Here is a 57,671-nt window from a genome sequence, read left to right on the forward strand (position 1 = left end):
TGGCTCGTGGCGAGCCGAGATGGTCAGATTCGATATACAGCAGTGCCCCTGCCTGAATGAGTGCTACGGGCCGGGAGCCCAGCCATATCACCTGATGCGCGGGGATACCATTCCTATACGCGCCCAGCCATTGGCCCTCCTCACCATGAAGGTTCAATGTGTGTTCGCCGCCTGAAATTTGCAGCGCTCGTTGCCCAGTGCCATTGTGGAGGTAGCTTGCCTGCGATGAGCCGGGTCGAGTTGCATTGCCAAGCCGACCCGCCAGATCGTATACGTACTGCCACTCGCCCCCAACGGTGAGGGTGTTTCCCATGGCATCGTACGTGCGCGGAACACCGCCCACCGACATCAGCCGATGACTGTCCGCCGAGTAGGTGTACGCCTGCACGCCAGCCGAATTCGTAAAGCTAAGCCGATTGCCAGTAGCGTCATAGCTGTACTGCTCAATCGCCACCCCAGTCTGCGCGTCTTTGAACGCAGTCAGGCGCCCCAGTGCGTCGTAGTCCAGCGTCGCACCCTGCCCTTGCTGGCCCACATCGGTCAGCGAGGTGATGTTGCCCACCGGATCGAACCCAAACGCAATATTCAGCCCATCGCGCGCATCGCTGATGGCGACCGGGCGATAGTCCTGGTCGTAGGTGCGGTCCAGTCGGCGGCCATTCCCGAAGGTCCAGGTCTTCACCGGGCCGAAGGGCAGCGTCTTCAGGCCCTGCAGGAGCACTTCCCGGACGCCACCAGCCGGGGTGACCCCAATGCTTGTAACCTGGCCAAGCGCATCGTAGCCATAGTCGACCAAGCTGCCGTCCGGGTAGGTCATGGACTGCAGTCGGCCAGAGGCCTCGTAGGCATAGCGCAGCGTCAACGCCTGACCGTCCGTTACCTGCACGCGGCGGACAAGATCGCCCATGAGGTTGTAGCAGTAGTCCGTGCGACCGCTGGGGTCGATCATGCTGGCGAGCCGGCCCACGCCTGCACGCTCGCCTTCTACGCAGTGGCTGGAGTGCTGGTCGTAGACGTAGTGGATGTCGGCGGCGGGGTCGATGAAGCTCACCGCCGTGGTGCGGCCCAGCGCGTCGTAGGTGTAGGTGGCCGTTACCCCGCGCGCGTCCGTTCGGGTCTGCACGTTGCCTGCGCTGTCGTAAGTGAAGGTCGTCGTACCGGTGTCCGGACTGACCTGGGTGGTCAGATCGCCCAAGCCGTTGTAGGCGTAGCTGGTCTTCAGGCCCTTCGGGTCGGTGACCTCGACCAGGTTGTCCTGCGTGTCATGTACGAACTTGGTCTCGGCCGCAATTCCATCCGAATCCTGCAGGGTGCGCTTGAGCCGGTTCAGTGGGTCGTATTCGGACTGCGTCTTTCGCTGGAGGGCATCCGTGACCGAAACGGTGTTTCCGCTGGCGTCGTAGCTGAAGTCGGTAGGATTTGCCGAGGCGTCAGCTTGGGTGATCAGCTGGCCCAGCTGATTGTAGACGCGGGTGAGGGTTCGCTTGAGATCACCGGCGGCGTCTTTAATGTCTTCGCCAATACGGTTGCCAGCGTTGTCCAAGGTGTAGTGGATGGTGTTTCCCACGTTGTCGACGACATCGGTCAGGCGATGGGCGGCATCGTAGGTGTAGGCCGTAAACGCCCCATCGGGCTGAGTGACCTGCTTGATCAATCCATTGGGCCAGTAGGCTATGCGCGTGATGCGGTCGTCAGACTCGGTCGAATCGTCGGCACCGCGCACCTTAGTGGCGGTCAGCCAGCCGCGCGGGTGGTACTCGAAGTGGGTGATGAGCCCTGCCCCGTCCCCGGACCGACAGCGATCGGCCTTCGCCATCGTAGGACAGGGTTTCACTGACGTGACCAAGCGCGTCTGTGACCTTCCACAGGTCGCCCTTGCGATACGGGCATGTGGCGGGTGCGCTGACGCAGCTGGGGTCGTCCGACATGCGGTAGGTGTATATGGTGATGTCGGCCACGTCCGTGCGCGGCCCATCTACTGTCTTGACCAGGCCCAGCAGCGGGCAAGTTCCAGCTGCGACGTCGCCCGCCTCGCAGTAGGTTGTGGTCTCCACGCGCAACGCGCCAGCGGCGTCGCTCTGCGTGGTCTTCGTGGCTCTGCCTTACTGCGCCTGAATATCAGGAGGCGCGAGCGCTGTCCAATCTCGATGTTCGAGGCTGGGATGAAGGTCTCGAAATGGTCCCCTGGCAGCAAGTAGCGTCCTTGACTAACTCCACGGCCAAGGTCGGACCAACGAGGGCATTTGCGCCTTCTTTCGCCGGCGCTGGCACTGGCACTGGTGCGAAGTGAATCAACTCGCGGCCACCGTGCGGGCGCCAGCACTACAAACCGAAAGGCCCTGCAATGCAGGGCCTTGGTACGTCAGACCAATCGGCTGGTCTACGCGGTCAATCCTTGGTAACGCGGTTGATCTCAGCCAGGCTGGTAGTACCCGCAGCCGCCTTTACCAGCGCCGACTGCCGCAGATCATTGATCCCCGCCCGCTGCGCCGCCTCGGCAATCTGGATGGCATTACCACCTTCCAGCACGATCACTGCGATCTCCTCGCTCATCGGCATGACCTGATAGATACCGGTACGGCCCTTGTAGCCCTCGGTGCATTCTTCGCAGCCGACCGGCTCGTACAGGGTGATGCCCGCGTCCAGTTGGGCCTGCGTGAACCCTTCGGCCAGCAGCGCGTTGTCCGGCAGGTTCGCTGGGCGCTTGCAGTTGCTGCACAGGCGACGTGCCAGGCGCTGGGCGATGACCAGGGTCACCGAGCTGGTGATGTTGAACGGGGCGATACCCATGTTCATCAGACGCGCGATGGTCTGCGGGCCGTCGTTGGTATGCAGGGTGGACAGCACCATATGGCCGGTCTGCGCGGCCTTGACCGCGATTTCGGCGGTTTCCAGATCTCGGATTTCGCCGACCATGATGACGTCCGGATCCTGTCGCAGGAACGAGCGCAAGGCCGCGGCGAAGGTCATGCCGCGCTTCACGTTCTGCTGCACCTGGTTCACACCGGGCAGGCGAATTTCGACCGGATCTTCCGCCGTGGAAATATTGCGGGTCTCGTCGTTGAGGATGCCCAGCGCGGTGTACAGCGACACCGTCTTACCCGAACCGGTCGGGCCGGTGACCAGCACCATGCCGTACGGCTTGTGGATGGCGTCCAGGAACAGCTTCTGCTGCTCGGGCTCGTAGCCCAGCTTGTCGATACCCAGCTTGGCGGCGCTGCCATCCAGGATACGCAGCACCACCTTTTCGCCGAACAGCGTCGGCAGGGTGCTCACGCGGAAGTCGATCTGCTTGGTCTTGGACAGGTTGAGCTTGATGCGTCCGTCCTGCGGGACGCGCTTTTCGGCGATATCCAGCTGGGACATGACCTTCAGACGCGCCGCGATGCGCTGGTTGAGCTTGACCGGGGCCTTGGCCACGTTCTTGAGCAGGCCGTCGATGCGGAAGCGGACGCGGTAATCGTCTTCGTACGGCTCGAAGTGGATGTCCGAGGCGCCCTTGCGGATGGCGTCTACCAGAACCTTGTTTACGAACTTCACTACCGGCGTGTCGTCGCCTTTGGCGTCTACGCCGGAGTCTGTGGTGCCTCCCTCCTCGTCACCAACGGAGACATCCAAATCACCCATACCCTCGTCGTCGCCGCCAAGGGAGCCGCCCAAGGTATCGTGCTTTGACTGCCATTGCTCTAGCGTGCGCCTGATCTGGTCTTCATCGACCAGAATCGGCTCGACCACTAGATTGGTGTGAAACTTGATCTCGTCCAGCGAATGAGTGGGATCGCTGGTACCAATGAACAGCTTGCCGCCACGCTTGAACAAGGGCAGCACGTGATGCTTTCGCAGCAGTTCTTCACTGACAAGGCTGATCGCGCTTTGCGAGCTGTCGAAGACGTTCACATCCAGCAGCGGCATGCCAAATTCAAGCGCATTAGCTGCGGCCAGCTGGGCTGGCGTAACGACCTTCTTCTCAGCAAAGTACTGCGGCAGCGGCTGTTTGGCCGCTGCAGCCTTGGCCATGGCGTCGCGCGCGGAGGCCTCATCCAGCGCCCCGTCCTGGACCAGACGCCGGGCAATGCCGGTGATGCCGACGAGGTTGGCGGTAACGATGGCATTCATAAATCAGTCCTCTCTACAACACGAGCATGAGGTTATGGAGGCGACGTCAGATCACGGCTGCGCCGCCATGTGGGTCAGGATACGCAGCGGCGAACTGTTCCGCACCAGTGGCTGCAGGAGCGGGTCGTATCGCTCATGGGCCTGTTTTGCGACATCTGCACGCTGCGATGCTAGCGCCGCGTACTGGACCGCACCCACCACATAGTAGCTGACCATCGCATTTCCGAACGCAAACTTGGCGCTGGGTCCGTCAAGGATCCGTGTTCCGGCCTCTATCACCTCATCATGTCGATCCTGAGACGCGGCCCCCACTAATGCCAACGCATTCTGAACCAACGGATCGCCAGGCACACAGCTCAGCCAAGCAGGCCGGTCCCAAAGCTCCGACTGACCGGGAGCATCCAAGTACGGCACGGTCTCCATTGCCACCGATATGATGAGTGACGCACTGCTTTCTGGATCTGCGTCCAGCGAACAGGATTGGGCACGAGCTCGCAATACTTCCGCGTTCAGCCGCTCACCCGCGTTTGCGACCCCTTCACCGTCGGAGGGGTGGCCCATCAAAACACCCTTCAGCTCCTTCGCTGACTGCCATTTGCGCACGGTAGCGAGCGGCAAACCATCAACCTCGCCTTGCGCGGCTTCTTCACGTGCCGCTATGGCGCCAAGATGGCGAGCCACTGGCCAAGGAGCGCTTGCAAATGCGCCGAACTCCGCAACGTTTGCCCCACGGAAGCGTGATTCGGGTGCCTTCAGTTGGAGGATGGGGAAGAAGTCGGAGTTCGCCCGCGCTGGGTACTGGGATACGTAGGCCAGCAGCGCACGCTTGTCCATCACAAAGCCATCCTGCATATCGCGCACACCATGCACGCCGACGCGCTCCAAGTCTGCCTTCAACAGCGGATCCGAGAACACTGAACCCTCAAGGCGGGGGACCTTTCCGCGCGGAGATGCCACCAAAATAAGGTCGCTATCGTTCGCCAGGTAGGCATGCACATCGTTGAAGTTGGCAAGCATGCCCGTCAGGACGGAGCTAACCAGTTCCGGATCGATCTCGTACAGCTGCAACCATTGGACGAAAAGCCCGTCACTATTCAGCTGCCTGGGCACGAAAGCATAGAATTCCTTACTGAACAGCGATGCCGTGCCCCCCATCCAAGGGTTCGATGGCTCTGAGATGATCAGGTCGTAATGCGCAGGCGATGAAGAGAAGTAGGATTTTGCGTCGTCAATTACGATGTGCGAACGCGTATCGTCAAACGCACGCTGTACACGCGGACCAAAGTGCCGTGCACCTTCGACCATTGCTGGCTCTATTTCGACGGTATCCACCCTGCCAATACGAGGACTGCCCATGAGGGTGTGAGTCGTCAAGCCGGAGCCGAACCCGATTACCCCAACTCGCTCGTAGCTTTCCTTCATTGCCATCGGCAACGCGGCCAGAATGACCATGGTGGATTCGTCGGTCGTAGGTGACTGCGCAAAAGTTGCTGCCATGCCAGCGTCAACCTTGCCATTCGTGGCGATGGAGCGCACCTGCCCCTTCAATTCGCCATGGTTTGGTACTTCGTACACGGCTACAGTCGCAGTTTTTCCGTCCTTGAGATACAGCATCTTCGCATCTTCCGCGAGGCTGACCCTACCGTGACGGTATACCGACGAGGTCAGCATTAGCGGGTCAAAGCGTACGAATAGAAGCGCACAGGCCATGCCAATTGCGGAGAGAATTAGCGCTTTCCCGGAGGGAGGAATACGCCCCCCTACCTGAAGGCTATAACGTCGCAGCAGAACCACGCCGAGCAGCAGATCGACAGCGGCGGCAGCGGCCAAAGCCAATTTCAGCCCCAACATGGGCAGCAGCAAGTGCACAGTCGCCAGCACGCCCACGATCGCACCAAGGGTATTGAACGCATAGACCTGACCAATGGCCTTCTCGCCCTGCCCCTGGCGCAACAGCGCTAAGGTCAGCAGCGGAAGTGTCATACCGGCAAAGAATGCGGCGGGGAACATCACCAGCAATGAAATGAGGCCGCTGGCCAAGTTGTAAAGACCATAGCCTTCTGCATTGCGCACGATCACGCGCATCAGCCAACCGACCCACTCGAACGAGTTGGCATAGACAAACATGGATGCCAGGGCCGCAAGACCCATCCAGACCTGCACCCAGCCCGCCGTAACCAGTGGTGAGGCCAGACGGTCCGCGCGCGAACGCAGCCACAGGCCACCGAAGGCGATGCCGGCAATGAATGACGCCAGCATCAGCTCGAAGGCGTGAATGGTGGTGCCGAGCGCAAGCGAAAGCATGCGCACCCAGGTAATCTCGTAAACGAAGGACGACGCGCCGGTGAGCCCGGCGACGATCAAGATGAACAATGGGCCGCGCCCACTGTCCACCGAAGCAGGCATCTCGGCAATAGCCGATTCCCGTTCCATCTTGCTCAGCGGATAAACCGCAATGGCGATCAGGATGTTGAGCAACCCGGCAGACATGATCGTGCCCGGGAGGCCCACCCAAGGCAGGAGTAGGTAAGTAGACGCCAGGGCGCCTGCGGCAGCGCCTATGCTGTTGGAGAAATATAGCCCGGCAAGCACGCGACCTTCTGCATGTGGCTGCAGGCGCATGAAGCCCGCACTCATCAGCGGGAAGGTGGCGCCGAGTAACACACATTGCGGCAGCACCAGCAGAGTAGCCATACCCCAGCGAACCCAGTTGACCCCGCTACCGCCCATGGCCGGGAATACACTGGTGTAGGCCCACTGCGTTGCACCTTGGAACAGCGGATCGAATGCGAGGCCTAGCAGGCCGATGACCAGTTCGATTGCCGCGTAGGCCAGCAACGGGCGCTTCAGGTTGACGCTGCGTCGACTGACCAGCCATGCGCCAGCGGCCATGCCGCCCATGAACAGCAGCAAGACCAGCGACTGTGCATAAGAAGAGTGACCCAGAAAAAGTCCCAAGTATTGGGTCCAGATCGACTGGTAGATCAGGCCGGAAAACCCGGACAGCACAAATACCCACAACAGCAGCGTGCCGCTGCGCGACTTCTCTGAATTCACTTGCCACCCCAAGAATGTGTAACCGGATCAGGACCTCTGCGGCTATCCCCGGACCACCGCAATGCGCAGCTTAACAGCTGCATGACCGGTTTAGCGGCATGCTTTGGGCAAATGCTTGGGCGCGATGGTAGTTCCTGCGCCGTTGCAGGTCCAACGTGTAGCCCCCGCTACGGACCAGTCCGGAACCCACTGCAGTTCCAGCAGCTTGATCTCCGCATTGGCGTCCGGACCGCCGTACGCCACGGTGATCGCCCCACCGGCGCCCACCGTAACTGACGAAACGAAGCGGCCACTCATGGGAGCAGTGACCCCCACCTGAGCATTGCTGGTAGGCGGAGTGCCAGTTGCCCACTGGTACTCACCCACGGCCACCTTCAGATCTGCCGCCAAGGTCATACCCTCTGCTACCTGGGCCCGGATGAGATAGTCCTGATAGGCAGGCAGAGCAATGGCCGCCAGGATCGCGACAATCGCAACGACGATCATCAACTCTATCAATGTAAAACCGCGCTGTTGCATGGAACTCCCCTGGTCTCCCCGTATCTACCAAACGAAGCAGAAACCGTGCCAACGCCAAAAAAGAAACGGGGCCCGGCTAAGCCGGACCCCGTAATCACTTACGCGAGAGCTACTGGCGCGCTATTAGCGGCAGGCCTTCGGCAGGTACTTCGGAGCAACCTTGGTGCCGTCGCCAGCGCAAGCCCACGAGATCGAACCGTTGTTGTCGGTCGCAGTCAGCTTCAGGGTGCCGGTCGAGATCTTGCTGTTCGCTTCGTTACCGAAGGTAGCGGTGATCACGTTGTTCTTCACCTCGACGCCGGTGACGTACTTGCCCTTGATGTTGGTAGCAGCTTCAATGCCTGCGGCAGTGTTATCGGCCGGGAAAGCACCGGTGTTCGCATAGGTTTCAGCCACGGCCGACTTCGCGCCCGAGGTCAGGGTGAGGCCTTCCGACACCTGCGAACGGATCAGGTAGTCCTGGTAAGCCGGCAGAGCGATGGCGGCCAGGATTGCGATGATCGCGACGACGATCATCAGTTCGATCAGGGTGAAGCCCTTCTGATTCTTCATGTGTACATCCCCTAGAGGTAGATAGATAGATTTAGGACACTGGGCCTTGGCCCGGCCGGCAAGCCGACTGAGCATGGCGGGCGCCCCGTGCGGTTGGATCAAAGCAGGTTGCGTGCCAAGTTCCCCGGCGATGCCCCCAACATTCCCCGGCGCAATAATGGCAGCAATCCCAAGGATTGGAACCCCCCTCACAGTTTTTTGCGACGCACCCGGCAATGTGACGCACTGCGTCACCTTCTGACGGGCTTGGCCCACAGGATCTGCCCAGATCGACTCGTCCGCAGGGATGCACACCCGCCCAAGAACCGGCTACCATGCGCCGAGATAGCCCGCCTGGGGATGGTGTGGCTGGGGAGCCCTGTTATGTCCGTAAGCCGTAGTGCAATCAAGAAAGAGCCCGTGGCGCGCAGCACCATGGAGCTGGTGCCGTTTGTCTGGGAGGGGACCGACAAACGTGGTGTAAAGATGAAAGGCGAGCAGACGGCGAAGAACGCCAACATGCTGCGCGCCGAGCTGCGCCGCCAGGGGATCATGCCCGGGGTGGTCAAGCCAAAGCCGAAACCGTTGTTTGGGGCAGCGGGGAAGGCAATAACTGCCAAGGACATCGCCTTCTTCAGTCGCCAGATGGCGACCATGATGAAATCCGGCGTTCCCATCGTCAGTTCGCTGGAGATCATCGGCGAGGGTCATAAGAATCCTCGCATGAAGAAGATGGTCGGCTCGATTCGGGCCGACATCGAGGGCGGCTCGTCCATGTACGAAGCTATCAGCAAGCACCCGGTCCAGTTCGATGAGCTGTACCGAAATCTGGTGCGGGCTGGCGAGGGCGCCGGTGTACTGGAAACGGTGCTCGACACGGTAGCGACCTATAAGGAGAACATCGAAGCCCTGAAGAGCAAGATCAAGAAGGCCATGTTCTACCCGATCATGGTGATCGCGGTGGCGCTGGTCGTCAGCGCAATCCTGCTCATTTGGGTGGTCCCTCAGTTTGAAGACGTGTTCAAGGGCTTTGGGGCCGAGCTGCCCGCCTTCACGCAGATGATTGTGGGCATGTCTCGATTCATGGTGGCTTGGTGGTGGCTCATCCTCATCGTGATCGTTGCGTCGGTGGCGGGGTTCATTTACGCATACAAGCGATCCCCCCCCATGCAGCACGCAATGGACCGATTTGTCCTCAAAATTCCCGTGATCGGCCAGATCATGAACAACAGCGCCATCGCCCGCTTTGCCCGTACCACGGCCGTGACCTTCAAGGCCGGTGTGCCGCTGGTGGAGGCCTTGGGCATCGTAGCCGGTGCCACGGGCAACAAGGTCTACGAAGAAGCCGTGCTGCGCATGCGCGACGACGTATCGGTCGGCTACCCTGTCAATATGGCCATGAAGCAGGTCAACATCTTCCCGCATATGGTGGTGCAGATGACCGCCATCGGTGAAGAAGCCGGCGCTCTGGATGCCATGCTATTCAAGGTGGCGGAGTACTTCGAGCAAGAGGTCAACGACGCCGTTGACGCGTTGAGCAGCCTCATGGAACCGATGATCATGGTGTTCATTGGTACCATTGTCGGCGGCATGGTGATCGGCATGTACCTGCCCATCTTCAAACTCGGCGCCGTCGTCGGCTAAGGTAAACATGGCATTTCTTGACCAGCATCCCGGCCTCGGCTATCCCGCCGCGGCCGCACTGGGGCTGTTGATCGGCAGCTTCCTCAACGTCGTCATCCTGCGCCTGCCCAAGCGGCTGGAGTGGCAGTGGAAGCGTGACGCCCGCGAGGTGCTGGAACTGCCGGATATTTATGAACCACCGCCGCCAGGCGTGGTGGTCGAGCCGTCGCACTGCCCGCATTGCAAGCACAAGCTGTCCTGGTACGAGAACATCCCGCTGTTCAGCTGGCTGGTCCTGCGCGGCAAGTGCCGCCATTGCCATGCGCCGATCTCCAAGCAGTACCCGCTGGTGGAGCTGGTCACCTCGCTGTTGGTGGTGGCCAGCGTCTGGCAGTTCGGCTTTGGCTGGCAGGGCTTTGGCGCGATCGTGCTGAGCTGCTTCCTGGTAGCCCTCTCCGGGATCGACCTGCGGACCCAGCTGCTGCCCGACCAGCTCACCCTGCCGCTGATGTGGCTGGGGCTGATAGGCAGTATCGACAACCTGTACATGCCGGCCAAACCGGCGTTGTTGGGGGCGATTGCGGGATACCTGTCGCTCTGGACCGTGTGGTGGCTGTTCAAGCAGATCACCGGCAAGGAAGGCATGGGCCACGGCGATTTCAAGCTGCTGGCCGCGCTGGGCGCGTGGTGCGGGTTGAAGGGCATCCTGCCGATCATCCTGCTGTCGTCGGTGATCGGGGCGATCCTGGGCTCGATCTGGCTGTACTCGCGGGGCCGCGACCACGCCACGCCGATTCCGTTTGGGCCGTACCTGGCTATTGCGGGCTGGATCGTATTCATGTGGGGCGAGCCGCTGATCAATGCGTACCTGCGGATGTCCGGCCTGCGCTGAGGACACCCCGATGAGGGCACGGCGATGAGCCAGTTCGTGGTGGGATTGACCGGCGGCGTGGCCGCCGGCAAGAGCGAAGTGAGCCGCCGGTTCGAGGCGCTGGGCATCGTGGTGGCCGACGCGGACGTGGCCGCCCGCGCGGTGGTGGCGCCTGGCAGTGAAGGGCTGGCGCGGATCGTTGATCATTTTGGTTCGGGGATCCTGCTGGCCGATGGTCAGCTGGATCGTGCTGCGTTGCGCGAGCGGATTTTTGCTTCGGCGCAGGAGCGGCAGGCGTTGGAGGCCATCACCCACCCTGCCATCCGGGAGCTGCTGCGGCGGACCTGCGAGGAGGCTGGGAGCCCGTATGCGATTGCTGCCATTCCGCTGCTTACGGAGGCCGGTGGGCGGCAGCAGTATCCGTGGTTGAACCGGATCCTGGTGGTAGATGCGCCGGCGGCCTTGCAGCATGCGCGGTTGATGCTGCGGGATGGGTCAACGGCGGAGTTGGCCGATCGGATGATTGCGGCGCAGGCCAGCCGCGAGGAGCGGTTGGCGCTGGCCGATGATGTGGTGGTGAATGATGGGCACCCGGAGCAGTTGCAGGCCGAGGTGGAGCGGTTGGATGCGGCGTATAGGTTGATGGCGTAGGGACACGCCGCGCGTGTCCGACGTGGATCATGATCGTTCGTTTGCGGCGGATGCGGCCGGGGTTTGCGTGGGACACGCGTGGCGTGTCGCTACGCGGGTGCGAACGTCAGCGTCGCTACTACGCCCCGCTCTTCGCCTGGCCTCACGTTTACCTGCCAACCATAGAGGTCGCACAGGCGGCTGACGATTGAAAGACCGATGCCGCCGCCCTGCGAATGGCCTGCATGGGTGCCTCTGTAGCCGCGCTGGAACAGCTTGGCTGCGTCTTCGGGGCTCAGGCCGGGGCCGCTGTCGATCACTTCCACGCGGTTGTCGGTGACGCGTACGCGTACCGAACCTTCCTGCGAGTACTTCACGGCGTTGCCGATCAGGTTGCCCAGGGCCACGGAGAGCGCGGATTCGGGGGCGTCGATGACCAGTTCGCGGTCGCCTTCGAGGATCAGTTCGAGCGGCTTGCCGCCGAGCTGGGCGCGGTGGGCGTCGAGCAGTTGCTCGGCGACGCGGGCGACGTTGCTGCTGCCCTGCCCTCGCTCATTGCGCGAGAGCAGCAGCAGCGAGCCGATCAGGTCGGTGCACTGCTGTTCGGCGCGCTGGATGCGCTGCAGGCGCTGCAGCACCTTGGGGTCCAGGTCGGGCCGGGTCAGCAGCAGCTCGGTGGCGCCGCGGATGACGGCCAGCGGGGTGCGCAGTTCGTGGCTGACGTCGGCGTTGAATTCGCGGTCGCGCTGGACCACTTCCGTCAGGCGCGCGGAGTAGTCGTCCAGGGCCTGGGCCAACTGCCCCACTTCGTCGTCAGGGAAGCGCGGGGCCAAGGGCTCCGGTTCACTGGTGCCGCCCCTGTATGCACGCAGGCGCGCGGCCAGGTCCGAGACCGGCTTCATCACCTTCGAGGCCGACCACCAGCCCAGCACCAGTGACAAGGCGCTGAACACCAGTACCGAGAAGAACAGCGCGCGGTTCAACTGGCCTTCGCCCTTGAGGCTTTCGGTCATGTCGTAGGCCAGGAAGAACCAGGCCTCGGGGGTTTTGCGCACGGCCAGCTTGTAGGAGAACCGTTCGCCATGCTCGTCCACGCCGCCGAGGCTGTGGATGCCGTCCTTGAACTCGTACCAGTCCGGCTCTTCAAGGCGCAGCGCTTCGAACTTGTCGGGCCCCACGATGCGCGCGCGCATCTGCTGCACCGGCAGGTCGGGATTCTTGGTGGGATCTTCGAAGAACCGGTGCGCGTACTCGTTGATGTTGCGGTTCATCACGTCTTCGACCAGCTGGTTCTCCACGCGGGCGCGGGCCAGGTTGGTGGCGAAGGCGAACAGTGCCGTCAGGCAAAAGCCCAACAGCACGAACGAGACGATGATGCGGCTGCGCAGCCGGCGCCGGTACGGCGCGCGGCGGCGGTTCCCCCTGTCGCTCACCGGATCAGGCTTCCGGGGCGGCGATGCGGTATCCGATGCCATGGCGGGTCTGGATCAGCGGAACCTCGAACGGCTTGTCCACCACGGCACGCAGGCCATGGATATGCACGCGCAGCGAGTCGGAATCGGGCAGTTCTTCGCCCCACACGCGCGTTTCCAGCTCCTGCCGGGTGACCACGGCCGGTGCGGCCTCCATCAGCGCCTGCAGGATCTTCAGGGCGGTGGGGTTGAGCTGCAGCAGCTTGCCCTGGCGGCGCACTTCCAGGGTGTCCAGGTTGTACTCCAGGTCGCCGGTTTCCAGCACGCGGGTCTGCACGCCCTTGCCGCGACGCGACAGGGCATTCAGGCGCACCTCTACTTCCTGCAGCGCGAACGGCTTGATCAGGTAGTCGTCGGCGCCGGAGTCGAAACCGGCCAGCTTGTTGTCCAGCGAATCGCGGGCGGTCAGCATCAGCACCGGGGTCTGCTTGCGCGCTTCGTTGCGGAGCTTGCGGCAGACTTCGATGCCGTCCATGCCGGGCAGGTTGAGGTCCAGCACGATCGCGTCGAACTCGTGCACCACGGCCAGGTGCAGGCCGGTGACGCCGTCGGCGGCGAAGTCCACGGTGTGGCCGCGGTCTTCGAGGTAGTCGCCCAGATTGGCGGCGATATCGCTGTTGTCTTCAATTACAAGAATGCGCACTGGAACCTCGGTTCGGATTAAGTCATTGCCCCCCAGCGCCGGTGCGGCGCCGGGGGACCATGGTCAGCCAATGAACGATACAGGTTCCCGTCTTAACATTTTGTACCCGCCCGAAGGCGTGAAGACCGGGTCAGTCCAGCGGGATCAGCTGCGAGCGGTTGACGTCGCGCATGTTGGTGCGGGCGTTCTCGGTCGCGCGGCGGCGCTCGGCAACGGTCATGCAGTTGTTGGTGGGGAAATTGCTGCCCACGGTCTTTTCGCGGCGGCAGACCAGGCGGCTGTCCGCATGACCCTGGGTCAGGATCGTGTTGATCTTTTCCTGCTCGTTGAAGATCGCCACCTTGTTCTGCGGCGCGACCTGGTCGATCCGCTCGTGGTCGCCCATCTGGGCGCGGATCTGGTTGAGCGAGGCCTGCACGGCGCTCTTGTTCTCCAGCGTCAGTTCGCTGTACTTGTCACTGGCCATGGCCAGTTCAACCTCGCGGATCTGCTCGGCAACCGGCTTTGCACCGCCCATCTGCACGGCATCCTTGCTGGTTGCAGCCAGCGCATGCGCCGAGCCTGCCAGCGCCAACATCATTACGATCGAGCCAATACGGTACATAACCCTCACCCCATCCTTCCATGAACGAAGTAGTCACTTTAAGGCGCAACTGCGGCCGAAACAATGTGACCTCCGGCAGGGCAGAAAAAGGCCCGGGTGGATGCCCACCCGGGCCTGAAGTCATTCCCGATTACCGTTATCTGCTGAGGAGGGCAGAGCTGCGGTCTGATGAAGCCTACGCCGGGGGCGATTAAACCGGTGTTAAAACCGGTGCCACGGGGCCATGAGATTCTCAATGCTTTGATTTTACTGGCTTTTTCATGGCCGCCACCTGCCCCGCCACGTGCTCGATGATGCGCCCGGCGAGGTCATCCTGATTGATGCCTTCAATGCCTTCCAAGCCGGGCGTGGAGTTCACCTCCAGCACCAGCGGGCCCCGGCTGGAGCGGATCAGGTCCACCCCGGCAATGCCCAGCCCCAGCGCCTTGGCCGAGCGCACGGCGACCTGCTGCTCGGCCCGGGTGGCCTTGGCGGCGCGGGCGCTGCCGCCGGCATGCAGGTTGGAGCGGAAGTCCCCTTCCGGCGCCTGGCGCTGCATGGCTGCCACCACGTGGTCGCCCACCACCAGGCAGCGCAGGTCCGCGCCCTGGGCTTCGCCGATGAATTCCTGCATCAGGAAGTTGGCATACAGGCCGCGCAGGGCCTCGACGATGCCGCGCGAGGCGCTGGCCTTCTCGGTCAGGATCACCCCCCTGCCCTGGGTGCCCTCGTTGAGCTTCACCACGTGCGGCGGCGGGCCGAGCATGGACAGCAGGTCCACGGTGTCGTCGGGGTTGTCGCCGAATACGGTGACGGGCATGTCGATGCCCTTGGAGGCCAGGATCTGGTGCGCGCGCAGCTTGTCGCGGGCCCGCAGGATGGCGTCGGAGGGATTGGGGGTTACCGCCCCCATCATCTCGAACTGGCGCAGCACGGCGGTGCCGTAGCGGGTGATGGAGGCGCCGATCCGCGGAATCACCGCATCCACCCCGGTGATGGGCCGGCCCTTGTAGTGAAGGGTGAAGCCGTTGGCGGCAATGCGCATGTAGCAGCGCAGCGGGTCCAGCACCCGCACGGTATGCCCCCGCGACCGCGCCGCGTCCACCAACCGCCGCGTGGAGTACAGCTTGCTGTTGCGGGAAAGGATGGCCAGTTTCATCGCAGCTTCGGGGGGTAGGGTAAGACGCGAAGCATAGCGTGCGGCGTGGAAGATCGGATGAGGTCGGAAAATACCTTTCAGGCTAAGGATTGTGCGCATCGATCAAGTTCGCGCACCGCGTGTCCGAGTCCACCAAATGAATCGAGAAACAAATCCGACAAGAGTTTCGCAACGAGGAAGCAACACTCGCACAGCTGAAAGCACAGGGAAAAATGGTTCGCTGAGAGCCCCCTTTAGTAAAGGGGGCGCGCCGGCAGGCGCGGGGATATAGAGGCATGGCCGCCACGCTCCATGGTTTGCCTTGCAAACCGTGGAGCGGGTGAAGGGAATCGAACCCTCGTCAGTAGCTTGGGAAGCTACAGCTCTACCATTGAGCTACACCCGCATGGTGCGCCGCAATTCTATGCGGCTGGCGCCTGGAAACGCAACGGGCGGCACTGGGCCGCCCGTTGGGATGAGGCACGACCAGCGGTCGTGCCCTACTCAGAAGCTGCCGCTGACCGTGGCGAACAGGCTCACGTCACGCGCACGCTTCTGCATGGCGGTGGTGCTCATGCCGATGTTGCTGTTCAGGCCGAACAGGCTCATGCGCGCACCCAGTACGGCGGTGGCGTAGTCCTTGTCGAACTCCAGGCCCGGCACCTTGTACATGCCCACGTCCGGCATGGTCTGCAGCCAGGCGCTGGCCTGCTTGTCGTCTTCGAACTCGTGATCGTAGGTGACCTGCAGGTACGGCTTGATGCTGCCGCCGTCGAAGCGGGCCTGCCAGCCGATGCGGCCGACGGTGGAGTCGGCGTCCTGGTCGGCGTAGCCCAGCGCGGTGGCGCTCGGGTTGGATTCCACGTAGCCGTCCAGCTTGACCTGCTGCCAGATCACCGCCGCAACCGGACCGTGGCGGAAGCCGCCTTCGGTGCCGAACTCGTAGCCGGCGTTCAGGGCCACGGTGAGGTTGCTGCCTTCCGGCGAACCGGTGTGGGTGCGCTCGGCCGGGCCCAGCTGCACGCGGCGGGTCACGTCGTAGTCCAGCCAGCTGTAGCTGACCTGGCCGTTGACCCAGACGTTCTCGCCGTACCAGCCGGCGAACAGGCCCAGGGTGGCGTCGGACTGGGTGAAGTCGCCCTGGCTGTTGCCGAAGTCGGCGTCCATGCGGCCGTAGCCACCGAAGCCGCCGACCACCATGCCGTCCTTCGCCCAGTCGATACCGAACAGGCCGGCCGGAGCCAGGCCGTCGTACAGGTCGGCGTGGTCGTAACGCTGCATGTCGCCACGCAGGCCGCCCCACCAGCTCAGGCCATCGGCCGGACGACCGTCGAGGTGCGAACCGACCTGGTCGGCACGCGCACGGCCCACGGTCTGCGCCGAGTGGGTCAGGATCTGCTGGTTGCGCGGGGCTTCCAGGATCGAGAGGGTGTACTGGCCCAGCATCTGGTGGGTGGCGGTGGTCGGGTGCACGCCGTCGGCGAACACGTAGTTGTTGGCCGCGTTCGGATTGACGTAGGCGGTCGGGTTGCAGGTCAGCGACGAGGCCGTGGTGCAGGCCGGGCTGGTGACGTTGACGAAGCCGTAGGTGGCCGGGCTGGCGACGATTTCCTGCAGGATGTGGAAGGTGTCCACCGGAATCACCTGCAGGCCGGCGGCCTTCAGGCCACCGAACAGGGCATCGTTGTAGGCCTTGGCCAGGGCGGTGCCCTGCGCCATGCCCACGGCGCCGCCGGCGCGTGCGGCCGGGGTCAGGCCGATGTCCGGCAGGGTCGGCACCACGATGTACTGGGCGCCGGCGTTCTTGAGGGTGCCGACGATGCCGACCTGGTCGGTCACGGCCGCGCCGAGGGTGGCCTGCAGCGGTGCGCCGGCCTGGATGGCGAACAGGTCATTGGCGCCGCCCCACACGGTGTACAGGGCGTTGGCGTCGGCCTTGCCGCCGTTGGCGGCCAGGTACTGCGCGGTCTGGGTCTTGAGCGAGTAGACCGGAATGGCTGGGGTGCCCGGGGCCAGGGTCTGGGTGGTGTCCACGCCGACACGGGCGCCGCCGATGGCGTAGTTGTCGCCACCCTGGCCGTTGCCGTGGGCGGTGGCGTTGGTGCCGTAGTAGTCGGCCACGTACTGGGCCCAGACCCAGCCCGGGTTGGTGGTGAACTGGCCGGTGACCGGCTGCACCGAGGCCGGCAGCAGCGGGCGGAAGTAGCCCTGGTCGGTCAGGCTGTCGCCGATGAAGACGGTGCGCGAATAGGGCGACTGCGCCATCGCCGGTACGGCCGCCAGGGCGATGGCCACGGCCATCAGGGAACGCAGGGGACGCTTGCTGAGCTGCATGAAAAAACTCCATTTCGGGTGAGGACAGCCGACGTACGCCGGCGCACGGTGCCATGGTTCCACTGCACCCCGGTGACATCACGCTGCGCTGCGACATGGCCGGGGACCGAGGGCCGCGATGCGCAGACGGGACAGCGCCGGGGTGGGTTCCGGTGGGGGCGCAAGGGTACGCAGAACCGGCGCGTTTGGGGGACAATCCCGTCATGAACATCCTGCTCAATGGCGAAGACCGCCAGCTTCCGCAAAGTGCGACCGTGTTGGACCTGCTGCTGATCGAACAGTTGACCGAGCGCCGGGTGGCGGTGGAGGTCAATGGTGAGATTGTTACCCGGAGCCTGCATGCGACCCGTGCGTTGGAGGACGGTGATCGGGTGGAAATCGTGCATGCGTTGGGTGGCGGTTGACGGAAAGACCGCCTGGGCCGGCCAACGGCCGGCGCTACCGGGAACACGGGAGGTTCGGAACGACCGGACAGGAATGGTCGGGTTGGGCGATAATTCTTCCATGACTGCTCATTCTTCCCCCGATTCGCTGGTGATCGCCGGCAAGACCTATGCATCCCGGCTGCTGACCGGGACCGGCAAGTTCAAGGACCTGGATGAAACCCGCGCTGCCACCGACGCAGCCGGCGCCCAGATCGTGACCGTGGCGATCCGCCGCACGAACATCGGGCAGAACCCGGGCGAGCCGAACCTGCTGGACGTGCTGCCGCCGGACCGCTTCACCATCCTGCCCAACACTGCCGGCTGCTACACCGCCGAAGACGCGGTGCGCACCTGCCGGCTGGCGCGCGAGCTGCTGGACGGCCACAACCTGACCAAGCTGGAAGTGCTGGGCGACCAGAAGACGCTGTACCCGGACGTGGTGCAGACCCTCAAGGCCGCCGAACAGCTGGTCAAGGACGGCTTCGAGGTGATGGTCTACACCTCCGACGACCCGATCCTGGCCAAGCGCCTGGAAGAGATCGGCTGCGTGGCGGTGATGCCGCTGGCCGCGCCAATCGGCTCGGGCCTGGGCATCCAGAACAGGTACAACCTGCTGGAAATCATCGAAAGCGCGAAGGTGCCGATCATCGTCGACGCCGGCGTGGGCACGGCTTCGGACGCGGCAATCGCGATGGAGCTGGGCTGCGACGGCGTGCTGATGAACACCGCCATTGCCGGCGCACGCAACCCGGTGCTGATGGCCAGTGCGATGCGCAAGGCCGTTGAAGCCGGGCGCGAGGCGTTCCTGGCCGGGCGCATTCCGCGCAAGCGCTACGCGAGCGCGTCCTCGCCGGTGGACGGGTTGATCGGCTGATGACCAATCCCTTCGACAGTGCTGGCGCCAAGGCGCCGCCCAAGCCCTTCACTGCCACCGAAGGCCGCCGCGAAGTGCGCAGCTTCGTGCTGCGCCAGGGTCGCTTCACCCCCGCCCAGCAGCGCGCCTTCGACGATGCCTGGCCGCGCTTCGGGCTGGATTACACCGGCCAGCCGCGCGACCTGGACGCCACCTTCGGGCGCGATGCGCACAAGGTGCTGGAAATCGGCTTCGGCAACGGCGCCGCGCTGCGCTTTGCCGCGCAGCAGGACCCGAGCCGCGACTACATCGGGCTGGAAGTGCACGCCCCCGGCGTGGGCCGCCTGCTCAACGCGCTGGCCGAAGACAACGCCGACCACGTGCGCCTGTTCCACCACGACGCGGTGGAAGTGCTGGAAAAGGAAATCGCCGATGGCGCGCTGGACGAAGTGCGCATCTATTTCCCGGACCCGTGGCACAAGAAGCGCCACAACAAGCGCCGCCTGATCCAGCCGGGCTTCGCCGAGCTGCTGGTGCGCAAGCTGCGCGTGGGTGGCCGGCTGCATTGCGCCACCGACTGGGAAGACTATGCCGAGCAGATGTGGGACGTGCTCGAGGCCACTGCAGGCCTGACCAACCGCGCCGGTCCGCGCGGCCAGGTGGAGCGGCCGGAGTGGCGACCGCAGACCCACTTCGAGACCCGCGGCCAGAAACTTGGCCATGGCGTCTGGGACCTGTTGTACGACCGTACCTGATCCCTCCCCAAGGAACCGCACCACCCCATGGACACCACGCTGACGCTGACCACCGACATGAAGCTCGTTCTCGGGCTGGTCGGCTTCACGATGGCGATGTTCCTGTTCGAACGCATCCGCGCCGACGTGGTGGCGCTGGTGGTGCTGGTGGTGCTGGGCGTCACGGGCCTGATCGCGCCGGAGGAAATCTTCGGCGGCTTCAGCGGTAACGCGGTGATGAGCATCATCGCCACCACCATCCTGGGTGCCGGCCTGGACCGCACCGGGGCACTGAACCGGCTGGCGGCCTGGCTGCTGCGGCGCGGGCACGGGGTGGAAACGCGGCTGCTGATGATGACCACGGCGATTGCCGGCTTGAATTCGTCGTTCATGCAGAACCCGTCGGTCATGGCGCTGTACCTGCCGGTCGCGTCGCGGCTGGCGGCGCGCACCGGGCTGACGCTGCAGCGGTTGCTGCTGCCGATTGCCGCGGCCATCGTCATGGGCGGCGCACTGACCATGGTCGGCAACTCGCCGCTGATCCTGCTCAACGATCTGCTGGCCTCGGCCAACAACAACCTGCCCTCGGGCCTGGCCACCATCGAGCCGCTGCGCATGTTCGCGCCGCTGCCGATCGGCCTGGCGCTGCTGGTCGCCTCGCTGCTGTACTTCCGCTACTTCGGCGACCGCAAGCTGGTGGAAGAGGAAACGCTGGCCAACGACGGCGTCACCCCGGCGCGGACCGAAAGCTATTTCGCCAAGACCTACGGCATCGAGGGCGATGTGTTCGAGCTGGTGGTCAGCGCGGAAAGCCCGCTGGTGGGCATGACCCTGGGCGAGGCCGAGCTGGTCCACGATGCGCCGCTGATGCTGGCGCTGAAAACCGGCAACGACACCCGCCTGGCCCCGCCAGCGGAGATGCGGATCTGGGTGGGCAGCGTGCTCGGGGTGATGGGCAGCCGGCAGCAGGTCAGCGACTTCGCGCAGAACCAGTTCCTGCGCATGTCCTCGCGCCTGAAGCACTTGGGCGACCTGTTCAACCCCAGCCGCGCCGGTATTTCCGAAGCGGTGGTGCCGCCCACCTCGGACGTGATCGGCAAGAGCGCTTCGGATCTGCGCCTGCGCAAGCAGCGCGGGATCAGCCTGCTGGCGATCAACCGCGACAAGCAGGTGATCCGCGAGGACGTGCGCAACGTGCCGCTGCGCGCCGGCGACATGCTGGTGTTCCACAGCATCTGGACCGACCTGGCGCAGGCGGCCAAGAGCCGCGACTTCGTGGTAGTGACCGACTACCCGAAGGGCGAACAGCGCCCGCACAAGTTCAAGATCGCGATGTCGATCTTCGCCATCACGATCCTGATCGCGCTGACCTCCAGGCTGCCGGTCGCACTGACGCTGATGACCGGCGTGGCCGGCATGCTGCTGACCGGGGTGCTGCGCATGGACGAGGCCTACGCCTCGATCAACTGGAAAACCGTGTTCATGATGGCCGGGCTGATTCCACTGGGCTGGGCGATGGACAGCAGCGGTGCGGCGGCGTGGGTGGCCGGGCATACCATCGACCGCCTGCCCACCGGCATTCCGGTGTGGGTGCTGGAGATCGCGCTGGCGCTGCTGACCACGGTGTTCTCGCTGGTCATCAGCCACGTGGGCGCGACCATCGTGATGGTGCCGATCGCGGTGAACCTGGCATTGGCGGCCGGCGGCAGCCCGACCGCATTCGCGCTCATTGTGGCGTTGTCGGCGTCGAACAACCTGATGACACAGTCCAATCCGGTGATCTCGATGATCACCGGCCCGGCAAACTACACGCCACGTGAGTTGTGGCGGGTGGGTGCGCCGTTGTCGTTGATCTACACCGCCGTCGTAGTGGTAATGATCAACCTCATGTTCTGACCGACGCATTGCCGGTAGCGTCGGCCGCTGGCCGACCCAGGCGGTCCTCCACCGCTCGCTACGCCAGAACCACCTGCCCTGCCACCACCTGCACCGCAACGGTCCGCAGACGATCGCCCTTGCACGGCCCTGCAACACACTCTCCGTTGTCCAGCGAGAACGACGCCCCGTGCGCAGCGCAGACCAGGTCGCCCGCCTTGCTCTTCAGGAACTGCCCCGGCGCCCAATCCAACCGGCGACCCGCATGCGGACAGATGTTCAGCCAGGCGCGTACCGTGTCGCCTTCGCGATAGAGCACCAAAGATTCATGGTCGCCGTCCACGCACGCTTCCACCTCGGCAAAACCCCCGTCATCAATACGTTCCAGCGCGATCAGCGGGGTGGCGGAAACATCGGACACAGACATGGCAACGCGATCCAGTACAGGGAGCGCCATTCTCGCATGCCGTCATGTGACTGGCTCCACGATGAACACAAGTGGTTGATTTCAAATGAACCAGTGTCGTGATTAACGTATTTTTCACTCAATGACAGAACGGTGTCGGGATACTGGCACCTCGCTGACTTCAGCCAAAGAACCGCCATGTACAACCGCTTCCAGTTCAACCAGTTCCGCTCCCTGTTTGCGCCGCGCAAGCCGCGCCATCCGTTGGTGCGCGTTGCGGTGGGTCTGCTCGGTCTGGCGATCCTCGCCGCATTGGTGTTCGTGGGTGTGTTCGTGGGCGCGGCTATGATCATCGCCGGCGTGGCGTGGAAGCTGCTGGCCAACCGCAAGCAGGCGGCGCGTGCGGCCGACCCGCAGGTGGTGGAAGGCGAGTACCGCGTGGTGCGCAAGCAGGCGCTGCCGTTGTCGCGTTGATGGTTTTGCCCTGATTCGGCGTTGTTGCCGGCCGGCGGCCGGCACTACACTGCGTGTATCCCCTTGCTTCTGGATGCGCGCATGACTGATGTGATCCCTACGCCCGAACCTACCCGCATTCCGGTTGCGGGCGGCGGTATGTTCCCGGTGCGCCGCGTGTACTGCGTGGGCCGCAATTTCGCCGACCATGCCAAGGAAATGGGCGCTCCGGTTCCCGCTGCGGATGATCGCGGCCGCCCGATGTTCTTCAGCAAGCCGGCCGATGCGATCGTGGTTGGCCATGACGATGTCATCCCCTACCCGCCCGCCACCCAGGACCTGCACCACGAGGTGGAGCTGGTGGTGGCCATTGGCCGCGATGCGCCGGCCGGCGAGCTGCCGGTGGACCAGGCCGAGTCGCTGGTGTTCGGCTACGGCGTGGGCCTGGACCTGACCCGCCGCGACCTGCAGGCGGCGGCGAAAGCCAAGGGCCATCCGTGGGATACGGCCAAGGGCTTCGACTATTCCGCGCCGATGAGCGAACTGGTGCCGGCTGCGGAAGTGGGCGACCTGGCCGCGCTCAATCTTTCGCTGGAGATCAACGGCGAGGTGCGCCAGCAGTCGCTGCTGGACCAGATGATCTGGAATGTGCCGGAGATCCTGCACGAGCTGTCGAAGCTGTGGGCGCTGCGTGCGGGCGACCTGGTGTTCATGGGCACGCCGGCCGGCGTTGCCGCCTTGAAGCCGGGCGACCGTTTCAGCGCGCGCCTTGAAAACGTGGCCGAACGCCACGGCATCGTCGCCGGATGACGACATGCGCTGCGCTAACGTGCAGCGTCATTTGATTTCGCCCGCTACAGGAGAACCCGATGGGAATGCTGACTGAGTTCAAGGAATTTGCCATGCGTGGCAACGTCATCGACCTGGCGGTCGGTGTGGTCATCGGTGCTGCGTTCGGCAAGATCGTTACCGCGCTGGTGGAGAAGATCATCATGCCGCCGCTGGGTTGGTTGATTGGCCGTGTGGATTTCTCGGAGATGGCGTGGACGCTGGCGCCGGCGCGGGTCGCTGCCGATGGCACCGAGATTCCGGCGGTGGTGATCGGTTACGGCGATTTCCTCAATACGCTGGTGCAGTTCGTGATCGTGGCATTTGCGATCTTCCTGCTGATCAAGGTGATCAATCGTATTGCGCGCAAGAAGGAAGCCGCGCCGGCTGCGCCGAAGGAAGAGATCCTGCTGCTGCGTGAGATCCGCGACAACCTGAAGCAGTGATCGGCCCCGCCGTAGTGCCGGCCGCCGGCCGGCTCCAGGCGGTGTTCGGACATTCGGAAGAGCCGGCCAGCGGCCGGCACTACGGAACCCCGCTTCGGCGGGGTTCTGCATTTTGGGATACAGCGTCCGCCGAACCATGACCTTGCGCCCATGTGCGTGGCGGGCAGGCTGCTAAGCTCGAAGGCTTCCGCCCTGTTGCCCCGGAGTCCGTCCCATGCGTCGCCGCGTTCTTGCCATCGCATCTTCCCTTGCCCTGCTGGCCGCCCCGGCGTTCTCCGCGACCGGCACCACTACCCTGCCGCCGAAGTCGCTGGCCACCGCTGCCGAGCTGCGCGAGCAGGCCCTGAAGGACGACACCGGCTGGAAGGTGGTGGAATCGCTGACCACCGAGATCGGTCCGCGCATCGCCGGCAGCGAGGCCGACGCCCGCGCCGTGGCCTGGGCCGAAGCCAAGTTCAAGGCCCTGGGCTTCGACAAGGTGTGGAAAGAGCCGGTGACCTTCCCGAAGTGGGAGCGCCGCAGTGAACATGCCTCGGTGACTGGAAAGCACGCCCAGCCGCTTTCGATCACCGCGCTGGGTGGCAGTCCGGGCGGCACGGTCGAGGCCGAAGTGGTGCGCTTTGCCGACCTGGCCGCGCTGCAGGCTGCGCCGGAAGGTTCGCTGAAGGGCAAGATCGCATTCGTCGATTACCAGATGACCGCCTACCGCGACGGCCGCGATTACGGCAACGGCGGCGCGGTGCGCAGCAAGGGCCCGTCCGAGGCGATCCGCAAGGGTGCGGTGGGCTTCGTGATGCGCTCGGCGGGTACCGACTCGCACCGCGTGCCGCATACCGGCATCACCCGTTTCGATGACGGCCTGACTCCGGTGCCGTCGGCGGCGCTGTCGGTGCCGGACGCCAACCAGCTGGCGCGCCTGGTCGCGCTTGGGCCGACCACGGTGAAGCTCAGCCTGGATTGCGGCTGGGACGGCACCGCCACGTCGTACAACGTGATCGGCGAGATCACCGGGCGCAGCCTGCCGAAGGAAGTGGTGGTGATCGGCGGTCACCTCGATTCGTGGGACCTGGGCACCGGTGCGATCGATGATGGCGCGGGCGTGGCTCTGACCATGGCCGCCGGCCACCTGATCGGCCAGCTCAAGCAGGCACCGAAGCGCAGCATCCGCGTGGTGGCGTTCGCCAACGAAGAACAGGGCCTGTACGGCGGCAAGGCGTACGCCGAAGCGCACGCCAAGGACATCGCGCTGCACCAGCTGGCTGCGGAGAGCGACTTCGGTGCGGGCCGCATCTATGCGTTCAACACCGGCTCGCCGAATCCGGAAGGCTCGCGCGAGGCGACCCGCCAGATCGCCGAAGTGCTCAAGCCGCTGGGCATCGAGTACAACGCCGACAAGGGCGGCCCGGGTCCGGATATCGGCCCGCTGGCGGCCAAGGGCGGTGCATGGGCGTGGCTGGCGCAGGACGGGACCGACTACTTCAACCTGCACCACACCGCCGACGATACGCTGGACAAGATCGAGCCGGCCGCGCTGGCGCAGAACGTGGCTGCGTATACGGTGTTCGCGTACCTGGCGGCTGAGGCTGATGGCGGTTTCGGCAGCGAAGCGAAGGCGACCACGCCGCCTAACGAGTGAGGGTGACGGCGTAGAGCGGATCTTTGATCCGCTCTACGCAGCCGGGCAGAGCCCGGCTCTACCAAATGCCGGGCAGAGCCCGGCTCTACCCAATGCCGGGCAGGGCCCGGCTCTACCGGGCGCCTACCCATACCGTGCAGCTTGGGACGGTGTGCGGGTCGGGACGGAACACCGGGTCCTGACCCTTGCCGCGCGAGGCCTCGTAGTCGCGCAACGCCGCGAATGCCGGCTTCTGCAACAGCAGCAAGGCGATCACGTTGAGCCAGGTCATCAGGCCGACGCCGATGTCGCCCAGCGACCACGCCACCTCGGCGGTGTTCAACGCCGAATACAGCATGGCGCCGATGAAGCCGCAGCGGAACAGCGCCATCACCACCGGCGAGTGCCGGTTGCGCACCATGTACACCACGTTGGTTTCGGCGGTGTAGTACAGCGCGAGAATGGTGGTGAAGGCGAACGGGATGATCGCCAGCGCGATGAACGAGCGCCCGAAGCCGGGCAACGCCGATTCCACCGCCTGCTGCACGAAGCGAGGCCCTGCTTCCAGCCCGGGTACGTTGGCGACCATCAACTGCGACGGCAGCGACGGGTCGTACACGTTGTACGCGCCGGTGGACAGGATCAGGAACGCGGTTGCGCTGCATACCACAATGGTGTCGATGTACACCGAACACGCCTGCACCAGGCCCTGCTTGACCGGGTGCGAGACTTCGGCGGCGGCGGCCGGATGCGCACCGCTTCCCATGCCGGCCTCGTTGCTCATCACGCCACGGCGCACGCCCCACTGGATGGCGGTGCCGATCATGGCACCGAACGCGGCGTCCTGGCCGAACGCGCTGCGCAGGATGATGGCGAACATCTCCGGCACCGCGTCCAGGTTCAGTGCCATCACCACGGCCGCCACCAGCAGGTAGCCCACCGCCATGAACGGCACGATCACCTGCGCGACCTGGGCGATACGGCGCACGCCGCCGAAGATCACCATGGCCACCACGGTGCCGATGCCGGCTGCGGTGATCCAGCCCGGCACTGCCCAGGCTTCGTCCAGCGCGCTGACGATGGCGTTGGACTGCGTACCCGGCAGCAGCATGCCGCAGCCGATCACCGTGCTGATCGCGAACAGCACCGCATACCAGCGTTTGCCCAGGCCTTTTTCGATGTAGTACGCCGGCCCGCCGCGGTACATGCCCTTGCTGTCGCGCTGCTTGTAGATCTGCGCGAGGGTGGACTCCACGAACGCACTGGAAGCGCCGAGGAACGCCACGATCCACATCCAGAAGATCGCGCCGGGGCCACCATAGGCGATTGCCATGGCCACGCCGGCGATGTTGCCGACGCCGACGCGGCTGGACAGCGACAGACTCAACGCCTGGAACGAGGACACCCCCGCTGCCGAGCTGCGGCCCTGGAACATGAGCTTGAGCATCTCCGGCAGGCCGCGCAGCTGGATGAAGCGGGTGCGCACGCTGAAGTACAGCCCGACCAGCAGGCACAGGCCGACCAGCGCGGGACTCCAGACGATGCCCAGCAGCTGGGCGACGGTCTTTTCAAGGGTCATATCGAACATGGCTCACTCCCTTGCAGCGCGCGCATCAGAAGAACATGCCCAGCGCGATCTGCGGATTGATGTAGCTGCCGGTGTTGCGCCCGGCCACGGTGAACTCGACACCGGCGATCAGGCCGACACTGGGGCTGAAGTGGTACTGCACGGCCGGCGCCAGGGTGACGTTGCGGCTGCCGGGACGGCGCTCGTCGATGCGCTGCATGACGCCTTCCGCGTCGGGGGCGTAGCCGCTCAGGTGGCGGTCGCTCTGGCGGCTGACGGCGAACTCCATCACGCCGACCCACTTCGAGTTGAAGCTGTACTCACCGGCGGCGGACAGGCCGATCAGCGAGCCGGGCGCGATGCTGCCACGGAAGCCTTCGGGCGTGCCGTAGACGCTGTGGTCGTTGATCGCCACGCGCGCCGGCGCGGGGCTGGCGCTGAGCTGGCCGCGCCAGCGCAGCGGACGGTCATTGGGCAGCCACACCACCTGCTGCACGCCCAGGCCGAAGGTGGTGCGCTGCACGCCGTCGCCTTGGGCGTTGAGCGGGTTGCCGTCGATGCGGTCATAGCTGCCGGTCGCGTAGCGCTGGCTCAGCGACACCGAAATGGCCGGGCGGGTGCCGTCGGCGCTCGGCGCCTGCAGCAGGTACTGGACCATGGCGGTGGTGTCGCCGGCGCGGAAGCCACGGCTGCGTTCGCTGCCGGTTTCGGCACGCGAAGCGCTCAGGTTGACCTGCGCGGTGACCCGCTGGCCCAGGCCGTAGGCGATCGGCACCACGGTCAGCCAGGCGCTGCTGCGGCCGTCGCTGTCGTGGCGGCGGCCTTCGCCGTCGAAGTAGCTGTCGCTGTTGATCCGCACCAGGTACGGTTCGATGAAGAGGTTGCCCTTGGGCATGCCGGCCGGGTTGGGGGTGATCAGCGGGCCCATGAAGTTGACGCCGTCCAGCGTGCGCTCGTCGGCGGACGCGATGGCGGGCAGGCACAGGCCGGCGATCAGGGCGAAAGAAACTGGGCGCAGGAAACGCAGCGGAAAGAGCGACATGGATTGCCTCCGGGGTGACTGGGGTGGTGCGGCAGGCCAATCCGCCGCACCGGCAATCTGCACAGGAAGCAATCTCGGAAAAATCGGTAAATCACGCGAATATCGCGTTCTGTGCGCGAGCGCACGCACGAAAATGCCTATCACGCCAACGGTGGTTTTGTCCTTGTTGGACACGCCGCAAGCGCTACAGGAATTCCATCGAAAGCGGCGCGAAGCGACGCGACAAAAGGGGTGTCGAAAACCCTGCACGCTGCGCGACGATGTCGCTTTTCGCCAGTGCAGTTACGACACTGATAAAAAAAGCCCGGCCAGAGGGCCGGGCTACCGGGATTCGTCACACCCCACGCGGTGAGCGCCACGGACAGACCGTGATCCGGACAACGGCGCCGCACTGGGTGGGTGTCTCTCCTCACCTACGCAGTGCAGTGCCGCTCTTCACTGTGACGCAGCGCGAACGCTGTGCACCATCCGAAAAATCCGAATCCGTTGTAAGCGCGACTTCATTGGAGAAGTCGATCACATCGCGTGGGGCAGCGCGCGATTGCGTTACCCCGAATTACCGTTGTGCGTACCAGTGCGACAACAACACCGCTGTTGCCGACGCAACGTTCAGACTTTCCACCGCACCGCTGCCGGGGATGGACACCTGCAGGTCGCAGGTCTGCGCCAACGCGCGGTCCATGCCCTCGCCTTCGGCGCCCATCACGTACACCAGCCGTTCCGGCAGCGTGGCCTTGAACAGGTTGTCGCCACCTTCCACCAGCGTGGCCGCGAGGCCAAAGCCGCCGGCGCGCAGTTCGTCCATCGCCTGTGGCAACGCTGGCAGCCGCACCAGCGGAACCGCTTCGGCACCGCCTTCTGCGACGCGCGCGGCCGCACCGGACAATGCCAGGGTGGAATCGGGCGGCAACAGCAGGCCGGCCACGCCGAAGTGCGCGGCCGAACGCAGGATCGCGCCGAAGTTGTGCGGGTTGCCCACGCCGTCCAGCCACAGCGCCAGCACCGGCTTGTCGCTGGGCAGGTCGGCCATCCACTCTGCCAGCGACAGCATCGGCGCGCGCAGCACGTCGGCGACCACGCCTTCATGGTGGGTGGTGGCGGCGAGCTTGTTGAGGTCGCCCTCTTCCACCACGCGGTAACCCACGCGGTTGGCCACGCACCACTTCAGCAGCGGCTGCAGGCGCGGGATCAGCGCTTCGGCCAGGTACAGCTTGCGCAGTGCCTGCGGCCGACGTTCGAACAGGGCCTGCACGGCATTCCAGCCGTACAGGCGCAGCTCGTCATTGCCGCGCCCCGGCGGTGGCGGGGTGCCGCCTTCGCGCGGCGGCAGCGGGGTGGCCCGCGGCGGTCGCGACGACGGGCGGCGGGCGTTCTTCCAGGGATCATTCACTACGGGACGGCTCCAGCTTGCGTTGACGCCAGAAATCGGCGTTCTTGATGCCCAGCGCATCGGGGTCGAAGATCGGGTCGATGCCGAGCTTCTTCTGGCGTTCGTAATCGCGCAGAGCCAGCAAGGCAGGCTTCTGCACGATCAGGATGGCGATGATGTTCAACCACGCCATCAGGCCCACGCCGATGTCGCCCAGTGCCCAGGCCAGCTTGGCGTTGTGGAAAGCGCCGAAGATCACCATGCCCAGGATGCCCAGGCGCAGCACCAGCACGGTCAGCGGACGCTTGCGGTTGTGGTTGATGTAGCTGAGGTTGGTTTCGGCCATGTAGTAGTAGGCCATGATGGTGGTGAACGCGAAGAAGAAGATGGCGATCGCCACGAAGGCCGAACCCCAGCCCGGCAGCACGGTTTCCACGGCGGCCTGCGCGTAGCCTGCGCCTTCGGCGACGCCGGCCAGGCCGGCAAACACGGGTTCACCACCCGGCACCGGCGAGTACACGTTGTAGGTGCCGGCGGCGAGGATCAGGAACGCGGTGGCGGTGCACACCATCATGGTGTCGAAGTAGATGGCGAAGGCCTGCACGTAACCCTGCTTGGCCGGGTGCGAGACTTCCGAGGCAGCCGCGGCGTGCGGGCCGGTGCCCTGGCCGGCTTCGTTGGCGTAGATGCCGCGCTTGACGCCCCACTCCACCGCCAAACCCATCATCGCGCCAAATGCAGCGTGCGCGCCGAAGGCACTGCTGAACACGGTGCGGAACATGTCCGGCACGCGGTCGTAGTTGATGATCATGATGGTGAGCGCCATCAGGATGAAGGCGGCCGCCATGAACGGCACGACCACTTCAGCGAAGTTGGCGATGCGCTTGACGCCGCCGAAGATCACCACGCCCAGCAGCACGGCAACCACGACGCCGATGCCGAGCTTGAGCGCCTGCACGGTTTCCAGGCCCATGACCTGGCCATCGAGCGGGCCGCACAGGGCGGTGCCGCGACAGGCGTTGATGAAGCTGTCGGCGATGGCATTGGCCTGCACGCCGGGCATCAGGAAGCCGGCCGCAACAATCGTGGCCATGGCGAAGGCCAGCGCGTACCACTTCAGCCCCATGGCCTTTTCGATGTAGTACGCGGGGCCGCCACGGTAGCGGCCTTCGGCATCCTTGGTCTTGTAGATCTGCGCCAGGGTGCATTCGACGTAGGAGGTCGACGCGCCGAGGAAGCCCATCACCCACATCCAGAAGATGGCGCCGGGACCGCCGAAGGCGATGGCGGTGGCCACGCCGGCGATGTTGCCGATGCCCATGCGGCCAGCCATGGACATGGCCAGGGCCTGGAAGGACGACACACCGGCTTCGGACTTCTCGCCCTGCACGGTGAGCCGGCACATTTCAAAGAAGCCGCGCAGCTGCATGAAGCGCGTGCGCACGCTGAAGAACAGGCCCGCAGCCAGGCACAGGAAAATCAGCGCCTTGCTCCAGATGATGCCATTGACGAACTCAACCACTGATTCCACGCGCTCTCTCCAGTCGGCGGAAAATGAAGGACGTCCCGTCGGCTGGAAGGGACCGGTCGATTCTCCATGATCGGGGGCTGGGCCGATAGGGGCGAACGGCAGCCGGGCAGAGCCCGGCTCTACGGCGGTGGGCGGGACGAGTACGGGCGGTAGGTCCTGGCCGCTGGCCAGGGCGGAGGCCGCTCCGTTCAGGAAAGGTGGTCACGCACCAAGGCAAACCGCCGCAGGTCATGGAGCTGGCCCCGCTTGTAGACCGCAGCACGGGCGCAGCCCTCTTCGCTGAACCCGTTGGCCAGCAGCACCCGGGCCGAGCCTTCGTTGAAATCCAGCACTTCGGCCTGCAGCCTGAACAGGCGCAGCTCATCCATCACCCACGGCGCGAACAGGGCCACCACGCGGCTCATCCAGCCCTGCCCCCAATACGCCTGGCCCAGCCAGTAGCCGAGCTCGGCGGTGTGCGCCCGTTCGGCCACGCCCGGTTGGGCGCCGATGCTGCCGCAAGCGGCGCCGTCGATCTCGATAGCCAGGTTGAGGGTACCCGGGCTGAGGACCCGGCCGCCAAGGAACGCCTCACCGTCTTCGCGGGTATACGGGAACGGGAAACGGTCGCGCAGCCCGCGCGAGACCGCTTCGTCGTTGGCGTGCCGCAGCAACGCGTCCAGATCGTCGCTGCGCCAGGGGCGCAGGACGAAGCCGGGACCGTGCAGCTGCGGCGCGCGGTCAGGCATGGCCGCCGACCGATGGCGTTTCCGATTCCTGCTTCTCCAGCTCACGCGCCACCGCTTCCGGCGAACGGGTGTACGGCGCCAGCAGCGCGTAGAACGCCGGCACGACGAACAGCGAGAGGAAGGTGGAGACGGTGACGCCGAAGATCACCACGATGCCGATGGTGCCGCGGCTGGCAGAGCCCGGGCCGCCGGCGACCACCAGCGGGATCGCGCCGACCACGGTGGCGATGGAGGTCATCAGGATCGGGCGCAGGCGCACCATGCACGATTCGACGATGGCGCGGTGCACGTCGCGGCCTTCGTCGCGCAGCTGGTTGGCGAATTCGACGATCAGGATGCCGTTCTTCGCCGCCAGGCCGACCAGCATGACGATGCCGATCTGGCTGAACAGGTTGATGGTGCCGCCGCTGACGTACAGGCCGAGCAGCGCGCCGAGCACGCCCAGCGGCACGGTCAGCATGATCACCAGCGGGTGGATGAAGCTTTCGAACTGCGCGGCAAGCACCAGGTACACCACCAGCAGCGCCATCGCGAAGGTCAGCAGCACGGCGCTGCCGGCGTTCTGGTACTCGCGCGATTCGCCCTTCCAGTCGATCTGCGCGTGCTGCGGCAATTCTTCGCGGGCGGTCTGCTGGGCCCAGGCAATGGCTTCACCGAGCGGGTAGCCCGGGGCCAGGCCGGCGCTGATGGTGATCGAGCGCAGGCGGTTGAAGCGGTTGAGGTTGCCTGCCTCGGCCACTTCGCTGAGCGTGACCAGGTTGGACAGCGGCACCAGTTCGCCACTGTTGGCACGCACGCGGATGGCGGCGAGGTCGTCCGGGCTGGCGCGGCCTTCGCGGCCGGCCTGGACCAGCACGTCGTACTCTTCGCCGTTGTCGACGAAGGTGGTGACGCGGCGCGAACCCATCATGGTTTCCAGCGCCGAACCAATCGCGGTGACCGAGACGCCGAGGTCGGCCGCACGCTGGCGGTCGATGTTGACGCGCATCTGCGGGCGGGTTTCCTTGTAGTCCGAATCCGGACCGACCAGGCCCGGATTGGCCGCCATGCGTTCGAGCATGCGATCGCGCCAGCCGGCGATTTCCGCGTATTCGGGGCCACCCAGCACGATCTGGAACGGCTGGCCGCCACTGCGGACCAGGCCGCCACCGACCTGGGTACGCACGCGCACGCCGCGAATGCCGTCCAGGCTCTTCTGCAGTTCGGCGGCCACTTCAGGGGTATCGGTGGTGCGTTCGCGCCACGGCTGCAGGAACACGCTGATGCGGCCGGTATGCATTTCTTCGCTGGCACCGAAGCCGCCGGGCACGCGCGGGTTGGCGCGCACGATGGGTTTGTCGTCGCCGACGAAGCCAGCCACGATTTTCTCCACTTCCTGCACCTGGCCGACGGTGTAGTCGTAGCCGGCGCCTTCCGGGCCGTCGATCATGATCTGGAACGAGCCGCGGTCTTCGGCCGGGGCCAGTTCGGAGGGCAGCACTTTGAGCAGCAGCGCGCTGGCGGCCAGCGACAGCACCATCACCGCGACGTAGATCCAGATCTTGCCGACGTGGGCGTCCAGCACTCGGCCGTAAGACGCCGAGACGCGGTCCAGGTTGCGGTTGATCAACCCGTGCAGGCCCTTCGGCGCCTGGCCGGTGTGCGGCTTGAGCAGCTTGGAGGCCATCATCGGGGTGAGGGTCAGCGAGACGAACGCCGACAGCGCCACGGCAGATGCCAGCGCGACCGCCAGTTCGCGGAACAGGCGCCCGGTGTTGCCTTCCAGGAAGCCCACCGGCAGGAACACAGCGACCAGAACGGCGGTGGTGGCGATGACCGCGAAGGCCACCTGCGCGGTACCGCGTTTGGAGGCGACCAGCGGCGGTTCGCCAAGGTCGATGCGCCGTTGCACGTTTTCGACCACGACGATGGCGTCGTCGACCACCAGGCCGATACACAGCACCAGCGCCAGCAGGGTGAGCAGGTTGATCGAGAAGCCGAAGGCGTACAGCGCGATGAAGGCGGCGACCAGGCAGACCGGAACGGTTACTGCGGGAATCAGTGCGGCACGGAAACTGCCGAGGAACAGCCAGATCACCACCAGCACCAGCAGCATCGCTTCCACCAGGGTGGCGTAGACGCGGTCGACGGCGGCTTCGATGAAGGTGGTGTTGTCGAAGGCGACGAAGATGTGGGTGCCTTCGGGCAAGGTCTGCCCTACCCGCTCGGCTTCGGCGCGCGCGGTGCGGGCGACGTCGAGCGAGTTGGCGGTGGAGGTCTTGACGATGCCCAGGCCGATGCCGGGTTCGCCGTTGCTGCGGTAATAGGCGCGCCGCTCGGACGAGGCCAGTTCGATCTTGGCGACATCGCCCATGCGCACGACGTAGCCGTCGGCGCCCTTGCCGAGCGGGATGGTGGCGAAGTCTTCGGGCTTCACATAATTGCGTTCGACGCGCAGGGTGAAGTCGCGGTCGGCCGATTCGATGCGGCCGGCGGGCAGTTCGACGTTCTCGTTGCGCAGTGCGGTTTCGACGTCGCCGACGGTGAGGCCGCGCGCGGCGAGCTGGTCGCGGTCGAGCCAGATGCGCATGGCGTAGCGCTGGCGGCCGCCGATGCGGACCTGGGCGACGCCGTCGAGGCTGGAGAAGCGGTCGACCACATAGCGGTCGGCGTAGTCGCTCAGCTCCAGCGTGTTCATGCTGGAGGAGGTCATGTTGAACCAGATGATCGGGTCGGCGTCGCTCTCGACCTTGGCGATTTCCGGCGGGCGTGCCTCTTCAGGCATGCGGTCGGCGACGCGGCTGACGGCGTCGCGGACGTCGTTGGCGGCCGCTTCGATGTCGCGGTTGGAGGTGAATTCGATGCTGACCTGCGAGCGCCCGTTGGAGCTGCGCGCGTTGATGGTATCGATGCCTTCGATACCGGCCAGGGCGTCTTCGAGCACCTGGGTGATGCGGCTTTCGATGACGGCGGCAGAGGCGCCGGTGTAGTCGACCGAGACCGAGACGATCGGCGGGTCGATGGCGGGCAGTTCGCGCAGGGTCAGGCGGGTGAACGACATGATGCCGAGCACCACCAGCAGCAGGCTCATCACGACGGCGAACACCGGCCGCTGGATGGAAATGTCGGAAAGCTTCATCCGGCGCTGCCCGTGGCGGCTGCAGGTGCGGCGGTGGCGCTGACCGGGCTGCGGACGGTGCCGGCCGGGGCCGGGTCGGTGGCTTTTTCAGCCGGTGCCGATGCCGGAGCGTCAGCGGGCGCCGCTGCGGGTGCGTTGCCCGGCGCAGGTGCGGCGCTGTCTTCGACCTTCAGGCCGGGACGCAGTTTGCCGGTGCCGTCGACGACGATGCGCTCGCCGGCCTTGAGGCCTTCGCGGATTTCGACGACGCCGGAGCGGCGCGCGCCGCTGACCACGTCGACGCGTTCGACGGTGTGGTCGGGTTTGACGCGGTAGACGAAGGAGTCGCGGCCGACCTGGACGACGGCGATTTCGGGAATGACCAGGGCTTGGCGTTCGGGGCGGTACATGCGCACGTCGAGCAGCATGCCGGGGCGCAGGGCGTGGTCGCTGTTGATGAAGTCGGCGCGGACGGTGACGGCGCGGGTGCCGGGGTCGACGCGGGTGTCGATGGTGGCCACTTCGCCTTCGAAGGTGCGGCCCGGGTAGGCGACGCTGGTGGCGCTGACTTTGTCGCCCTTGGCCAGCGAAGCGAGTTCGGCTTCGGGGACCTGGAAGTCGACATGCATGCGTTCGATGTCGTCGAGGGTGGCGATGACGGTGGTGGGGGTGACCAGTGAGCCTTCGCTGACCTGGCGGATGCCGAGCACGCCGGCGAAGGGGGCACGGACGCGGCGGTCGCCGATGTCGGACTGCATTTCGCGGACGCGGGCTTCGGCGGCGTCGCGGATGGCGCGCTGGGTGTCGAGGGTGGCGCTGGCGACGAGCTGCTGGGCGGCGAGCTCGCGCTGGCGCTTGTAGAGCTGGTCGGCTTCGGCAAAGGTGGCTTGGGCCTGGACCAGTGCGGCTTCCTGGGCCTGGCCGCGCAGGGTGACCAGGGGGGTGCCGGCGGAGACCTGCTGGCCGCTGTCGAAGTGGACGGCTTCGATGATTTCGCTGACCTTGGCGGTGACGGTCACCGATTCGCGGGCCTTGGCGGTGCCGAGCGCCTGCAGGGTGTCGCTCCAGGCGGAGGTCTGGACGACCTGGGTGGTGACCGGGACGACTTCGGCCTGCCGGCGGGCGTTCTCGCCTTTGCCGCCGCCACACCCGGCCAGGATGACCAGGCCGAGGCCAGCTACGATGCGCGCGATGGTGCGTCCCGACATGAAAAACAACCCTTGATCTTTCTTGACCGGCAAGTGTAGCCACCGGGGCTGTCGGGTATATGTGCCAAGCGTTTACCGGACCCTTCACATCGGCGGGTGACATGCGCAATCCCTTTCGTGCTGGGGTGTTGCGCGGCCTGTAACAGTGTGTGTCAGCGCATGTCGGTTTGCGTCGAACGTGGTTGGTTTGGCGCGAATGGCAGCGCCTCCGTGTTACGTACTGGGGCGGCCGCCGGGCAGCCCCGCTCCGGGACACGCCGTGAACCCATCCATGGGGGCTGCTAGAAAACATCCATGTTTTCTAGCGTCCCTCCGGGGGCTACCCGGCGGCCGCCCCCATACATGGTCGGTTGCGCGGCGGGTGTCCCATTCTCTCAATAGGTGTAATTCACCTTCATCCACAGCGTGCGGCCCGGCTCGTTGATGCGGACCGGGTCTGCCGGGAAGCCGAAATCGGCGCTGCCGGCGAGGTTGAGGTGTTCGCTGTAGGCGCGGTCGAACAGGTTGTCGATGCCTGCGCTCAACTTCAGCGCGTCGTTGAACCGGTAGCCGGCATTCAGTGCGAATGTGGCGAAGCCGGCGCTGGGGCCGAGGTCGCGGGCGACGACGTTACCCTCGCCTTCTGCCACGCGGTGCTGGTGGGCGACTGCGCGCAGCAGTGCGCCGGCGCTCCAGCGCTGGCCTTCCCAGCCGCCGCTCAGGCGCGCTTCGAGGGGCGGCATCTGCGGCAGCGGGCCGCCGTCGCTGCGGTTTTCGCCCCAGGCGTAGGCCAGGGTGCCGCCGAGCTTCCAGCCTTGGCCAAGCGCGAATTCGGCACCGGCTTCGGCGCCGGCGATGCGGGCGTCGACGTTGCTGGCCTGGGCGGTGCTGCCCATCATGCCGCCGTCGCGGTAGGTAAACAGGATGTAGTCCTGGATGCGCCCGGCGTAGGCGGACACCCAGGCGTTCATGCGCGCGTCGCGGTACTGCAGGCCGATGTCGAGCTGGGTGGTTTTCTCCGGCTGCACCGCGCTGAAGGCGTTGATGCTGCCGGCCGGGCCCATGTCCGGCGAGAACAGCTCCCAGTAGTCGGGCATGCGCTCGCTGTGGCCGAGTCCGGCGTATGCGGTGAGGGCGCTGCTGTAGTCACGCTCGAACCGCAGGAAGCCGCTGCCGAGATCTTCGCGTCGGGTCTGGCCGGCGGTGGGGTTGGGCATCGGCATCATGCCCATGCCGCGGGTGGCGCGTTCGTCGGTGACTTCGGCGCGGTCGATGCGCAGGCCCCCCACCCAGCGCTGCGGGGTGCCTTCGCCCAGGGTGATTTCGGTGAACACGCCGCGATTCTGCTGGCGGGCGTCGGTGGACCAGGGGGTGAGTTTGTAGGTATTGCGGCCCATGCCGTTGCGGCTGCGGTGGCGGCTGTCCAGGGCATCGACGCCAGCGACGATGGCGATGTCCTGCCAGCGCCACTCCGAGGCGATGCGGCCGCCGGTGGTGCGGCGGTCGACGTTGGAGGCCATCGGCATGGGCATGCTGCTGTCCGGATTCGGATCGCGCAGGGTGTAGTTGTCCATGACGTGGTCGGCGTCGTTGTAGTAGACGTTGGCCTGCAGCTTGTCCCACGCACCCGGCAGGTTGTCGCGTTCGAAACGCGCGGCATAGCTGGTGCGCTTGAAGGCGGCGCCGTCCATGCCGCGACCCGCGTAACGTGCCAGTGCATCGCCGGTTCCGGCGGAGAGTTCCAGCACGGTGTCGGCGTCCGGGGTCCAGCCGACGGCGACGTCGCTGTTCCACTTGCGCCATTTCGAGGGGACCACGTCGCCGTTGCCGTCCTTGTAGTCGTCGGCTTCGGAGCGGTTGCCGTTGACCCGTACGTAGCCCTGCGAAGCACCGGCGGTGAGGTCGAGGACCTGGTCGTTGCGGTTGCGCGAGCCGACCAGCGCGCTGGCGTCGAGGTCGATGCCGGGCGCGTCGAAGCGCGGGGTGTCGCGCTCGAATCGCACGGTGCCGGCCGAGGCGCCTGCGCCCCAGCGCACGCTCTGCGGGCCCTTGATGATGGTGAGGCGGTCGAAGGTTTCCGGCGCGATGTAGGACAGCGGGTTGTCCATGCGCGAGGGACAGGCACCGATCAGGTTGCCTTCATTGCTGACGATGTTCAGGCGCGAACCGAACATGCCGCGCAGTACCGGGTCGCCATTGGTGCCGCCGTTGCGGATGGCGGCGAAGCCGGGAACGGTCTTGAGGTAGTCGGCCCCGTCGCTGGCCGGGACCGGCTGGCGCGGCAGGCGTGGGTCGGTCACCCAGTGCAGCGGCGAGGACGGTGCGGTGGCGGTGACCACCATCGTGTCGAGGGTGCGGGCATCGTCGCGTTCGGCGGCGTGCAGGGGTAGCGCGGCCAGCGCCAGGGACAACGAAACAGACAGGCGCGTCACTGCGCCCGCGCTGCGGGAAACAAGCATCATGTTGGAACTCCGGAAAACGCACAGGCGCACGACGCCATTACGGCGTCGCGCGGCAGGGAAAGATGTCGGCGGTTTCAGGCGTAAAGCGGAGGACCACGCGCGGCGTGGGCCGGCCAGCGGACGCTTCGCGGCGTGGCGACAGTGCGCGGCACCGGTGGTGCAGACAGTTGCAGGGCATGCAGCAGCACGACCAGCACGGCCAGCCACGGCATCAGCCGCGAGGCCATCATGCAGTATTCGCAGGCCTCGCCATGCCCGGCATGGGGATCGACGGGAGGCTTCGGCGCGGGTTCGGTCGCTGCCACCGGCGACGTCGACGGACCATGCGTGGACATTGCCTGCATCGAGGTGTCGTGCATGGCCATGTCGTGGTGGGCCATGCCGTGATGATCCATCGCGGGGGGCGGCGTTGCGGCGGGTTCGTCCGCGACAATGGCGGCGGCCATCACGTGGGCCATGCCGCCAGGCATCAGCATCACCTGCGGCCCCTGCGCCTGCTGCCAGCGGCTGACCAGCGGGGCCAACGCCATCAGCAGCGTCGCCAGGAAGGCGAGCTGGAGCAGAGCGGCGTACGGGGCGCGGCGACGGTTCACGGCGACATCATAGCGCCCGACATTCGCGGGGGCCTCAGTATTTCGTGCGACCAACCGTCGCAGCGGGCATGTCTAGACGGTGATGGTCTGCGTCAACGATTCCCAGGTCGGCGGCACCGGCCAATCCGCTTCCTGGTTCCCATCAATGACCCGCCGCAGATCCCGGGTATCGATCTGCGGGGCCAGCACATGCACCAGCTCCAGTGCGTAATCGCGCAGCACCCGGTCGCGCGGCAGTACTGCCCAGGCGATGCATTCGTCGATCGGGGCCGGGGCGGGCCAGGAACGCAGGTCTTCGTCGCCCGCATTCACCGCCATTTCCGCAAGAAGGCCTACGCCCAGGCCGGTGCGCACGTAAGTCTTGATCAGGTCCGCATCCAGCGCGGTCAGGGCGATGTCCGGCGTCAGCCCGGAGGCCGCAAACGCCCGCTGCAGCGAGGAGCTGCCACGGGTGGAGGACTCGTAGCTGATCAGCGGCTGGGTCGACAGCGCCTCCAGGTCCGGCGCCGCGCCCGGGCGGTCCAGCGCGTGCCCGCGCGGCACCAGCACCAGCCGCCGCCAGCGGTACAGCGGAATGGCGATGCCAGCCGTGGGTTCGGCACCGGCGGTGCTGATGATGGCGATGTCCGCATCGCCCTGGCTGAGCAGGTCCAGCGCATCGCTTTCGGCAGCCTGCTGCAGGTGCACGCTGACCTGCGGGTAGGCCTGCTTGATGCGCGCCACCGCCGGCGGCAGCACGAAGCGCGCCTGGGTGTGGGTGGTGGTCAGAACCAGCTGGCCCTGGCTTTCGCGGCGCTGGTTGGCGGCATAGGTGCGGATGTTGTTGGCTTCCGCCAGCACCGCGCGGGCGCGGCCGATCACCTCGACCCCGGCCGGGGTCACCGCTTCCAGGCTGCGGCCCTTGCGCACGAACAGCAGGAAGCCCAGTTCATCTTCCAACTGCTTGAGCTGCTTGGACAGCCCCGGCTGGGTGGCATGCACCCGCGACGCGGCCAGGGTGATGTTGAGCTCGGCGTCGGCAATGGCGACCAGGTAACGGAGTTGGGTCAGCGTCATGGGCGTGCGCACGGCAGGAAGGAAGGGGTCAGGCCGACTGTAAGGCAGTTGCCGTCACCAGCTTATAACCAAACGTTGTTTAAGAAGGTAATCAGGTGATTTCGCGTGGTCATATGCGGGCGCTACGGTCTGGCGGAGACCCGGTGGCGCGCCGTGCGCGAATGCCGCCTGCGCCCTTTCTGCCACCCTCCTGCGGAGCGTTCCCATGGCCCTGTACAACTCGATCCTGGACACCATCGGCAACACCCCGGTTGTCCGCCTCAACCGCATTGCCCCCGACCACGTCACCCTGTACGCCAAGGTGGAATCGTTCAATCCCGGCGGTTCGGTGAAGGACCGCCTGGCGCTGGCGATCATCCTGGACGCCGAAGCTCGCGGGGTGCTCAAGCCCGGCGACACGATCATTGAAGCGACCTCCGGCAACACCGGGGTGGCGCTGGCCATGGTCGCGGCCGCGCGCGGCTACAAGTTCGTGGCGACCATGGTGGAGACCTTCTCCATCGAGCGCCGCAAGCTGATGCGCGCCTACGGTGCCAAGGTGATCCTGACCCCGGCGGCCGAGCGCGGCTCGGGCATGGTGCGGCGCGCGGCCGAACTGGCCCAGGAGCATGGCTGGTTCCTGGCCAGCCAGTTCACCAACCCCGCCAACCCGGCCTACCACCGCAACACCACCGCCGCCGAGATCCTGCGCGATTTCGCCGGCAAGCAACTGGACTACTTCGTGACCGGCTGGGGCACCGGCGGCACCCTCACCGGCGTCGGTGAAGTGCTGAAGGTGGCCCGCCCCGAGACCCGCATCATCGCCACGGAGCCGGAAGGCGCGGCGCTGCTTGGCGGCGCCGAATGGAAACCGCACAAGATCCAGGGCTGGACCCCGGACTTCGTGCCGGACGTCCTCAACCGCGGGGTGTTCGACGAGCTGCTGAGCATCGACGATGCGCGCGCGATCGAGACCTCGCGGCGGCTGGCGGCCGAAGAAGGGATCTTCGTCGGCATCTCGGCCGGCGCCACGGTGGCCAGCGCGCTGGATGTGGCGGCCAAGGCCGCGCCCGGCAGCGTGCTGTTGGCGATGCTGCCCGACACCGGCGAGCGCTACTTCTCCACGCCACTGTTTGCCGACATCAACGAGGGCTCGGACGACGAGTGGCTGGCCGGCCTGCCCTGAATTGGTCATTCCTTGCTGAATGCGACATGCCGGGTCGCATGGCCTGAGACGATGATGACGCAACCTTGATGCCCTGGCCGCCACCTTATGAGGCGGCAGATACAAGGAGCGGCACGCATGAAGATCGAAGTGTGGCAGGGCGACATCACGACCCTGGCGGTGGATGCGATCGTCAATGCGGCCAACGAATCCCTGCTCGGGGGTGGCGGCGTGGATGGCGCGATCCATCGCGCCGCCGGTCCGCAGTTGCTGGCCGAATGCGCGGCGCTGCCGGAGATCCGGCCGGGCATGCGCTGCCCGACCGGCGAAGTGCGGGCCACCGCTGGTTACCTGTTGCCGGCGAAGCACGTACTGCACACGGTGGGGCCGGTCTGGCAGGACGGCCAGCGCGACGAGCCGGCACTGCTGGCCAACTGCTACTGGAAGTCGCTGCAGCTGGCTGAGCAGATGGGCCTGCGTTCGATCGCGTTCCCGGCGATCAGCTGCGGGGTGTTCGGTTATCCACTGCACCAGGCCGCGCGCATTGCGGCGACCGAAACGCTGGCCTGGCAGCGTTCGCACCGGGAACCGCAGCGGATCATCCTGGTGGCCTACAACGCGGCGACCTTCAAGGCGTACCACCAGGCGCTGGTGGAGTCGGGACAACCGCTGGATTTACCGGCAACCGCATAACAAAACGCCGGCATTGCTGCCGGCGTTTTTCATTTCGCGGTGGCGGCGTGGATCAGCCGTTCCACTTGCCCAGTGCAGCCTGGCCGTTTTCCTTGGCGCGGTCGTACACGGTCTGCTGTGCCTTGGCGACGTTGGCCTTGGTGTCCTTGGCCCACAGCTTCAGCGCGGCCTGCTGCATGGCGCGGCCATAGGAGAAGCTCAGCGGCCACGGCAGGTTGCCCATCTGGTTCATGGCATTGAGGTGGGCGGTGGACTGCTCGTCGCTCTGGCCGCCGGACAGGAACACCACGCCCGGCAGGATCGCCGGCACGGTGCTCTTGAGGCACATCACGGTGGATTCGGCGACTTCCTCGACGTCGGCCTGCTCGTCGCAGCCCTTGCCGGAGATGACCATCGAAGCCTTCAGGATGGTGCCTTCCAGCAGCACGTTCTGCTGGTACAGCGCGTCGAACAGCGAGCGCAGGGTGGCTTCGGTGACTTCGTAGCAGGTTTCGATGTCGTGGTCGCCATCCATGATGACTTCCGGCTCGACCATCGGCACCAGGCCGCATTCCTGGCACAGCGCGGCATAACGGGCCAGCGCGTGCGCGTTGGACTCGATGCAGGTGCCCGACGGGATGCTTTCGCCGATGTTGATGACCGCACGCCACTTGGCGAAGCGCGCACCCAGCTTGTAGTACTCCTGCAGGCGCTCACGCAGGCCGTCGAGGCCCTCGGTGACCATCTCGCCCGGGCAGCCGGCCAGCGGGTGTGCACCCTTGTCGACCTTGATGCCCGGAATCATGCCGTGGTCGGCCATGTACTTGGCGAACGGCACGCCGTCCTTGGTCGACTGGCGGATGGTTTCGTCGTACAGGATCGCGCCGGAGATGTGCTCGTTGAGCTTCGGCGTGGTCAGCAGCAGCTCGCGGTAGGCACGACGGTTCTCTTCGGTGTTCTCGATGCCCACGCTGGCGAAGCGCTTGGCGATGGTACCGGTGGATTCGTCGATGGCGATGATGCCCTTGCCCGGGGCGACCATGGCCTGGGCGGTTTCGGCCAGCTGTTCGATGCTCATGTATTTCCTGTGGCGGGTGCGGGAAAACCGCAATTATAGACCCGCCATTCCGTGAACTGGCCGTCCACGGAATTTGGAACCGGTTTCAGGAGAAAAGCCGGGCAGAGCCCGGCTCTACCTCACAGATCGCCCAGCCCGCTGGCGCGGCCGTCTTCACCTACTTCCAACAAGCGCAGGGTGTTGGTGGCGCCGTGGGTTTCCATGTGTTCGCCGCTGGTGAACACCACGCGGTCGCCGGCCTGCAGCTGGTTGGCTTCGACCAGCAGGCGGATGCTGCCGCGCGCGGCTTCGCGCGGGGTCAGGCCGCGGCTGTCGAAGTTGATCGGGAACACGTCGCGCATCAGCGCCATCTGGCGGCGGGCGCCGTCGTGGCGGGTCACCGCGTACACCGGCGCCGAGGCGCGGAAGCGCGACAGGTAACGCGCGGTGCCACCGGATTCGGTCATCGCCACGATCGCGCGCACGCCCACGTGCTGGGACAGGAACATGGTGGCCATGGCGATGGCCTGGTCGGCACGTTCCAGGTTGCGCGGCGAGGCGCCGAAGTCGGTTTCGGTCTGGAACTGGCGCTCTGCACCCAGGCAGATGCGGGCCATCGCCTCCACGGCCTTGATCGGATACGCACCGGCGGCGGTTTCGGCCGACAGCATCACCGCGTCGGTACCGTCGATGACCGAGTTGGCCACGTCCAGCACTTCGGCACGGGTCGGGATCGGGCTTTCGACCATCGACTGCAGCATCTGGGTGGCGGTGATCACCACCTTGTTCTGGGCCAGCGAGGCCTTGATGATCTTCTTCTGCAGGCCCGGCAGTTCGGCGTCGCCGATTTCCACGCCGAGGTCGCCACGCGCCACCATCACCACGTCGCTGGCGTCGACGATTTCCTCGAGATTCTCGATCGCTTCGGTACGCTCGATCTTGGACACGAGCGCGGCATAGCAGCCGTGCTTCTCGGCGATCTCACGGGCATCGTTCATGTCCTGCGCGTTGCGGCAGAACGAGACGGCGATGAAGTCCACGCCGATCTTGGCGACGATGCCGATCAGTTCCTTGTCGCGCTCGGTCAACGCGCCCAGCGAGAGGCCACCGCCCTGCTTGTTGAGCCCCTTGCGGTCGGACAGCACGCCGTCGTTGAGCACGGTGTTGACGATGCGCTCGCCGTGCACTTCCACCACCTGCAGCTGCATCAGGCCGTCGTCGAGCAGCAGCACGTCGCCCGGGGCCACGTCCTGCGGCAGGCCGAGGTAGCTCACGCCCACCTGGGTGGTGTCGCCAGCCGGTGCGGTCGGCGAGGCGACCAGGTCGAAGCGGTCGCCCGCCTTGAGCTGGATCTTGCCTTCGGCGAAGCGCTCGATGCGGATCTTCGGGCCCGGCAGGTCGGCCAGGATGCCCACTTCCACGCCCACGCGGGCGGCGGCGGCACGCACGTCGGCGGCACGCTTGGCCTGGCCGGAGGGGTCGCCGTGGCTGAAGTTGAGGCGAACCACGTTCACGCCGGCGCGGAACAGATCCTCCAGCACGCCCGGCGGATCGGTGGCCGGACCGAGGGTGGCAAGGATCTTCGTACGGCGCTGACGCTCAATCATGGTTAAAGGGCTCCCGGGAAAGGATCGAAATTACCACACCCTTCACGTCCCATGAATACGTTTACAGCATTGTCGCGTCTGGGTTTCGGCGATGTCCTGCAGACACGACGAGACCCGGACGCGACATGCGGCAGCGTACGGAACGCTGCCGCATGCATCGGCCTCAGTTGCCGCGTGCTTCCAGCGCAGCCACCGCCGGCAGGGTCTTGCCTTCCAGGAACTCGAGGAACGCGCCGCCACCGGTAGAGATGTAGCTGACCTCGTCCGCGATGTCGTACTTGTCCACGGCGGCCAGGGTGTCGCCACCGCCGGCGATGGAGAACGCCGGCGAACTGGCGATGGCGCGCGCCAGCGCCTCGGTGCCGTGGCCGAAGGCTTCGAACTCGAACACGCCGACCGGGCCGTTCCAGACCACGGTGCCGGCCTTGGCGATCAGCGTCGCGTAGTGCGCAGCGGTCTGCGGACCGATGTCCAGGATCAGGTCGTCTTCGCCCACGTCATTGACCGCCTTGACCGTCGCTTCGGCGTCCGGGAGGAACTGCTTGGCCACCACCACGTCGGTGGGCAGCGGAATGTCGGCGCCGCGCGCCTTGGCGTCGGCCACGATCTTCTTCGCGGTGTCCAACAGGTCCGGTTCGTACAGCGACTTGCCCACGGCATGCCCGGCTGCGGCAATGAAGGTGTTGGCGATGCCACCGCCGACGATCAGCTGGTCGACCTTGCCGACCAGGTTGGCCAGCAGCTCCAGCTTGGTGCTGACCTTGCTGCCGGCCACGATCGCCAGCAGCGGCTGCGCGGGTGCGTGCAGGGCCTTGGCCAGCGCGTCCAGCTCGGCCATCAGCAGCGGGCCACCGGCGGCAACCGGGGCGAAGCGGATCACGCCGTGGGTGGAGGCCTGGGCGCGGTGCGCGGTGCCGAAGGCGTCCATCACGAACACGTCGCACAGGGCGGCGTACTTGCGCGACAGCGCTTCGTCGTCCTTGCCCTCGCCCACGTTCATGCGGCAGTTTTCCAGCAGCACGATCGAACCCGGGGCCACGTCGACGCCGTCGACCCAGTCACGCACCAGCGGCACGTCCACGCCGAGCAGGGTGGACAGGCGCACGGCGACCGGCGCCAGCGAATCGGCTTCGCTCCACACGCCTTCCTGCGGGCGGCCCAGGTGCGAGGTGACCATCACCGCAGCGCCCTTTTCCAGCGCCAGCTTCAACGTCGGCAGGGATGCGGTGATGCGCTGTTCGGAGGTGATGCGGCCGTTCTCGATCGGCACGTTCAGGTCCTGGCGGATCAGCACGCGCTTGCCGGAAAGGTCGAGGTCGGTCATGCGAACGATGGACATGGGGCAGCAACTCTTTGGCGGAAAGGGAAATGCGCCGCGCACGGCGCAGAGGGTCATTGTAGCGGCGCGCGTCCAGACGGGCGCAGCAGGCTGACCGCGAACCCACCCACCACCAGCACGCCGAGCAGCAGCAGGCCCCACAGCAGCCAGCGCTTCCAGTCGCGTTGCGCCTGCACGGCGGCGTCGCCGGCCAGCACCTGCGCCGGCCCCTGCACGGTCGCTGCGGCCGGCTGCCACTGCGCGCCCTGCTGCTCGCGCAGCTGCGCGATCACGGTACCCACAGGTGCATCGGTACGCTGCGCGCGCACGCTGCCGGCCGCGACCGTGAACGGCGCTTCGCCCTGGCTGAGGAACACCAGCGCTTCGGGCTGGTAACCCAGCTTGAGGGTCGGCGCCTGGCTGGGCTGGGCCTGGCCGGCCATCAGCTTCCAGTATCGGTCGCGGCTGGGCACGGCCAGCGACTGGGTCTGAGACTGGCGCCGCGCGCCGGTGTCCTGCAGCTGGTAGGCCACCCACGGGCCGGCCCGTACCTGCCACGGCCGGTTGGGGTCGTCCCGGCTGAGCAGGGTCCACTGCACCACGCTGTTGTCGGCGGTGGCGATGTCGACCTGGGCCACCGGGAAGCGGCCGTCCAGCGTGTATTCGAATTCGCCGGCCTTGCCGGCAGTACCGGTGAGCGTGCGCCACTGCCAGTCGATCGCCTGCGCGGCCGCCACGCGTTCGACCTGCACGGCGGTCAGCACGGGAAGGCGCGCGCCCGCCAGCGGCAGGATGCGGAAGTACTTCGCCTGGTGGCCGATCTCGATGCGCCGCTGCTGCAGGCGGTTGCCGCCCTGCTCCAGGTCGACCAGCGGCACTGCATCCGCCACGCGCTGCCAGTCGCGCAGGTCATCGCTCGCTTCCACCGCCACGCGCAGCTGCAAGGGCCCGGTCGACTGCCAGTCCAGCTGCAGGGCCTGCACGCCGGTGCGCAGTGCGCTGGCGTCGACCAGCCAGCCGCCCGGCTCGGCGCTGGCGCCGCTGCGTCCCAGGCGCGCTTCCACCCGGCGCACGCTGCCGTCGGTGTTGCGTTCGGTCAGCAGCTGCAGGTCTTCGCCTGCACCGCCACCCTGCGCCGGCAATGCGAACCACGGCAGCGGCTGCCACTGTGCCGGCCGCGCCAGCGGCTGGTCGGCGGAGAACAACGCCGACGGCAGCGCCTGGCCCTGCGCATTGAAGACCTGCACGTCGGCCAGCTGCGGCGACACCGCGCTGCGGTACTGCGCCTCGCCCAGGATCAGCCGGTAGGCGCCGGCCTGCGGCGCGGACAGCTGCAGCGGCCACTGTTCGCGATAGTCCTGGCGCGCGTCGGCGGCCCACAGCGCGGGAGCGGCCAGGGTCAGTGAAGCGGCGGCGATCAAGCGGTAGAGAAGGTTCACGGTTGCGGCTCCAGCGTAGCGTCCGGCGCACGCGGCGGCGCCGGTGCCAGGTAGCCCACGACCGTGCACAGCAGGCCGTAGGCGATGAAGGAAGCAATGCCCAGCAGGTTGCCCAGGTGCTGGCGGTCGATCAGTACCAGCTTGGCCAGCACCACGCCCATCAGCACCGCGCCGACCAGCCACAGCGCGCGTTGCCCGCGTCGCGAGCCCCACACCCAGCTGATCACGCCGAGCACGCTCCACACGACGGTCAGGCTGGTCTGCGCCAGCGTGGACGACCACAGCCGCTCGTTCCACGGCACCCCGCCCCAGTGATGCACGGCATGCAGGGTGATGCTGGTCAGTGCGACGAAGCCGGCCAATGCCAGCAGCGGCACGCGCCGAGCCTGCAGTGCTACTGGCGCCTGGCCGCGCCATAACCAGCGCGCGAGCAGGGCGAGCACGGCCAGCTGTATGAGCTCCAGCGGATTCAACAGCGGTATCCACGGCAGCGGCGCTGCGCCACCGCGCGCAAACAGGAAGCCGACCCAGGCCAGCCCCAGCACCGCGAACAGCGTGCACTGCACTGCCGGGCGGGCCGCGTCGAAGCGTTCGCCCAGTGGCACGCTCAGCCAGTGCCAGCGCTGCAGCGAGATGGCGGTGACCACCAGCCACGGCAGCAGCATCGCGGCCAGTGCCCAGCCTTCGGCCAGTTCGAAGCGGTCGGCCAGCCAGCTGGCGGTGAGCGAGACCACGGTGGGCCACAGCAGCCACCACACGAACTGCGCGACCACGGCGGTGCGGTCCTGGCCACCGCGCAGGCACCACAGGCTGCGCACGCCGACCACGGCGAACACCGCCCAGGCCAGCGCGCCGTAGCCGGCAAACGGCTGGCGGTGGACGTCGGCCTGCCACAGCGCCAGCGGGAATGCGCACAGCAGCATGGCGAGCGTGGTCAACACCAGCGCGCGTGCCGGGAAGCGGCGCTGCGTTTCCGCGGCGATCCAGCCGGTGACCGCCACCAGGATCAGCAGCGCATCCGGTCGACTGCCCCAGGCAACGAAGCGGCTGACCTCGTGGCTGGCGGTGCCCAGCCACCACAACAGACCCCACAGGTAGTACACGATGGCCGGCGCGTCGCGCCCGCTGCGGCGGTAGCTGAAGGCCGACGCGAAGCCGGCCGATGCCAGCAGCAGGCCGCTCATGAAGGTGGGGTTGGCGATCGCGGTGGCGTCCTGCAGCCAGTAGTCGGCGCCGACCACGAAGCCGAACGCGGCGCCCAACTGCAGCAGCGCGCCGGCAATCTGCGGCAGCAGGCGCGACTGGCGCAGGCCCAGCCAGACCAGCGCCGCGCCTTCCAGCGCGAACACACTGGCGGTGGCGCGTGCCGAAAGCGCCAGCGGCACGGCCAGGGTGGCGAAGCCGACCGCGAGTACCGCGTGCGACTGGCCGAGCGCGGTGTAACGCGCGCGTTTGATCAGCGCCCAGGCCAACCCTGCATACAACGCGGCCAGGCCGACCGAGCACAGTGCCAGCAGCAGGCGGTCGTCATGCAGCATGCCGGCCTGCAGCGAGAACGCGATCAGCGGCGTGCCGAACACCAGGCTGCCGTCGACCAGGTCGCGCTGTTCGGCCGGCTGGCGGCGCGCGTAGAGGATCGGGATGAGCAGGTAGAAGGCGAAGAACAGCAGCAGGAACGGTTCGGTGCTGTTGAACTTGTCGGCGTTGTACTGCAGCACGCCCCAGGCGGTACCGATGCCGAAGGTGAAGGCAAAGCCCAGCAGGTTCAGCGCGCGCCACGGGCGCCACCAGGCAATGGCGAGGATGGCGGCGTTGAGTACGGCGTAGTACGAGAACAGCGCCACGTGGTTGCCGCTGCCGGTGGACAGCCAGATCGGCGCCATGAAGCCGGCCAGGATGCCGAGCACCGCCAGCGTGCGCGAATTCTGTACGACCGCGAGCACGCCCATGCCGGCGATCAGCACGATGCTCATCGCAAACGCGATGCCCGGTTCGATCAGCTCGTACCGCTTGAACGCGGCAAAGATGGTCAACAGCAGGATGCCGATCGCCCCGCCCTGCAGGGCCAGCGCGAACATCCGGCGGCGCTCGCGCTGCACCCAGCCGAACACCAGCCCGGCCAGCGCACCGGCGGCGATGGCAGCCAGGCGCAGTTCGATCGGCGCGTTGAGCCAGCCCTGGTCGCTGGCGTACTTGAGCAGTGCTGCGACACCGGCCAGCAGCACCAGCATGCCGATCTTGACCGGCACGTTGCCTTCGGTGAACCAGGCCTTGATCGTGCCGACGATGCGCTCGCCCAGGTCCGGGCCGCGAGGCGGCGGCGGAACGAAGGGTTCGGGTCGGGCCGGCGGCGGGCCCGGGGGAAGCGGAGGTGGGGCGGCGCGGGCAGCGGCAGCGAGTCGCTCGGGTTGGGTCGCTGGCGCTGGCGCGGGCTCCGGCTCCGGCTCGTCCACGGGCGCCGGTGCGTCGGCGCGGAACGGCGAGACGATGGGCGGCGGCGCAGGCGCGCGCGCCTGCCAGTCTGCAACGACCGGTTCAACCGGCGCAGCGACGGTACCTGCCTGCGCCTCTTCCAGCGCTGCAACACGCCGGCGGAGGCCGGAAATCATCACCAGGGCTACGATCAGCAACACCGGCACGGCCAGCAACAGCAGTACCGCCAGGACAATCAGTGCTTCCATTCCGCGTCATCCTCGTGGGAACGCCACGGCCCACCTGGACGAGCATGGCGCCTGCGGCACGGGGACATCGTAACTGAATTGGCGGGGGTGAAAAAAAACGCCCTTCCTTGCGGAGGGGCGTTCTTTTTCGATCTCTGGTGCGAGGAGCCGGCCAGCGGCCGGCACTACCGGGATCGTTCCCCGGTATTACGCGGCTACTACCTTGGCCATTTCGAGGCACTTGTTGGAATAGCCCCACTCGTTGTCGTACCAGGACACCAGCTTGACGAAGGTACCGTCCAGCGCGATGCCGGCTTCGGCGTCGAACACCGAGGTGTGGGTTTCGCCGCGGAAGTCGGTGGCCACGACCTTGTCTTCGGTGTAGCCGAGGATTCCCTTCAGCGCGCCTTCGCTCTGTGCCTTCACTTCGGCGCAGATCTCGGCGTAGGTGGCTTCCTTTTCCAGCTCGACGGTCAGGTCGACCACCGAGACGTCCGAGGTCGGCACGCGGAAGCTCATGCCGGTGAGCTTCTTGTTCAGTTCCGGAATCACCACGCCGACGGCCTTGGCCGCGCCGGTGGAGGACGGAATGATGTTTTCCAGGATGCCACGGCCGCCGCGCCAGTCCTTGTTGGACGGGCCGTCAACGGTCTTCTGGGTGGCGGTGGCCGCATGCACGGTGGTCATCAGGCCGCGCTTGATGCCCCACTTGTCATTGATCACCTTGGCCAGCGGCGCCAGGCAGTTGGTGGTGCACGAGGCGTTGGAGATGATCGCCTGGCCGGCGTAGGTCTTGTCGTTCACGCCGTACACGAACATCGGGGTGTCGTCCTTCGACGGCGCCGACAGGATCACCTTCTTCGCGCCCGCATCGATGTGCTTCTGCGCGGTTTCCTTGGTCAGGAACAGGCCGGTGGATTCGATCACCACGTCCACGCCGACCTCGTCCCACTTGAGGTTGGCCGGGTCGCGTTCCTGGGTGAGGCGGATCTTCTTGCCGTTGACCAGCAGGTCGTTGCCCGAGATCGACACGTCGGCCTTGAAGCGGCCGTGCACGGAGTCGTACTTCAGCATGTAGGCCAGGTAATCCGGCTCCAGCAGATCGTTGATGGCGACGATTTCGATGTCATTGCCGAAATTCAGCACGGCCGAACGCAGCACGTTGCGACCGATGCGGCCGAAACCGTTGATGCCAACCTTGATTGCCATGTTCACAAGCTCCTGCAGCCGCGACAGTGCGGCCCAATGGAAAGGGGCCGTCATTCTAGCAAAGGCCACCCGGATGCGGCCCCCGGCGCGGCCAGGGTAAGCGGTTACAACGAAAATTTTACGATTTGATCCGGATCAAGGCGCGCCCGGGCGGCGGCGGGAACACTGGCCCCATTCCACCCCGCCACGAGACCGCACCATGCGTACCCCCTCCCCCCTCCTGCCCGCCACCCTTGCCGTCGCCCTGGCGCTGGCCGCCAGCCCCGCCATGGCCCAGTCCAAGGGCGACTGGACCATCGCCGCAGGCGTGCACCAGGTGGCGCCGACGTCCGACAACGGCACCCTGGCCGGCGGCCTGAAGGTCGATGTGGACAGCGACATCAAGCCAACCATCACCGGTGAGTACTTCATTGCCGACAACCTGGGCATCGAGATCCTGGCCGCGCTGCCGTTCAAGCACGACATCAACATCGACGGCCTCGGCCGCGTGGGCAGCACCAAGCACCTGCCGCCGGTGGTGTCGCTGCAGTACCACTTCAACAGCAAGGGCAAGGTGTCGCCGTTCCTCGGTGCCGGCCTGAACTACACCACGTTCTTCAGCGAAGAGACCGGCGGCGCGCTGGCCGGCAGCCGGTTGAAGCTGGACGACTCCTGGGGCCTGGCCGCGCATGCAGGCCTGGACTTCGCCGTCGGCGGGAAGGGCGCCCTGCGGGTCGACGTGCGCTGGATCGACATCGACACCGACGTGAAGCTGGACGGCGCCAAGCTCGGCACGGTGAAGATCGACCCGCTCGCCTACGGCGTAGCCTACGTTTTCAAGTTCTGATCGCCGACAACTCCGGCAAATGCTCCGCCTCGGGTGGGTCGTTAGAATGGGCGGATGAAAATCGCCTCCCTGCTCTCCTCTTCCGCGTTGTTGCTCACGCTCACCCTGGTTTCCACCGATGCCCTGGCCTGGGGCGCACAGGGCCACCGACTGGTGGCCCGTGTCGCCGAACCGCGGCTGACCGCGCAGACCCGCGCCGAAGTGGCCCGCCTGCTGGCCAACGAACCCACTCCGACCCTGGCGGCGATCGCGCCGTGGGCCGATGAACTGCGCGCCAAGGACCCGGGGCTGGGCAAGCGCTCGGCCGGCTGGCACTACGTGAACATCGGCGAGGACGATTGCCAGTACGAGGTCGAGCGCAACTGCCGCAACGGCAACTGCGTGGTGGAAGCACTGAAGACGCAGACCGCCATACTCGGCGACCGCAGCCGCCCGGATGCCGAACGCGCGCAGGCGCTGAAGTTCGTGGTCCATTTCGTCGGCGACATCCATCAGCCGATGCACGCCGGCTACGGCCACGACAAGGGCGGCAACGATTTCCAGGTGCAGTTCAACGGGCGCGGTACCAACCTGCATTCGCTGTGGGACAGCGGCCTGCTGAACACGATGAAGCTCGATGACGACGCCTGGACGAAGCGGCTGGCCGCATTGCCAAAGCCGAAATTCGGCAAGCGTTCGGCGATCGACACCGACGCGGTGCAGTGGGCGGAAGCCAGCTGCCGGATTGCGATTGCACCGGGTGTTTACCCGACCAAGCGTACGCTGGACCCGGACTACGCCGCGACCTACCTGCCGGTCGCCGAACGTGAGCTGCGCCTGGCCGGCGAACGCCTGGCGGTGCTGCTCAACGACACGCTGGGTAAACCCTGAGGCCACCGCCATGACGCTGCACGTTGCCAGTTTCTTCCACCCCGACAGCCACACCTTCAGCTACGTGGTGCATGACCCGGCAACGCGGCAGGCGGCGGTGATCGACCCGGTGCTGGATTACGACCCGGACACCGATGCGCTGGGTGCCGGGCCGCTGCAGCCGCTGCTGGCGCACGTGCGCGAACAGGCACTGGACGTTCGCTGGCTGCTGGAAACCCACGCCCACGCCGACCATGTCAGCGCCGGGCGCTGGCTGAAGCAGCAGTGGCCCCAGGCGGCACTGGCAATGGGCGCGGGGATCGTGGAGGTGCAGCGTACGTTCGCGCCGCGCTATGCGCTGGACGTGCCCACCGACGGGTCGCAGTTCGATCATTTGTTCGCCGACGGCGAAACATTTGCATTGGGGGATGCTGCGGCAGAGGTCATCGCCGTTCCCGGGCATACCAGCGACAGCGTGGCCTATCGCATCGGCGATGCGCTGTTCACCGGCGATTCGCTGTTCATGCCCGACGGCGGCACCGCCCGCTGCGATTTCCCGGGCGGCGATGCCGCGCTGCTGTACCGCTCGATCCAACGGCTGCTGGCGCTGCCCGACGCCACCCGGGTGTTCATCTGCCACGACTACGGCCCGGGTGGTCGCGCGGTGGCCAACGAGACCACCATCGGCGAACAGCGCGCCCGCAACATCCACCTGCGCGACGGGGTGAGCGAAGCGGAATTCGTTGCGACCCGGCAGGCGCGGGACGCGACGTTGCCGGAACCGAAGCTGATGCATCCCTCGGTAAAGGCGAACCTGCAGGGCGGCGCGAAACCTTGATGGCCCGGTTTACCGCCGATGGACGATGTGCTCGCCTTTCACCATCTCGAAGGTGAAGGCGTAGAACAGGCTGACGGCCACCGGCTCGATGCGTTCGGCATCGCTGCAGTCGCCCGGATCGCGCGGGGTGGTACCCACAGCGAAATGACATACCGCCGCAGGCAGGTATCGCCATGCCGCCACCGCTTCCTGCGCGGCAGCCACCAACACCTGGTTCTCCACCGCGTTGCCCGCCGCACAGTCGCTGCGTTCGGCCACGGGCGCGCTACGCTCCACCCTGCCCTCGGCATCCACCACGACCTGCAGGCACACCGTGGTCGGTGCCAGTTCCCGCCGCGGGTCGCGGTCGCCCACCACCGGGTCCGGTCCGGCGTACAGCTGCGGCATGCGATAACCCTCGCTGGGCTGCAGCGTGTACGCCTGCACGGCGCCGGCGCCACCGGCCGCGTCCATCTTCAGGCGCTGGTAGCCGACATTCTCGGCGCGGGTTTCCACCCGGGTCGCGGCCGGCTGGCTGGCGCAGCCAGCCAGCAGCAGGAGCAGGGCGCCGTAGGCCGCCCTCACGGCGCGGGCGCCGGCTCGGGTTGGTCCAGCGCGAAGGTCAGCGGGATCTGCAGCGCGGACGCCACCGGCTTGCCATCCCTGCGCGCAGGTTCGAACGTCCACTTCTGGGCGGCGGCGATCGAGACGGCGTCGAACACCCCGGCCGGGGTGGAGCTGATGACGCTCACGCCGGAGGTACGCCCTTCGGCATCCACGTTCACGCGCAGCACGACCTTGCCGGAAATATTCTGCTCGAAGGCGCTCTTCGGGTAGGCCGGCGGCGACATCAGTTTCGCCTGGGCGCCGACGGTGGCCGCGTCTGGCGAGCTCGAACCGTCCGTCCCGGCGGCAGGTTCTGCGGTGATGCGCGTCTGCGTGTCGGCTGCGCGCTGGCTGGCCCACGCCATCGTGCTGATGCCCACGCACAACCCCAGCACCAGCAGCTGGCCCGACCACCGCGGCACTACATTTCGCTTGTGTTCCTTCAACATGCCTATCCGCTCCTTCAACATCGGTTGGCTGCGCCAGTGGCAGGCCATGGGCGCAACCGGGTGGACCAACTGCGCCTTGAGCAGGGCGTTGGCGTAAATCCGGCGCAGGGCCGGATGCGGGTCGACCGTGCGCGCGTCGCAGGCCAGCTCCTGGTCGAACAGGAAGCGGCGCGTCGCCCACGGCAACAACGGATGGAACCAGAACAGGCAGCGCAGCAGGGCCACTGCGGCGTTGGCCCAGTGATCGCCATGCCGGCGGTGCTGGTGTTCGTGCTGCAGGATCAGGTCGCGCTCGACGGGCGCGAAGCGCTGGTCGAAATCGGGGCCGACCACCACGCGCGGGTCGAGCAGGCCGACCAGCGCCGGCAGGCCCGGGTCGGCGCTGGCTTGCCAGCTGCCGTCGGCGCGCGGTTGCAGCGTGCCGAGGGCGCGTTCGAACCGGCGCTGGCCGCGCCATTGCGCAAGCGCTACACATGCCGCGCCGGCGGCCCAGAGCGCGATCAACAGGGTCGGCCACAGCACCGCATCGGTGGGCACCACGGCCACGTGCAGTACCGTTCCCAGTGCGAGCAGCGGCGCGCTGTCGGTGAACGCGGGGACGGGCGAAGGCAGCAACGGCGCGATCAGCACCAGCGGCAGCAGCCACCAGCTGCGATACACCAGCGCGGCGCCGCCGAGTCGCTGCAGCAGTGGCCGCACCGCGCCCAGCAGCAGCACCGCCAACGTGGCCCAACCGCTGGCCTGGAGCAGTCCGTGCAGCATGTCAGTCATGGTCGAGCTCCTGGATCAGCTTCTTGAGCTCGGCGATGTCCTGCGCGCTGAGTTCGCCACGCTGGCTGAAATGCGCCACCAGCGGGGCGACCCGGCCGGCGAACAGTTTGTCGAGCAGGCCGCTGCTCTGTTCGGCCACCCAGGCCTGGCGCTGCAGCACCGGCGAGTAGAGATAGCGCCGCCCGTCCCGGCTGGCGCTGATGGCGCCCTTGGTGAGCAGGCGATTGAGCAGGGTCTTGATGGTGGGTTCGGCCCAGTCGCGGTCGGCCAGGGCGGTAACCACGTCGTCGGCGCCCAGCGGGTGCCGGTTCCAGAGCACTTCCATGACAACGGCCTCGGCTTCGCTGATCTGGCTCATCATTTACATCCGTAATCGACGGACCGATTACGCGCGTAATCCAACCCGGTGTCAAGCCCCCGTGTCGAGAGCCGTTCAAACCGGAAATGCTGTAATGCCCGAAAGCCTTTGCAGGAACGCACCGCATGACCGAGCACCTCACCGACCTGGACGCCGCCACCGACTGGTTGCTGCAGCGCGTGGAGGGGCCGCTGCGCATCGGTGCGCCGCTGGCACTGGGCAAGCCGCACCGGCTGCTCAACGCGCTGTATGCGCGGGTGGAGAACGATCCGTCGCGGCCGCTGCAGATCTACACGGCGCTGTCGTTGAACCCGCCCAAGCCGGGCGGCAACGGCTTGGAGGCGCGCTTCATGGGGCCGTTCGCGGCGCGCCACTTCGGCGAGGATTTCCCGCGCCTGGCCTACGCCGATGCGATGCTGCGCGACCGTTTGCCGGCGCATGTGCAGGTGGAGGAGTTCTACATGCAGTCGGGGGCGCTGCTGAATTCGTCGCAGGCGCAGCGCGGCTATACAAGCTTGAATTACACGCATGCGGCGGACGCGGTGGCGCAGCGCGCGCCGCACGCGATCGTGCAGAAGGTGGCGATGCGTCCGGACGACCGGAGGCTGTCGCTGTCGTGCAACAACGACATCACGCAGGACACGATCGAGGCGATGCTGGCGCGCGGGTTGCCGCGTCCGCTGTTGATCGCGGAGATCGATCCGCAGCTGCCCTACCTGGGCGGCACGGCGACGGTGGATGTGTCGTTCTTCGATCTGGTGATCACGCCGCCGGCACCGTACCCGGCGCTGTTCGGGCTGCCGCGCCAGCCGGTGAGCGATGCGGACTATGCGATCGGGCTGTATGCGAGCGCGCTGGTCCGCGACGGTGGCACGCTGCAAATCGGGATCGGGACGCTGGCCGATGCGATCAGCCATGCGCTGGTGCTGCGCCATACGGACAATGCGCGCTACCGGCAGATCCTGCATGCGTTGGATCCGACGTTGGCGAGCAATCCGACGGTGCTGGAATGCGGTGGGCTGGAGCCGTTCGAGGTAGGTCTGTACGGCTGCAGCGAGATGCTCAACGAGGGCTTCCGGCGGCTGGTGCAGACGGGAGTGATCCGGCGCAAGGTGCACGACGACTTGGCACTGATGGAGCGGATCGAAAGCGGCAGCACGCTGACCATCGACCACGCGACGCTGGAGGCGGAAGGCGAGTACCTGCATGGGGCGTTCTACCTGGGTTCGCCGGAGTTCTACGAGTGGCTGCGCGAGCTGCCGGAAGAGGAGTCGCGGGCGATCGGGATGCGCCGGATCAGCGAGATCAACCAGCTGTACGGCGGCAACGAGGCGCTGGAACGGCTGCAACGACGGCATGCGCGCTTCTTCAATTCCTGCATGATGGCAACGGCGCTGGGTGCGGCGGTGTCGGACGCGCTGGAGGACGGCCGCGTGGTGTCGGGCGTGGGCGGGCAGTACAACTTCGTGGCGATGGCGCATGCGCTGCCGGAGGCACGCAGTGCGCTGATGTTCCGCGCGGTGCGCGAGGACAAGGGCGGACTGCAGTCGAATGTTCGCTGGAATTACGGGCACACGACGATTCCGCGCCATCTGCGCGACCTCTACATCAACGAGTACGGCATCGCGGATCTGCGCAACCTGACCGACGAGGATTGCGTGATCGGGATGGCGTCGATTACGGATGCGGGTTTCCAGGCGGGGTTGCTGCAGACGGCGAAGGCGTCGAAGAAGCTGGCCGGTGATTTTGTCGCGCCGGAACATTGGGCGCGCCGCAATACACAGGCCGCCGTAAGCGCGGCGCTGGCGCCGTTCCGGCAGTCGGGCGCCCTGCCCGACTACCCACTGGGCAGCGATTTCACCGAGGTGGAGCAGCACCTGGTGAAGGCGTTGGGGTGGTTGAAGCAGAACACGCAGACACGGAGTGCGAAAATGCGCACGGTACTGGCGGCGCTGACCCAGCCGGCTGGCGATGGCGACGTGGTGTACCTGCAGCGGATGGGCTTGGATGCGCCCTCCAGCATTGGCGAGAAGCTGGAAGCACGGTTGGTGCGGTTGGGGTTGGCGCGTACGGCGTAAAGCGTGCGACCCATTGAATCGTGCACG

At 66.2% G+C, this 57,671-nt stretch carries 46 protein-coding genes, 1 tRNA gene and 1 pseudogene (1 of these 48 cut by a window edge); 17 read left to right on the plus strand and 31 right to left on the minus strand.

The features are described 5' to 3' along the window. From PDM28_RS14900 to PDM28_RS14920, 5 genes and pseudogenes are all read right to left on the minus strand, one after another. Window positions 1-1,928: pseudogene (locus tag PDM28_RS14900) on the minus strand (RHS repeat-associated core domain-containing protein) (its annotated part extends 296 nt beyond the left edge of the window); the annotation flags it as partial. A gap of 460 nt (window positions 1,929-2,388) precedes the next feature. Further along, entirely contained in the window at window positions 2,389-4,116 is a 1,728-nt protein-coding gene (gene pilB / locus PDM28_RS14905) for a type IV-A pilus assembly ATPase PilB (protein WP_311182638.1), read from the minus strand. 51 nt (window positions 4,117-4,167) lie between these two features. Next, complete coding sequence (locus tag PDM28_RS14910) at window positions 4,168-7,173, minus strand: fused MFS/spermidine synthase (protein WP_311182640.1); 3,006 nt, start codon at window positions 7,171-7,173, stop codon at window positions 4,168-4,170. Between the two features lie 90 nt (window positions 7,174-7,263). Continuing rightward, on the minus strand, window positions 7,264-7,692 hold the full coding sequence (locus tag PDM28_RS14915; protein ID WP_311182641.1) for a pilin: 429 nt from the start codon (window positions 7,690-7,692) through the stop codon (window positions 7,264-7,266). 123 nt (window positions 7,693-7,815) lie between these two features. Beyond that, entirely contained in the window at window positions 7,816-8,244 is a 429-nt protein-coding gene (locus PDM28_RS14920) for a pilin (RefSeq protein WP_311182642.1), read from the minus strand. 363 nt (window positions 8,245-8,607) lie between these two features. Between PDM28_RS14920 and PDM28_RS14925 the strand changes: the two genes are divergently transcribed. From PDM28_RS14925 to coaE, 3 genes are read left to right on the plus strand one after another with little or no spacing between them, the layout of a single operon-like run. Continuing rightward, window positions 8,608-9,867 (plus strand): type II secretion system F family protein, encoded by a 1,260-nt coding sequence (locus PDM28_RS14925; protein ID WP_311182643.1) that lies wholly within the window; start codon window positions 8,608-8,610, stop codon window positions 9,865-9,867. Window positions 9,868-9,874: 7 nt separating this feature from the next. Beyond that, window positions 9,875-10,738, plus strand: coding sequence for a prepilin peptidase (locus PDM28_RS14930; protein WP_311182644.1), 864 nt, complete (start codon window positions 9,875-9,877; stop codon window positions 10,736-10,738). Between the two features lie 24 nt (window positions 10,739-10,762). After that, the gene (gene coaE / locus PDM28_RS14935) at window positions 10,763-11,368 is read left to right on the plus strand and encodes a dephospho-CoA kinase (RefSeq protein WP_311182645.1); all 606 of its coding nucleotides are present in this window, start codon (window positions 10,763-10,765) and stop codon (window positions 11,366-11,368) included. 89 nt (window positions 11,369-11,457) lie between these two features. On the opposite strand, the gene PDM28_RS14940 is transcribed toward coaE, so the two are convergent. From PDM28_RS14940 to PDM28_RS14965, 6 genes are all read right to left on the minus strand, one after another. Then, window positions 11,458-12,822: a sensor histidine kinase gene (locus PDM28_RS14940; RefSeq protein ID WP_311182647.1), complete on the minus strand. Its 1,365-nt coding sequence runs from the start codon at window positions 12,820-12,822 to the stop codon at window positions 11,458-11,460. Continuing rightward, window positions 12,785-13,462, minus strand: coding sequence for a response regulator transcription factor (locus PDM28_RS14945; RefSeq protein ID WP_017356179.1), 678 nt, complete (start codon window positions 13,460-13,462; stop codon window positions 12,785-12,787). The genes PDM28_RS14940 and PDM28_RS14945 overlap by 38 nt, the downstream gene beginning before the upstream one ends. 130 nt (window positions 13,463-13,592) lie before the next feature. Continuing rightward, on the minus strand, window positions 13,593-14,066 hold the full coding sequence (locus PDM28_RS14950) for a hypothetical protein (protein ID WP_102945217.1): 474 nt from the start codon (window positions 14,064-14,066) through the stop codon (window positions 13,593-13,595). A 232-nt stretch (window positions 14,067-14,298) separates the two neighbouring features. Next, on the minus strand, window positions 14,299-15,204 hold the full coding sequence (gene rimK, locus PDM28_RS14955; protein ID WP_311182651.1) for a 30S ribosomal protein S6--L-glutamate ligase: 906 nt from the start codon (window positions 15,202-15,204) through the stop codon (window positions 14,299-14,301). A gap of 311 nt (window positions 15,205-15,515) precedes the next feature. Next, a tRNA-Gly gene (locus tag PDM28_RS14960) sits at window positions 15,516-15,589 on the minus strand. A gap of 98 nt (window positions 15,590-15,687) precedes the next feature. Continuing rightward, entirely contained in the window at window positions 15,688-17,517 is a 1,830-nt protein-coding gene (locus PDM28_RS14965; protein ID WP_311182652.1) for an autotransporter outer membrane beta-barrel domain-containing protein, read from the minus strand. A 203-nt stretch (window positions 17,518-17,720) separates the two neighbouring features. On the opposite strand from PDM28_RS14965, the gene thiS reads away from it, so the two are divergent. The 4 genes from thiS to PDM28_RS14985 all read left to right on the plus strand — a co-directional run bounded on the left by thiS (window position 17,721) and on the right by PDM28_RS14985 (window position 21,425). Continuing rightward, window positions 17,721-17,921 (plus strand): sulfur carrier protein ThiS, encoded by a 201-nt coding sequence (thiS, locus tag PDM28_RS14970; RefSeq protein WP_311182653.1) that lies wholly within the window; start codon window positions 17,721-17,723, stop codon window positions 17,919-17,921. Between the two features lie 100 nt (window positions 17,922-18,021). Next, window positions 18,022-18,816: a thiazole synthase gene (locus PDM28_RS14975; protein ID WP_311182654.1), complete on the plus strand. Its 795-nt coding sequence runs from the start codon at window positions 18,022-18,024 to the stop codon at window positions 18,814-18,816. Further along, window positions 18,816-19,550: a tRNA (guanosine(46)-N7)-methyltransferase TrmB gene (trmB, locus tag PDM28_RS14980; protein ID WP_311182655.1), complete on the plus strand. Its 735-nt coding sequence runs from the start codon at window positions 18,816-18,818 to the stop codon at window positions 19,548-19,550. Before PDM28_RS14975 ends, trmB begins: the two co-directional genes overlap by 1 nt. Before the next feature lie 27 nt (window positions 19,551-19,577). After that, a complete protein-coding gene (locus PDM28_RS14985; protein WP_311182656.1) occupies window positions 19,578-21,425 on the plus strand; it encodes an SLC13 family permease in 1,848 nt (615 codons plus the stop codon). Window positions 21,426-21,483: 58 nt separating this feature from the next. Here the strand turns inward: PDM28_RS14985 and PDM28_RS14990 are convergent, their stop codons facing one another. Then, entirely contained in the window at window positions 21,484-21,831 is a 348-nt protein-coding gene (locus tag PDM28_RS14990; RefSeq protein WP_311182657.1) for a Rieske (2Fe-2S) protein, read from the minus strand. Between the two features lie 177 nt (window positions 21,832-22,008). On the opposite strand from PDM28_RS14990, the gene PDM28_RS14995 reads away from it, so the two are divergent. From PDM28_RS14995 to PDM28_RS15010, 4 genes are all read left to right on the plus strand, one after another. Beyond that, entirely contained in the window at window positions 22,009-22,284 is a 276-nt protein-coding gene (locus PDM28_RS14995; RefSeq protein ID WP_070207477.1) for a hypothetical protein, read from the plus strand. Between the two features lie 81 nt (window positions 22,285-22,365). Beyond that, complete coding sequence (locus PDM28_RS15000) at window positions 22,366-23,073, plus strand: fumarylacetoacetate hydrolase family protein (RefSeq protein ID WP_311182658.1); 708 nt, start codon at window positions 22,366-22,368, stop codon at window positions 23,071-23,073. Between the two features lie 59 nt (window positions 23,074-23,132). Then, window positions 23,133-23,537 (plus strand): large-conductance mechanosensitive channel protein MscL, encoded by a 405-nt coding sequence (gene mscL, locus PDM28_RS15005; protein ID WP_102945209.1) that lies wholly within the window; start codon window positions 23,133-23,135, stop codon window positions 23,535-23,537. Between the two features lie 214 nt (window positions 23,538-23,751). After that, entirely contained in the window at window positions 23,752-25,173 is a 1,422-nt protein-coding gene (locus PDM28_RS15010; RefSeq protein ID WP_311182659.1) for a M28 family peptidase, read from the plus strand. A gap of 112 nt (window positions 25,174-25,285) precedes the next feature. On the opposite strand, the gene PDM28_RS15015 is transcribed toward PDM28_RS15010, so the two are convergent. From PDM28_RS15015 to PDM28_RS15060, 10 genes are all read right to left on the minus strand, one after another. Then, the gene (locus PDM28_RS15015; protein ID WP_311184704.1) at window positions 25,286-26,731 is read right to left on the minus strand and encodes an alanine/glycine:cation symporter family protein; all 1,446 of its coding nucleotides are present in this window, start codon (window positions 26,729-26,731) and stop codon (window positions 25,286-25,288) included. Window positions 26,732-26,765: 34 nt separating this feature from the next. After that, window positions 26,766-27,761 carry a hypothetical protein gene (locus PDM28_RS15020; protein WP_311182660.1) on the minus strand — a complete coding sequence of 332 codons (996 nt, stop codon included), beginning with the start codon at window positions 27,759-27,761 and terminating at the stop codon, window positions 26,766-26,768. Between the two features lie 556 nt (window positions 27,762-28,317). Next, window positions 28,318-29,151 (minus strand): TrmH family RNA methyltransferase, encoded by an 834-nt coding sequence (locus PDM28_RS15025; RefSeq protein WP_311182661.1) that lies wholly within the window; start codon window positions 29,149-29,151, stop codon window positions 28,318-28,320. Next, window positions 29,144-30,661 (minus strand): alanine/glycine:cation symporter family protein, encoded by a 1,518-nt coding sequence (locus PDM28_RS15030; RefSeq protein ID WP_311182662.1) that lies wholly within the window; start codon window positions 30,659-30,661, stop codon window positions 29,144-29,146. Before PDM28_RS15030 ends, PDM28_RS15025 begins: the two co-directional genes overlap by 8 nt. Window positions 30,662-30,849: 188 nt before the next feature. Beyond that, the gene (locus PDM28_RS15035; RefSeq protein WP_311182663.1) at window positions 30,850-31,389 is read right to left on the minus strand and encodes a GNAT family N-acetyltransferase; all 540 of its coding nucleotides are present in this window, start codon (window positions 31,387-31,389) and stop codon (window positions 30,850-30,852) included. After that, complete coding sequence (locus PDM28_RS15040; protein ID WP_311182664.1) at window positions 31,382-34,507, minus strand: efflux RND transporter permease subunit; 3,126 nt, start codon at window positions 34,505-34,507, stop codon at window positions 31,382-31,384. Before PDM28_RS15040 ends, PDM28_RS15035 begins: the two co-directional genes overlap by 8 nt. Beyond that, the gene (locus PDM28_RS15045; protein ID WP_311182665.1) at window positions 34,504-35,694 is read right to left on the minus strand and encodes an efflux RND transporter periplasmic adaptor subunit; all 1,191 of its coding nucleotides are present in this window, start codon (window positions 35,692-35,694) and stop codon (window positions 34,504-34,506) included. Before PDM28_RS15045 ends, PDM28_RS15040 begins: the two co-directional genes overlap by 4 nt. A 374-nt stretch (window positions 35,695-36,068) precedes the next feature. Beyond that, the gene (locus tag PDM28_RS15050) at window positions 36,069-38,135 is read right to left on the minus strand and encodes a TonB-dependent copper receptor (protein ID WP_311182666.1); all 2,067 of its coding nucleotides are present in this window, start codon (window positions 38,133-38,135) and stop codon (window positions 36,069-36,071) included. Window positions 38,136-38,209: 74 nt separating this feature from the next. After that, on the minus strand, window positions 38,210-38,728 hold the full coding sequence (locus PDM28_RS15055; RefSeq protein WP_425507607.1) for a DUF2946 family protein: 519 nt from the start codon (window positions 38,726-38,728) through the stop codon (window positions 38,210-38,212). 72 nt (window positions 38,729-38,800) lie between these two features. Further along, window positions 38,801-39,784: a LysR family transcriptional regulator gene (locus PDM28_RS15060; protein ID WP_311182667.1), complete on the minus strand. Its 984-nt coding sequence runs from the start codon at window positions 39,782-39,784 to the stop codon at window positions 38,801-38,803. A 205-nt stretch (window positions 39,785-39,989) separates the two neighbouring features. Between PDM28_RS15060 and cysK the strand changes: the two genes are divergently transcribed. Beyond that, window positions 39,990-40,949 carry a cysteine synthase A gene (cysK, locus tag PDM28_RS15065; RefSeq protein ID WP_070209035.1) on the plus strand — a complete coding sequence of 320 codons (960 nt, stop codon included), beginning with the start codon at window positions 39,990-39,992 and terminating at the stop codon, window positions 40,947-40,949. 117 nt (window positions 40,950-41,066) lie between these two features. Next, window positions 41,067-41,621 carry an O-acetyl-ADP-ribose deacetylase gene (locus PDM28_RS15070; protein WP_311182668.1) on the plus strand — a complete coding sequence of 185 codons (555 nt, stop codon included), beginning with the start codon at window positions 41,067-41,069 and terminating at the stop codon, window positions 41,619-41,621. 52 nt (window positions 41,622-41,673) lie between these two features. On the opposite strand, the gene PDM28_RS15075 is transcribed toward PDM28_RS15070, so the two are convergent. From PDM28_RS15075 to gap, 6 genes are all read right to left on the minus strand, one after another. Further along, window positions 41,674-42,678: a class I fructose-bisphosphate aldolase gene (locus tag PDM28_RS15075; RefSeq protein WP_017356577.1), complete on the minus strand. Its 1,005-nt coding sequence runs from the start codon at window positions 42,676-42,678 to the stop codon at window positions 41,674-41,676. Window positions 42,679-42,797: 119 nt separating this feature from the next. Beyond that, entirely contained in the window at window positions 42,798-44,264 is a 1,467-nt protein-coding gene (gene pyk, locus PDM28_RS15080) for a pyruvate kinase (RefSeq protein WP_311182669.1), read from the minus strand. A 163-nt stretch (window positions 44,265-44,427) separates the two neighbouring features. Further along, complete coding sequence (locus PDM28_RS15085; RefSeq protein ID WP_311182670.1) at window positions 44,428-45,603, minus strand: phosphoglycerate kinase; 1,176 nt, start codon at window positions 45,601-45,603, stop codon at window positions 44,428-44,430. Between the two features lie 53 nt (window positions 45,604-45,656). Beyond that, window positions 45,657-47,021, minus strand: coding sequence for a DUF3999 domain-containing protein (locus PDM28_RS15090; protein ID WP_311182671.1), 1,365 nt, complete (start codon window positions 47,019-47,021; stop codon window positions 45,657-45,659). Continuing rightward, the gene (locus tag PDM28_RS15095) at window positions 47,018-49,702 is read right to left on the minus strand and encodes a DUF2339 domain-containing protein (RefSeq protein ID WP_311182672.1); all 2,685 of its coding nucleotides are present in this window, start codon (window positions 49,700-49,702) and stop codon (window positions 47,018-47,020) included. The genes PDM28_RS15090 and PDM28_RS15095 overlap by 4 nt, the downstream gene beginning before the upstream one ends. A 186-nt stretch (window positions 49,703-49,888) precedes the next feature. Next, window positions 49,889-50,890 (minus strand): type I glyceraldehyde-3-phosphate dehydrogenase, encoded by a 1,002-nt coding sequence (gap, locus tag PDM28_RS15100; protein ID WP_311182673.1) that lies wholly within the window; start codon window positions 50,888-50,890, stop codon window positions 49,889-49,891. Window positions 50,891-51,089: 199 nt separating this feature from the next. Between gap and PDM28_RS15105 the strand changes: the two genes are divergently transcribed. Genes PDM28_RS15105 through PDM28_RS15115 form a run of 3 tightly spaced genes read left to right on the plus strand, consistent with a single transcriptional unit; the run spans window position 51,090 to window position 53,403 of the window. Further along, complete coding sequence (locus PDM28_RS15105) at window positions 51,090-51,716, plus strand: OmpW/AlkL family protein (protein WP_311182674.1); 627 nt, start codon at window positions 51,090-51,092, stop codon at window positions 51,714-51,716. A 54-nt stretch (window positions 51,717-51,770) separates the two neighbouring features. Next, window positions 51,771-52,586 carry a S1/P1 nuclease gene (locus PDM28_RS15110; protein WP_102945192.1) on the plus strand — a complete coding sequence of 272 codons (816 nt, stop codon included), beginning with the start codon at window positions 51,771-51,773 and terminating at the stop codon, window positions 52,584-52,586. A gap of 10 nt (window positions 52,587-52,596) precedes the next feature. Next, entirely contained in the window at window positions 52,597-53,403 is an 807-nt protein-coding gene (locus PDM28_RS15115; protein ID WP_311182675.1) for an MBL fold metallo-hydrolase, read from the plus strand. Window positions 53,404-53,412: 9 nt separating this feature from the next. Here the strand turns inward: PDM28_RS15115 and PDM28_RS15120 are convergent, their stop codons facing one another. From PDM28_RS15120 to PDM28_RS15130, 3 genes are read right to left on the minus strand one after another with little or no spacing between them, the layout of a single operon-like run. After that, window positions 53,413-53,967 carry a hypothetical protein gene (locus PDM28_RS15120; RefSeq protein WP_311182676.1) on the minus strand — a complete coding sequence of 185 codons (555 nt, stop codon included), beginning with the start codon at window positions 53,965-53,967 and terminating at the stop codon, window positions 53,413-53,415. Then, the gene (locus tag PDM28_RS15125) at window positions 53,964-55,208 is read right to left on the minus strand and encodes a TonB family protein (protein ID WP_311182677.1); all 1,245 of its coding nucleotides are present in this window, start codon (window positions 55,206-55,208) and stop codon (window positions 53,964-53,966) included. Before PDM28_RS15125 ends, PDM28_RS15120 begins: the two co-directional genes overlap by 4 nt. Then, window positions 55,201-55,566: a BlaI/MecI/CopY family transcriptional regulator gene (locus PDM28_RS15130; RefSeq protein ID WP_311182678.1), complete on the minus strand. Its 366-nt coding sequence runs from the start codon at window positions 55,564-55,566 to the stop codon at window positions 55,201-55,203. The genes PDM28_RS15125 and PDM28_RS15130 overlap by 8 nt, the downstream gene beginning before the upstream one ends. Window positions 55,567-55,691: 125 nt before the next feature. On the opposite strand from PDM28_RS15130, the gene PDM28_RS15135 reads away from it, so the two are divergent. Next, complete coding sequence (locus PDM28_RS15135; RefSeq protein WP_311182679.1) at window positions 55,692-57,644, plus strand: acetyl-CoA hydrolase/transferase C-terminal domain-containing protein; 1,953 nt, start codon at window positions 55,692-55,694, stop codon at window positions 57,642-57,644. The last annotated feature ends 27 nt before the right edge of the window (window positions 57,645-57,671 follow it).

It is taken from the genome of Stenotrophomonas aracearum (assembly GCF_031834615.1).
GTDB lineage: Bacteria > Pseudomonadota > Gammaproteobacteria > Xanthomonadales > Xanthomonadaceae > Stenotrophomonas > Stenotrophomonas aracearum.

Bases quoted from the DNA above. Each gene is read 5' to 3' on its own strand.
- pilB (WP_311182638.1), bottom strand. From the start codon at position 4,116: ATGAATGCCATCGTTACCGCCAACCTCGTCGGCATCACCGGCATTGCC.
- PDM28_RS14915 (WP_311182641.1), bottom strand. From the start codon at position 7,692: ATGCAACAGCGCGGTTTTACATTGATAGAGTTGATGATCGTCGTTGCG.
- PDM28_RS14920 (WP_311182642.1), bottom strand. From the start codon at position 8,244: ATGAAGAATCAGAAGGGCTTCACCCTGATCGAACTGATGATCGTCGTC.
- PDM28_RS14925 (WP_311182643.1), top strand. From the start codon at position 8,608: ATGTCCGTAAGCCGTAGTGCAATCAAGAAAGAGCCCGTGGCGCGCAGC.
- PDM28_RS14930 (WP_311182644.1), top strand. From the start codon at position 9,875: ATGGCATTTCTTGACCAGCATCCCGGCCTCGGCTATCCCGCCGCGGCC.
- coaE (WP_311182645.1), top strand. From the start codon at position 10,763: ATGAGCCAGTTCGTGGTGGGATTGACCGGCGGCGTGGCCGCCGGCAAG.
- PDM28_RS14940 (WP_311182647.1), bottom strand. From the start codon at position 12,822: ATGGCATCGGATACCGCATCGCCGCCCCGGAAGCCTGATCCGGTGAGC.
- PDM28_RS14950 (WP_102945217.1), bottom strand. From the start codon at position 14,066: ATGTACCGTATTGGCTCGATCGTAATGATGTTGGCGCTGGCAGGCTCG.
- rimK (WP_311182651.1), bottom strand. From the start codon at position 15,204: ATGAAACTGGCCATCCTTTCCCGCAACAGCAAGCTGTACTCCACGCGG.
- PDM28_RS14965 (WP_311182652.1), bottom strand. From the start codon at position 17,517: ATGCAGCTCAGCAAGCGTCCCCTGCGTTCCCTGATGGCCGTGGCCATC.
- thiS (WP_311182653.1), top strand. From the start codon at position 17,721: ATGAACATCCTGCTCAATGGCGAAGACCGCCAGCTTCCGCAAAGTGCG.
- PDM28_RS14975 (WP_311182654.1), top strand. From the start codon at position 18,022: ATGACTGCTCATTCTTCCCCCGATTCGCTGGTGATCGCCGGCAAGACC.
- trmB (WP_311182655.1), top strand. From the start codon at position 18,816: ATGACCAATCCCTTCGACAGTGCTGGCGCCAAGGCGCCGCCCAAGCCC.
- PDM28_RS14985 (WP_311182656.1), top strand. From the start codon at position 19,578: ATGGACACCACGCTGACGCTGACCACCGACATGAAGCTCGTTCTCGGG.
- PDM28_RS14990 (WP_311182657.1), bottom strand. From the start codon at position 21,831: ATGTCTGTGTCCGATGTTTCCGCCACCCCGCTGATCGCGCTGGAACGT.
- PDM28_RS14995 (WP_070207477.1), top strand. From the start codon at position 22,009: ATGTACAACCGCTTCCAGTTCAACCAGTTCCGCTCCCTGTTTGCGCCG.
- PDM28_RS15000 (WP_311182658.1), top strand. From the start codon at position 22,366: ATGACTGATGTGATCCCTACGCCCGAACCTACCCGCATTCCGGTTGCG.
- mscL (WP_102945209.1), top strand. From the start codon at position 23,133: ATGGGAATGCTGACTGAGTTCAAGGAATTTGCCATGCGTGGCAACGTC.
- PDM28_RS15010 (WP_311182659.1), top strand. From the start codon at position 23,752: ATGCGTCGCCGCGTTCTTGCCATCGCATCTTCCCTTGCCCTGCTGGCC.
- PDM28_RS15015 (WP_311184704.1), bottom strand. From the start codon at position 26,731: ATGACCCTTGAAAAGACCGTCGCCCAGCTGCTGGGCATCGTCTGGAGT.
- PDM28_RS15020 (WP_311182660.1), bottom strand. From the start codon at position 27,761: ATGTCGCTCTTTCCGCTGCGTTTCCTGCGCCCAGTTTCTTTCGCCCTG.
- PDM28_RS15035 (WP_311182663.1), bottom strand. From the start codon at position 31,389: ATGCCTGACCGCGCGCCGCAGCTGCACGGTCCCGGCTTCGTCCTGCGC.
- PDM28_RS15040 (WP_311182664.1), bottom strand. From the start codon at position 34,507: ATGAAGCTTTCCGACATTTCCATCCAGCGGCCGGTGTTCGCCGTCGTG.
- PDM28_RS15045 (WP_311182665.1), bottom strand. From the start codon at position 35,694: ATGTCGGGACGCACCATCGCGCGCATCGTAGCTGGCCTCGGCCTGGTC.
- PDM28_RS15050 (WP_311182666.1), bottom strand. From the start codon at position 38,135: ATGATGCTTGTTTCCCGCAGCGCGGGCGCAGTGACGCGCCTGTCTGTT.
- PDM28_RS15060 (WP_311182667.1), bottom strand. From the start codon at position 39,784: ATGACGCTGACCCAACTCCGTTACCTGGTCGCCATTGCCGACGCCGAG.
- cysK (WP_070209035.1), top strand. From the start codon at position 39,990: ATGGCCCTGTACAACTCGATCCTGGACACCATCGGCAACACCCCGGTT.
- PDM28_RS15070 (WP_311182668.1), top strand. From the start codon at position 41,067: ATGAAGATCGAAGTGTGGCAGGGCGACATCACGACCCTGGCGGTGGAT.
- PDM28_RS15075 (WP_017356577.1), bottom strand. From the start codon at position 42,678: ATGAGCATCGAACAGCTGGCCGAAACCGCCCAGGCCATGGTCGCCCCG.
- pyk (WP_311182669.1), bottom strand. From the start codon at position 44,264: ATGATTGAGCGTCAGCGCCGTACGAAGATCCTTGCCACCCTCGGTCCG.
- PDM28_RS15085 (WP_311182670.1), bottom strand. From the start codon at position 45,603: ATGTCCATCGTTCGCATGACCGACCTCGACCTTTCCGGCAAGCGCGTG.
- PDM28_RS15095 (WP_311182672.1), bottom strand. From the start codon at position 49,702: ATGGAAGCACTGATTGTCCTGGCGGTACTGCTGTTGCTGGCCGTGCCG.
- gap (WP_311182673.1), bottom strand. From the start codon at position 50,890: ATGGCAATCAAGGTTGGCATCAACGGTTTCGGCCGCATCGGTCGCAAC.
- PDM28_RS15105 (WP_311182674.1), top strand. From the start codon at position 51,090: ATGCGTACCCCCTCCCCCCTCCTGCCCGCCACCCTTGCCGTCGCCCTG.
- PDM28_RS15110 (WP_102945192.1), top strand. From the start codon at position 51,771: ATGAAAATCGCCTCCCTGCTCTCCTCTTCCGCGTTGTTGCTCACGCTC.
- PDM28_RS15115 (WP_311182675.1), top strand. From the start codon at position 52,597: ATGACGCTGCACGTTGCCAGTTTCTTCCACCCCGACAGCCACACCTTC.
- PDM28_RS15125 (WP_311182677.1), bottom strand. From the start codon at position 55,208: ATGACTGACATGCTGCACGGACTGCTCCAGGCCAGCGGTTGGGCCACG.
- PDM28_RS15130 (WP_311182678.1), bottom strand. From the start codon at position 55,566: ATGAGCCAGATCAGCGAAGCCGAGGCCGTTGTCATGGAAGTGCTCTGG.
- PDM28_RS15135 (WP_311182679.1), top strand. From the start codon at position 55,692: ATGACCGAGCACCTCACCGACCTGGACGCCGCCACCGACTGGTTGCTG.